The organism is Hoyosella subflava DQS3-9A1, from assembly GCF_000214175.1.
Taxonomy (GTDB): domain Bacteria; phylum Actinomycetota; class Actinomycetes; order Mycobacteriales; family Mycobacteriaceae; genus Hoyosella; species Hoyosella subflava.
The window spans coordinates 2,071,281-2,128,951 of sequence record NC_015564.1 but is presented as its reverse complement, the minus strand read 5'-3'; the positions used below and the strand labels follow the sequence as shown (position 1 = coordinate 2,128,951).

Below are 57,671 nucleotides of genomic sequence, written 5' to 3'. Positions count from 1 at the left end.
GCCCACAGCCGGACCAAGGGCATCGAGATCGCCGGTCAATTCCAGTTCGACGGGAAGCCCGGCGTCCCGCATCAACTGCGCGGTCCGTGCGAGACCAGCGGTTCCATATTCCGGCATTTCGTCCGGGACCTGCTCCGTGCGCAGCAACGCCAGGGTCCTGCGGAGTTCCGCGAGCGCCTGCCTGCCCGTCGACGCGACGGTTCCCATAGCGCGTTCCGCAAGTTCGGGGTTGTTCTTGATGGCGTACGTGGCTCCCTCGGCCTGCACGATCATCACGCTCACCGCGTGGGCGACCACGTCGTGCAACTCCCGTGCGATGCGTGTCCGTTCCGCTGCGACAGCATCCTCCGCAAGCCGGTCACGGTCTGACTCGGCAATCGCCAATCGGGCTGCGATCTCCTCGTGATAGCGGTGCCGGACGGCCAGCACCTCCGCCGTGAGCCAGGCGATCGAATAGAACAGGATGAGGAAAAATGCACTGGCAGGCATGTCATAGCCGAGCAGATCAACTTTCAGCGCGGTATCAACCACCAAACCTGCCGCGAACAGTCCAGCGACTTTCCGATTCACATGGATCACGAGCGTGTACAGCGCAACGAGCAGCAGCACGCCTGACGGGTGGCCAACGTTCGACTGCTCGTGAATCGCGAGCAGCACGGTGCTTGCGATAGAAGCAACTAGGATGCTGAACGACGAGATGATCGGATGGGAGCGGCGCCAGATCACCGGCACGCACATTGCCAATCCCATCAGAAGGAACAGCGGTGGATTGTCCGTCGCGGGGGCTGTGATCGCTTCGAGCAGCACGAACAGCCCCGCGAGCAGGCCGTCGGCTACCCTCGGCTTCTCCCGGAGCCACATACTGAATCGGCGCACAGGCCTAAGAGTAAGCGCTGCGCCTGTCGAGTTCCCGTGGCACACCGGCTAGCCTCGACAGGGTGAGCGCTTCCCGGCCCGTAGACGACGAATTCCTCTCGCTGCCAACAACGCTTCTTGCTGAAGCCGCACTGGCGACTGCCCAGAAACTAGGTGCATCCCACGCGGACATTCGAGTGCATCGCGTTCAGTCCCAATCCCTTCGGCTGCGCGACGGTGTCGTCCAATCCGCCACGGAAAGCACGGACATAGGATTCGCCGTGCGGGTGATCGTGGACGGGACCTGGGGTTTCGCGTCACACGCGCAGCTCAGCCCTGATGTCGCTGCGGAAACCGCCCGTCGCGCAGTGGATGTCGCGAGGGCTCTGAAGATCCTCAACCGGGAGACGGTTGAACTCGCAGACGAGCCCGTCTACCAGAACGCCACCTGGGTCTCGCAATATGACGAGGACCCTTTCAAGATCCCCTTGCCGGAAAAGACCGCACTACTCGCAGACAACTCTCAGCGTCTTCTCGCAGCATCGGGAGTACACCACGTGACAGCGTCGTGCCTCATCGTGAAAGAACAGTCGTTCTACGCCGACACCAGCGGCTCATCCATCACTCAGCAGCGGGTGCGACTGCATCCGCAATACGAGGCGATCACTGTCGATCACGAGGCCGGCTCGTTCGAGACGATGCGGACGCTGGCGCCGCCGGTGGGCCGGGGATGGGAGTACCTGACAGATCGCGCACTATGGGACTGGACGAAGGAACTCAGTGAGATCCCTGAACATTTGCGTGAAAAGGCACAGGCTCCCTCGGTAGTCGCAGGAGCCACAGACCTGGTGATCGACCCGACCAACCTGTGGCTGACTATTCACGAATCGATTGGCCACGCAACGGAGTATGACCGTGCCATCGGGTACGAAGCCGCTTATGCCGGAACGTCGTTCGCCACACCAGACAAGCTCGGAACATTGCGGTACGGCACGCCGATCATGCACGTGACCGCTGACCGGACGGTCGCCCACGGGCTCGCCACAATTGGCTACGACGACGAGGGTGTCGCCGCGCAGAAGTGGGATCTCATCAGAGAGGGAACGCTGGTCGGCTACCAACTGGACCGGACCTTCGCGCCGCGCCTGGGACTTGATCGCTCGAATGGATGCTCGTACGCCGACTCCGCACACCATGTCCCGATTCAGCGGATGCCCAACGTGTCCCTGCAGCCAGACTCTGAAACGGACAGGTCGACAAAGGATTTAATCAGCATGGTCGATGACGGCATCTACATCGTCGGTGATCGATCGTGGTCAATTGACATGCAACGCTACAATTTCCAGTTCACCGGCCAGCGCTTCTACCGGATCAGAAACGGTCAGCTCGCAGGCCAAGTACGAGACGTTGCCTACCAAGCGACAACTACAGAATTCTGGGGATCGATGGAAGCAGTCGGAGGGTCCGGCACCTGGCGGCTCGGTGGCGCGTTCAACTGCGGCAAAGCGCAGCCCGGTCAGGTGGCGGCCGTGAGTCACGGCTGTCCATCAGCGCTGTTCCGCAAGGTCAACGTTCTCAACACCAAGCAGGAGGCCGGTGCATGATTCCCGCGGCTGACCTTGTCGACCAGGTTCTCTCCCTCTCGGTGGCCGACCATGCGATCGTGATCGTCACCGATGTGAGCGAAGCGTCTTTGCGATGGGCGAACAGCTCGATGACCACCAACGGTTCGTCGACATACCGACGCTGGACCGTGCTGTCATTCATCGACAAGCCTGACGGCACGTCCGTCGGGGTAGTGAACTCAGCGACCGCCGACGCAGGCGACATCCCTGACCTCGTGCGGGCGAGCGAGGAGGCTGCTCGGGGCGCGGCGCCGGCAACGGACGCGATGCCCCTCCTCGGTGGCCACGGTGCCGAATCCGACTGGTCTGAGCCCGCGGAATCGACCGCAGTAGAGGTCTTCTCAGCGTTCACCCCAACCCTCGCGCAGCAATTCAGCGGACAGGACCGCCTTTTCGGCTTCGCGCACCACGAAGTGCACACCACCTGGCTGGGTTCGAGCACAGGTCTGCGGCGCCGGTGGGTGCAGCCCACAGGATCCATCGAGATCAACGGGAAACGTGACTACGGAAGTCACACCGCCAGCGCATGGGTAGGTGCAGGCACTCCCGATTTCACCGATCTCGACGTCAACGCTCTGCTCGCCGACCTCGACACCCGGCTTGGTTGGGGGGCCGTGCAGCGCGAACTGCCCGCAGGCCGGTATCCGACGATCCTCCCACCGTCCGCTATCGGTGACCTTCTCATTTACATGATGTGGAGTATGGAAGGCCGCGGTGCGGAGGAGGGCCACACAGCGTTTGCGCGTCAGGGCGGCACGCGCATCGGGGAACACCTGACGGACATCCCTCTCACTCTCGCGTCAGATCCGCACGCCCACGGACTTGAGTACGCACCGTTCGTGACCGCCACAGTGTCGAGCGACCTGGTGTCGGTTTTCGACAACGGTATGCCCGCGGAACGCGCCGAGTGGATCCGCGACGGCGTGATCAATGCACTTGCCTACCCACGCGCACACGCCCACGAGTTCGGAGCCACACCCACCGTCCCTGGCGAGAACCTCCTGCTCACCGGAGGTTCGAAGGCGACGCTCGATGAGATGGTCAGCAAAACCGAGCGCGGGCTCTTGCTGACGTGCCTTTGGTACATCCGTGAAGTAGATCCGGCTTCCCTGTTGTTGACCGGTCTGACGCGGGATGGCGTCTACCTCATCGAAGACGGAGCTGTCACGTGTGCGGTCAATAACTTCCGGTTCAACGAGAGCCCGATTGATGTGGTGCGGCGCATCACTGAAGCTGGCCAGACAGAGAGAACCCTTCCCCGGGAGTGGAAAGACTGGTTCAACCGGACGGCGATGCCTCCAGTGCGTGTACCTGACTTCCACATGTCGTCGGTCAGCAAAGCGACTTGAGGTTACGCTCTGCTCTCGTGTTGCTGGATGAACGTGGTAACCGTCGCGACGTAATCATCGGGATGTGTGAGGTGCGGGACGTGCCCGGCACCTAGATACAGCATCGTCGTGACATTCGGCAGCACGTCGGCAAGCTGAGAAACGATCAGGCCGAACATCTTCGGACTTTCCGAGCCTTCGGTCAGCAGCACGGGGCGGGCGAAGGTGCGAAGCCCGTCGAGATCTGCGTTGAGTGCATCAGGATCCCGGATTTCATCAAGGAAGGTCGGGGCGTTGGTGACAAAGACATCGCGAATGACCTGAGGAAGCTGGGTCCAACTCCCCGGGCCGAGCGCGACATTCTCGACGAAATACTCCGCGGCGCCCGCATGGTCACCCGATTCGATGCGTGCGGCCACGTTCATGGTGCTGGAACGCGCTCTCTCCAACACGGTACGTGTATCTGGGTCGTCCACTTCGCTGAGCAGGCCCATCAGCGGCGGCTCATGAACTACCACTCCCCGCAGCAGGTGCGGGTTAGCAACAGCGAGCCTCAATGCAATGCACGAACCGAACGAGTTCGCGACCACCCAGGCGGGAACGATGTCGAGGTAGCTGATAAGCGCTGCGAGATCTTCCGCGTCCTCAGCGATACTTCCCTGCCCTGGGGGGCGCTCACTGTCACTGTGCCCGCGCCGATCGTACGAGACGACGCGAAATGATTCCGCGAAGCGCGGAATCACCGTTTCCCAATTCGTATGAGATGCCCATGAGCCGTGGACAAAAACTAGGGGAACCGCACCGTTTCCAGCCGTGTGATACGCGATTCGTACGGCATTGATCTGTGCAAATTCCATGGTCATCATCTCCCGAACTACGCCTCTTTAATCGTGCCACTTCCCCGCCCGCCAGGCGAGCGCACAGCTAGCCGCCGGGGTCCAAAAGAGACGGTGACACCACCGTTGGAGTGCAGTTCTCAGCTGGGCAAAGAGTCGTGCCGATACCAATTCCCACCATGAGTACGCTCGCGAACGCGAGCACCCACGGCCAGATGTGCCGGCCCGGGATGTCCGCGTGTGCACAGTTTCCAGACTTGTTCATACCGTCGCCCTCCGTTGCGTTTTCCACCTACGGAGATAGCGTGCAGAAAGGGTCTGACAAATTCGAAGCATGTAATTCGCTATTCTGCTTGTGAACAGCATAATCACATGAATGGAATTTACTCCGGAACCGTAATAGCGAGACCGATTGTGCCTTTGCGGCCTCGGCGAAGGATGCTTGCCTTCACGCCGATCCAGCCTTTGATTCCGTATTTCTTCGCGATTGCGGCGCGCGCCTCTTCAGTACCGGCATCATCGAGCACCTCGGCTGCCGCCTCCACAGGTTCGCTTTTCGGTCGTCCCCGAAGGTCGCAGACCGAGACCTCCACCCGTGGGTTACGCCGGATCCTCTTCACCTTGTACGACTCTGTGGGCGTCCAGACGAGGAGACGCTCCCCGCGCGGCGCGGCCCACACCGCCGTCGCGACACCTTCGCCGCTTTTGCGGAAACTGGTGAGGAGGATGTATTCCGCTTCTGCAAGGTCGGAGAAAGACGGTGCCATTGGTGCCATTGCTTTAGCGTACGGCGTCAGCGGGGCAAGCGCCCACCGTCACCATGTGTTGCAAAAAAATGCACGTGCTCCTCAGTGACAGTCACATATATGACCTCGCCCTTCGCGGGCGGGCGGCGCCAGTCAACGCGTGTGACAAGCTGTTCCTCGCGACCACCAATCATTGCCCGGCCATAGATGAATGCTTCGGAGCCGAGTTCTTCCACCACATCGACCTCGACACGAAGCCCAGCGCCACTCACTTCGAAATGCTCCGGGCGGATACCCACGATCAGTTCGCTGCCCGCCTCGTCCGCCGCGGAGCGCGGCACGCGGAGCGCCAGGTCGCCGAGGCTGACAATGCCGCCACTGACGGGCGCCGTATAGAGGTTCATCGCCGGTGAACCAATGAAGCCCGCCACGAAGACGTTCTTCGGGTTGCGGTAGAGCTCGCGAGGATTATCGCACTGCTGTAGCACGCCTCCGTTCAGAACGGCGACGCGGTCCCCCATCGTCATCGCTTCCACTTGATCGTGGGTGACGTACACCGTCGTTGTCGCGAGGCGGCGCTGCAGCTGGGCGATCTGCGTACGTGTCTGTACGCGCAGTTTCGCGTCGAGGTTAGAGAGGGGCTCATCCATCAAAAACACTTGTGGCTGACGGACGATCGCCCGTCCCATCGCGACCCGCTGACGCTGGCCGCCAGATAGCGCCTTTGGCTTGCGGTCCAGGAAGTCACTCAGCCCCAGCAGTTCGGCTGCGTCGGCAACACGTGACTCAATTTCCGCCTTGGGGGTCCGGGCAAGCTTGAGCGCGAATCCCATATTCTGCGCAACCGACATGTGCGGATAGAGGGCATAGTTCTGAAAGACCATGGCGATATCGCGGTCACGGGGATCAAGATGTGTGACGTCTTTGTCCCCGATGAAGATCTGGCCTGCGTCGACCTCCTCTAGGCCGGCGAGCATGCGCAGGCTGGTGGACTTCCCGCAGCCGGAGGGACCGACGAGGACAAGGAACTCTCCATCGGGGATGTGGAGGTCGAGCCGGTCAACGGCCGCAACGCTGGAACCGGGATATACCCTTGTCGTTTCAGCGAACGTAATCGACGCCATTGATCCGCTCCCCTTACTTCTGTTGCACCAGTGCTCGTTCCCCGCATTCACTGTATGTGACGCGGCACGGACAGCAGCGATGTGACGCTCCGGTTCCACGGCACACCCTCACTACCGACCAGGACCCCGCTGCAGCGGGTGTGTGGCCGGGACAGCGGGTGTGTGGCTGTGTGTGGCCAGGGCAGTAGACGGTTCTAGTTCGCTAGCCCGTACTCGTCGGTGTCCCCGAAGGGTCCGTCCTCGTCACCGGTGTAGTACACGGCCGCGAGAATTCCGACGGCGGCGCCGACCGAGCCACCAATGACCATCGCGAACAAGAGAAGGTCGGCCACAGCCACGAGAGCGGCCAGGGCAACACCAGAAACAAGCAGCATCCACACTGCGACGTTGGTGGCTGAGTTCTTCGATGCGGCAGACATGCAGGCTCCTCGCGGAAATCGGATCGGCCCTGCGATCGGGTCGACGATTTCGATAACGATCGGTGCGGCACTGCACGCGAAAGGACGGCAAAACGGTTCCGCCCAGGATAGCGGGAGCGGAGTATTCAGAGTAGTCAGGCGCGGGAGAACTCTGAGGCTCGCGCAATCAAGTCGTTGCTGGGGCGGATACCGGTGTACAGGGCGAACTGCTCGGCGGCCTGCAACGCAACGACCTGTGCACCGGTGATGACGGTTCGCTCGGCATCGATCGCCGCATCAATCAAGGGTGTGCACACTGGCATCGCAACCACATCGAACACGGTCTGTGCGTCCCGGATCTGTTGCTCAGTGAACGCGAGTTCATGCTCCTCAGCCCCGCCAGACATGCCGACGGGTGTGACGTTGATGAGCATGTCCGCAATTTCGCCTTCTCCGCTGGGCCGCCAGGTGTACCCGTAACGATCAGCGAGCGCAAGACCGGTTCCAGCGTTGCGCGCGGCGACGGTGACGTCAGCGAAGCCTTCGTCCCGCAGCGCGGCGACCACAGCTTTGGCCATTCCTCCGCTGCCGCGTACGAGCACGCGCGACGCCGTGTCGACCGGTTCGAGCAGGCTGCGAACAGCGACGTAATCCGTGTTGTACGCACTAAGGACCCCGTCTTCATTGACGATCGTGTTGACCGCATCGATCACCGCAGCGGACTGATCGATGCGGTCCACCAGAGGTATCACGTCCTCCTTGTACGGCATTGACACGCCACAGCCCCGGATCCCGAGCGCCCTGATCCCGGCGATGGCCGCGGGCAGGTCGGTCGTAGTGAACGCTTTGTAGAGGTAATTCAGCCCGAGTTCGGTGTACAGGAAATTGTGGAAACGCGTGCCAATGTTGCTCGGCCGCCCAGACAGGGAGATGCAGAGTTCTGTGTCACGATCCGGCATTGAAATCACAGCTCAATCTCCTTCGAGATCACCCTCGGTGCGTAGATACGCTTCCTTCAGTGCGCTGAGTGTGGCCGCGGATGGCTTCTCCCACATCCCGCGCTCGGCCGCTTCCAGAAGACGCTCCGCTATTCCATGCAGAGCCCACGGGTTCGACTCCTGCATGAACTTGCTGTTCGTCTCGTCGAGCACATAGTTGTCCGTCAACTGTTCGTACATCCAATCGGAGACGACTCGGGCTGTGGCGTCCAGCCCGAACAGATAGTCGACGGTCGCCGCCATTTCAAACGCCCCTTTATACCCATGACGGCGCATGGCGGCCATCCAACGGGGATTAACCACGCGGGCGCGGAACACGCGCCGGGTCTCTTCGCTGAGCGTGCGGGTGCGAACGCTGTCGGGGCGAGTGCTGTCACCGACGTAGGCCTCGGGGTCTTTGCCCGTCAGCGCGCGGACCGTCGCCACCATGCCTCCGTGATACTGGAAGTAATCGTCGGAGTCCGCGATGTCGTGCTCACGGGTATCGGTGTTCTTCACAGCCACGCTGATGCGCCGGTACGCGTCACGCATATCGTCCGCTGCCGGCACACCGTCGAGGCCACGGCCGTACGCGTATCCACCCCAGGCCGTATAGACCTGAGCCAAGTCGGCGTCGGAACGCCAGTTCTTCGCGTCGATCAACTGCAAGAGTCCCGCACCATAGGTACCTGGCTTTGAGCCGAAGATGCGTGTGGTCGCGCGTCGCTCGTCACCGTGTCGGTGGATATCAGCGGCAGCATGGGCTTTCACGAAGTTCTCTTCTGCTGGCTCGTCGAGCGCGGCCACCATCCGGAACGCGTCGTCGAGCAGCGCCAGTACGTGCGGGAACGCATCACGGAAGAAACCACTGATACGCACCGTCACATCGATGCGCGGTCTGCTGAGTTCCTCGAGCGGGATCACCTCGAGCGAGCGGACACGGCGCGATGCTTCATCCCACACGGGGCGCACACCGATGAGGGCAAACACTTCCGCGATGTCGTCTCCTGAAGTCCGCATCGCGGACGTCCCCCATACCGAAAGGCCGACAGATCTGGGCCAGTCTCCCTGATCCGCGCGGTACCGCTCGACGAGTGACTCGGCCATCGCCTGCCCGGTCTCCCATGCCAGCCGCGAAGGGATTGCCTTCGGATCCACGGAATAGAAATTGCGGCCCGTCGGGAGGACGTTGATCAGCCCTCGCAGCGGCGATCCGCTCGGCCCGGCCGGGATGAATCCGCCCTCGAGCCCGTGCAGAATCCGCGGGATCTCGTCCCGGGTCGCCCGGAGGCGCGGAATGACTTCGTCACACGTGAACTCGAGGATCCGCGCGACCGTGTCGTTGTCCGTGAGCTTGCGGACCTTTCTGCGCTTCCACTCCCTCGCCGCGAGCTGTTCCAGAAGGTGCCGAGCTTGCTCCTCGACATCGTCGACACGTGTTCGGCTCTCATCGCCCGCCTCACTCAAGCCCAAAGCTTCGCGCAGGCCAGGCACCGATTGCTCGCCGCCCCACATTTGCCGAGCCCGCAGCATCGCGAGAACAAGGTCGATCTCCTCATCACCCTCCGGTGCCCGGCCCAGGATGTGCAGACCGTCGCGAATCTGAACATCCTTGATTTCGCACAGCCACCCATCGACGTGCATCAGCATGTCATCGAACTCCGCGTCGTGTGGGCGCTCGTCCAGGCCAAGATCATTATCCATCTTTGCCGCTGTCATGAGCGTCCAGATTTGCTGCCGGATCGCGGGGAGCTTCGCCGGGTCGAGCGCCGCGATGTTCGAGTGCTCATCGAGTAACTGTTCGAGCCGCTGGATGTCTCCATAGGACTCAGCGCGCGCCATCGGGGGGATGAGATGATCGACGAGTGTCGCATGAATCCGGCGCTTAGCTTGCGTTCCCTCCCCCGGGTCGTTGACGAGGAAGGGGTAAATCAGCGGCATGTCCCCGATCGCGGCATCGGTCGCGCAGGAGGCCGACAGTCCGAGGGTCTTACCGGGCAGCCACTCAAGGTTGCCGTGTTTTCCGAGATGGATCATCACGTCGGCGCCGAAGCCACCCTCCTCGGGCGGGCCGGAGATCCAGCGGTACGCAGCCAGGTAGTGGTGGCTTGGGGGCAAATCGGGATCATGGTAGATCGCGACCGGGTTCTCTCCGAATCCGCGCGGCGGCTGGACCATGATCACCAGGTTCCCGAAACGCAGCGCAGCGAGAACAATCTCGCCACCTGACTTGTTCGATCGGTCGACAAACAGTTCACCTGGTGCAGGACCCCAGTGGCTTTCGACATCCTCCCGGAGGTCCTTGGGAAGGGTGTCGAACCATTTCCGGTACTTTTTCGCTGAGATGCGGAGCGGGTTGGCTTCGAGCTGCGTCTCAGTCAGCCAGTTCGGGTCCTGACCGCCGGCGGCGATCAGCGCGTGAATCAGTTCGTCGCCGTTTCCCGATGCCAGGCCGGGAGCCGCGCCGTCACCGTCCTCAGGACCGAGGTCGTAACCGGCCTCACGCATCGCTCTGAGCAGATGAATGGCACTCGCCGGGGTGTCCAGCCCCACTGCATTGCCGATCCGGGCGTGCTTGGTCGGGTATGCCGACAACATCAGTGCGACGCGCTTCTCGTGCGGCGCGATACGCCCGAGCCGCGCATGCTTTACCGCGATACCCGCAACCCTGCCCGCACGCTCGGGATCCGGAACGTAGGTCGATAACCCGTCGTCATCGATCTCTTTGAAGGAGAACGGCACCGTGATCAGCCGCCCGTCAAACTCCGGCACAGCTACCTGGGTGGCGACATCGAGGGGGGTAAGCCCATCATCATTGGCTTCCCACTGCGCCCGGCTGGAGGTGAGACATAAACCTTGCAGAATCGGGATATCGAGGGCAGCCAGCGCCTCGACGTCCCATGCTTCATCGTCGCCGCCAGCACCGGCAGTCGCGGGTTTCGTTCCGCCCGCGGCAAGCACCGTCGCGACGATGGCGTCACTCTGACCCAGCGCGTCGAGTAGTGCCGGGGCTGCGGTGCGCAGCGACGCACAATAGATCGGGATCGCCTGCGCGCCGTGCGCTTCGATCGCGTCACTGAGCGCATGGACATAGCCGGTGTTACCGGCGATGTGCTGGGCCCGGTAATAGAGAACAGCCACAACGGGCGTGTTCTCCGGATAGGCCACGACTTTACGATCGAGGTACCCCCAGTCCGGGAGCTGTTTCGGCGCCGCGAAGCCATACCCTGTGAGCAGAATCGTGTCCGACAGGAAGTTGAACAGTTGGCCCAGGTTTTCCGCACCACCCTGAGCCAGGTAGTTGTGGGTCTGGGCGGCGACGCCCGCGGGGACCGTGGACTCGTGCATCAGTTCGGCGTCCGGGGCGATCTCGCCGCTCACAACGACCGTAGGCAGATCAGCTTTGAGGACCGCTTCGATGCCTTCTTCCCAGGCACGCTTGCCCCCGAGGATCCTCACTACGACGAGGTCCGCGCCGTCAAGCAATCCTGGCAGGTCCGTCAGGTCGAGCCGCGCTGGGTTGCCCAGCCGGTAATCGGCCCCGCTTGCGCGGGCTGACAGCAAATCTGTGTCCGAAGTGGACAGAAGCAGGATCACGCGAAACCTTTCCCCGCCGGAGGTCACCCAGCCGTCAAACGACTGCTCATCGGGAGGGATGCTACCGGTTTGCCCGGCACGGCGCTGATGCGTCAAACCTGGGAGGTCCCGTGGCTGGGCAGCCCAGGTCCCACCGGATGTTCGCGGACGGTTGCGGAACTATGGGACGATGACATGAGATGCATCACACTCAAGATCATCTGTGATGCAGTACGCAGCCGTGTACCGAAGAAAGTAAGGGGAACCGGGGAATCCATGGAAGCGAGCGTTCACGACGCAATGCGATCCGCGCTACGGCGAGTTAAGGCGGACACGCAGCTCCCTGTCGTGTTCTCGGGAGATTACACCGGGAAAACGCTGACACTGAATCGGTTCATCGGGATGCGCACCGACGGTCTTCGAAATCTGTCGGTTGAGAGCGGTGCAGGTCTAGGTGGGCGCTGCGCCGTCACCGGGCGACCGCTGGTGGTGACCGACTATACGAGCAGCGACAACATCTCGCGCGAGTATGTCAACAATGTGCGGCTCGAAGGTCTCCGCGGGATGCTCGCCGTTCCGGTCGTCGTGAACAAGGTCGTGCGGGCTGTTCTCTATGGGGCAGTCCGCGAGGCAACGAACTTCGGAGACTCCGTTCGGGGTGCCCTCCTCACCTCCGCTAAGGAACTCGGTGACGAACTGCGAGTCCGCGAGGAAGTTGCGCGGCGCGCCGAGCAAGCCGAGTTCATGCGGGCTGACCTCAAAGCCGAAATGGCGGGCACCGACCGCGAAACTCTCCGTTTGTTGCACAGTGAGCTCCGCGCCATCGCCGCGCAGATCCCCGACCCAGAACTCCGCGAACGACTTACCAGGGCGGGGAGCGCGCTCGTCGCCGTGGGTCAGCAGGACGCGCCTGCTCCGGCGTCCACGACGAAGCCGACGCTACTTCAGGTACCCACACTGGCCCCGCGCGAGATCGATGTTCTGTCCCAAGTAGCGCTCGGGTGCACGAACGCTGAAATCGCATCCCAGCTCGCCCTCTCCGCAGAAACCGTGAAAGCGTACTTACGCAGTGCCGCAACGAAACTCGGCACGCGCACGCGAATGGAATCAGTCACCCGGGCGCGTTTGCTCGGCTACCTTCCGTGAGCTTTCGGACTGCGCGCTGAGCACTACACCCTTTCGGGGGTATTGGTGCGTGACCCGCATCACTACTTTTGTCTTACACCAGACAACCTGCCCGATATTTCGGGCTTGATCCGAGAGAGTGAGACAAAGGGTGTCTACGATTCGTACTGCCCCACCGCCACCGCCTCCGCCGCCGCAAGCTGCAGCTCCGTCGGCACACAAGGATCCCAATCAGAAGAAGACGAGCATGCGCCGCGTGGCGGCCGCGAGCTCGATCGGCACCACGATCGAGTTCTACGACTTCTTCATCTTTGGCACCGCTGCAGCGCTGGTGTTCCCAGCGGTGTTCTTCCCATCTGCCGATCCCGTGGCAGGTACGCTCGCATCGTTCGCGACATTCGCCGTCGCGTTCTTCGCACGTCCTGTCGGCGCGATTCTGTTCGGCCACTTTGGCGACAAGATCGGCCGCAAGCGCACCCTCGTGTGGACGCTGCTGATCATGGGCTTCGCGACGGTCGGCATCGGGCTGCTCCCTGGCTATGAAACAGGTGCCTTCGGCCTCTTCGAAGGCGGCATCGGAATCTGGGCGCCAATACTGCTGGTCACGGCTCGATTCCTGCAAGGTTTCGCCGTGGGCGGTGAATGGGCCGGTGCAACGCTGCTGACCGCGGAGTACGCCCCGCAAGGCAAGCGCGGAATGTATGCGATGTTCCCGCAGCTCGGCCCCGCCTTCGCCTTCTTCCTTTCCAGCGCCACCTTCCTTATCGCGAGTCTTACCCTCGGCACGACCAGCACCGCGTTCCTCGAATACGGATGGCGCATCCCGTTCATCCTGTCCTTCGCCCTCGTCGCGGTCGGACTCTGGGTCCGTCTCGCTGTTGCCGAAACGCCTGTCTTCCGTGAGAAGCTCGAGAAGAAGGCCGCCACCCCGGCCGCTGATGCACCCGCCGTCAACAAGCTGCCGTTCCTCGACGCATTCCGGTACCAGAGCAAGGAAATCTTCATCGCCGCCGGCGCGCTCGCAAGCTTGTTCTCGCTCTTTTACATGGGCACCGCGTTCATGACGAACTACGGTGTCGGCACCCTGAACCTGTCCCGCAACTACGTCCTCGCAATGGGCATGGTCGCTGCAGTGTTCTTCGGCCTTTCCACTGCCGCATCCGCGCTGTGGTCCGATCGCATCGGGCGCCGCAAGGTCATCATGGTCTCCTGTGGCCTCGCCATTCCTTGGGTGCTCGTGCTGTTCCCCATCCTGAACATGGGCGGTCCGCTCGCCTTCGCCATCGGCCTTTTCGGCACGCTCACCATCTTCGGTGTCGCCTACGGCCCGGCGGGTGCGCTGCTGCCAGAGATGTTCCAGGCCCGGTACCGCTACACAGGCGCAGGTATGGGTTACAACCTCGCCGGCATCCTCGGTGGTGCGCTTCCACCGCTGATCGCCGCGCCGCTCATCGCCGGACCAGGCGCCATTTGGGTGGGGGTAATGCTCGCAGCGCTGTCCACCATCAGCGTTTTGTGCACCTACAAGATCCTCGAGACGAAGGACCGCAACATCAACGCCTGACCTGGCGCGTTGCTCCTCCTACCTCCACGATTGGACGACACACCATGAAATTCCCGCTCACCATCGCTGATCATCTCTACCGCGCACAGACGGTCTATCCCGATCGGATCGCAATCGTCGACGAGCCGAACCAGCCCGCTCAGTCCCTCGGAGCGTTCACCTACCGTGAAATGGCTGACTACGCCGCGGCGCAGGCCGCACGGCTTGACCAGCTTGGTGTTCCTGCAGGAAGCCGGGTCGCGATCATCTCGCACAACTCGGCCCGGCTTCTGATCTCACTGTTTGGCGTGTCAGCGTGGGGCAGGATCCTCGTGCCGGTGAACTTCCGGCTCGCGGCGGCGGAAATCAAGTACATCATCGAGCATTCGGGCGCTGACGTTGTCCTCTGCGACCCCGAGCGCAAGGAGGTCCTCGACGACCTCGACGTGCCACATAAATATGTGCTGGGTGAGGATGACGACAAGATCTTCGCCTTCGGCATCACACCGGTGCCGTGGGAAGGCGACGAAGATGCGACTGCCACCCTGAACTACACGTCCGGCACGACCGCCCGGCCGAAAGGTGTGCAGCTGACCCACCGGGCCCTATGGCTCAACGCGGCGATCTTCGGACTGCACGCGGGGGTGAATGACAACGACGTCTACCTCCATACCTTGCCCACGTTCCATGCCAACGGGTGGGGAATGCCGTATACGGTCACCGGCATGGGCGCCAAGCACGTCGTCATCCGCAAGATCGATGGTTTCGAGATCCTCAGGCGTGTTCAGGAGCATGGCGTCACCATGATGTGCGCGGCGCCGGCGGTTGTCTCCGCCGCTCTCGACGCCGTCGAGGAGTGGAAGGCACTGGGCAACGGCCCTATTCCCGGTCACGGCACGCTGCGGATCATTGTCGCGGGCGCGCCACCCGCGACTCGCACGATCGAACGGGTGTGGGAAGAATTGGGCTGGGAGTTCATTCAGATCTACGGCCTCACCGAAACCGCACCGCTGCTGACGTTTAACCGGATGCGGTCGGAATGGTGTGACCTCGAGACTCGTGAGCGTGCACGCAACCTTGTCCGTGCCGGTGCTCCAGCGCTCGGCGTGCGCATCACGACAAATGAAACCGGTGAGATCCTGGCACGCAGCAACCACTCTCTCGATGCGTACTGGGAGAACCCGGAAGAGACCGACCGTGTGATGCAGGGCAACTGGTTTCATACCGGTGACGGCGGCACCCTCGCGGACGGTTACCTGACAATCGCCGACCGCAAGAAGGATGTGATCATCACCGGTGGCGAAAATGTGTCGTCCATCGAGGTTGAAGACGCACTCAGCTTGCACCCCGCGATCCAGGAAGTTGCCGTGATCGGCATCCCTGACCCGAAGTGGGGTGAGCTCGTCACCGCACTTGTAGTGTCGCGGGATCCCGAGTTGACGGGTGAAGCGCTCATCGCTCACTGTCGTGAGCACCTCGCCGGGTACAAATGTCCGAAGCGGATCGACTTCATCGAGGCGCTCCCCCGCACCGCCACCGGCAAGGTCCAGAAGTTCAAGCTCCGCCAGCCGTTCTGGCAGGGGCAGGAACGACAGGTTCACTGAATCCCGGGCGGCCACACACCCGCAGTCCCGACGGCACACCTGCAGGGGTGTGCCGTCGGCATGTTCGGTGTGTGGTGCCAGCTGGATGACCGCAGCTACCCTGGTCGAGTGAGTAGTAAGCCAGAAGATCGGTGCCCGGGCGCGTTACGGTTACACGAAGCCGCGGACGGTTTGCTCGCGCGTGTCCGTTTGCCCGGCGGCGCGCTGACTTCAGAGCAAATGCAGACGCTGGCGATGATTTCGCGCGAGCACGGCAACGACATTCTTGAGCTCACCTCGCGCGGCAACATTCAGATCCGTGGAATACGTGACGGCACGACTGTTGCGGCGTTGCTCGCCGACGCAGGACTGCTGCCCTCGGCGACGCATGAACGAGTACGCAATATCCTGAGTTCGCCGCTCAGCGGCCTGATCGGTGGCTTCGCAGACGTGCGGACATGGGTCAGTGACCTCGACGTAGCGCTTCGCGGTGACGAGGTGCTTGCGGACCTTCCCGGCCGATTCCTGATGGCGATCGATGATGGACGTGGCGACGTCGCGGCGCTGGATCCAGACATTGCCGCGATGGTCTACGACGAATCCTCAGTCGCGCTCCTCCTCGCTGGGCAGGACACCGGAATCCGGGTAACGCCAGATGAAACCGTGCCGCTGCTCATCAGGACTTCTCGCGCGTTTCTCACAGTCCGCTCATCTGAGTGGCGGGTGAAGGAACTGCCGCGGGGCGGGAACGAGATCGTCGATCACCTAGGGCTCAGCGCGGATCCTGATCACTCCCCGGTCGCGATCAGCTCACGTCCACTGCCACCGATCGGCTGGATCACGCAGGAAGACGATCGAATCGCCCTCGGTGCGGGTCTTAAGCTCGGCCGTCTCGACTCACGCCTTGGCGAGTTCCTCGCCGCGATCGAACGCGGGCTCGTCATCACTCCATGGAGAACCCTGGTGATCAGTGACCTCGATGAATGGCGCGCCGAGCAGGTGGTCCGTGTTCTTGCTCCGATGGGCCTGATTTTTGACGCCGAGTCACCGTGGATCGATGTCTCGGCATGCACAGGGAGCCCTGGGTGCTCCAAGGCAGTCGCCGACGTTCAGGCGGACGCAGCGCACGCCGTGGGCACCGGAAGCTCACCGGTGGAAGGCAAGCAGCACTGGGTGGGCTGCGAACGCGCATGCGGAACACCGCCCGGCGACATTTCAGTCGTCGTCGCTACGCCGGACGGGTATCAGATCCGCGCTTAGAGTTCGTTGAGGAGCATCCGCATCGAGTCGATTTCGGCGCGCTGAGTGTCGGCGATTTCTTGTGCGAGTTCGAGCGCTTCAGGATTCGAGCCCGTAAGCGTTTCTGCTTCGGCCATGACGACTGCGCCCTCGTGATGCACGATCATCTGCTCGAGGAACAGCCGTGCCGCTTCGACGCCCTCAGCGTCACGCAAGGCAGCCAGGTCGTCCTCGCCCATCATGCCGTGCATGTCGTGGTCCATTTCTGGGGTAGTGTCCGCGCCCCACGCTTCGAGCCAGCCTTCGAGCATCTCGATTTCTGGTTCCTGGGCCGCTTTGATCTCTTCTGCAAGGGCCTCGACGCGAGGGTCGATGTTGTCCTTGTCGAGGATGATGTCGCTCATTTCCACCGCTTGTTCGTGGTGCGGGATCATCCCCTGGGCGAACTCGATGTCAGCTTCGTTGAACTTTGCTTCTTCAGACACTTCCGCGGTGCCGTTCTCCACCGTCTCGTCCGTGCTGTTGTCATCATCGGTGCCGCACGCTGCCAGCGCGATCGCCAGACCTGCTGCGGTGACCGCTGCGAAGAGTCGCTTGCGCATTGTCATTCCTTCCCCAGTTGCTACGCATACCCTACGGGGGTACCCTAGCATCATTGACCGAGAGGAGCCATCATGCCAGTTACCACAACAATTACCGTCAAGGGTATGACGTGCGGGCATTGCGAGAGCGCCGTTCGTTCTGAGATCGCGGATGTCGACGGAGTCACCAGCGTTGACGTCGATCTGCCCAGTGGCGCCGTCACCATCACCAGTGACCATGAACTCGACGAGGCAGCAGTTCGAGCGGCTGTCGATGAAGCCGGATACACCGTCGCCTGACAGTCGATCAGCGTGACTTGACCAAATTTGATCATGGAGTTTTCTCATGAGATCCGTTCTGGACAATCAGCCAGCTACCAAAGTCATTGACCTCGATATCGGTGGCATGACGTGCGCTTCGTGTGCCTCGCGGATCGAGAAGAAGCTCAACCGCATCGAAGGCGTCACCGCTAGCGTGAACTTCGCGACCGAGAAGGCACATATCACCACGGCAGCAGATGACGTGACGCCCAACGACCTCATCAGCGTCGTCGAGAAGACCGGCTACACGGCGCTTTTGCACCGGCCAGATGTCAACGGCACCGCAGCCGACATCGATGCAGAAGATAACGCCGCTGTGAAGAAGCTCCGGCTGCGGCTCACGATCTCCGGGGTACTTAGCGTCCCCGTCATTGCGATGGCGATGATTCCGGCACTGCAGTTCACCTACTGGCAGTGGGTGTCACTCGCTCTCGCCACGCCCGTCGTCGCCTGGGGCGGCTGGCCCTTCCACCGGGCGACCATCGTCAACGCGCGCCACCGCACCGTCACGATGGACACACTCATTTCCATCGGTACTCTCGCGGCATTCGGCTGGTCGGTGTACGCCCTCTTCTTTGGCATGGCCGGACACCCGGGCATGACCCACGAATTCACGCTGATCCCCGCGCGTGGCGATAGCACGGCAAATATTTACCTGGAAGCCGCCGCAGGCATCACCGCATTCATCCTGGCAGGCAAGTACATGGAAGCCAGGTCGAAGCGCCGTGCCGGTGCCGCGCTGCGTGCGCTCGCTGACCTCGGCGCGAAAGACGTCGCGATCCTGCGTGACGGCAACGAGGTCCGGATACCAGTGAGTGACCTTGCGGTCGGCGACCGCTTCGTCGTCCGTCCTGGTGAGAAGGTCGCCACAGACGGCGAGGTGACAGACGGGACGTCGGCCGTTGACGAATCGATGCTGACCGGCGAATCCGTGCCAGTCGACGTCGCGCCCGGCTCCATCGTCACAGGTGCCACACTCAATACTTCCGGACGACTTGTTGTCCGCGCGACCGGTGTCGGCGACGATACGCGACTCGCTCAGATCCGCACGCTCGTCGAGAACGCCCAAACGGGTAAAGCACACATTCAGCGGCTCGCCGACCGAATCTCCGCCACGTTTGTCCCCTTCGTGATCGCACTGGCGAGCGCCGCCTTTGTGTTCTGGCTGGTGCGCGACGGATCGGTCCAGTTCGCGTTCACCGCTGCGGTCGCGGTACTGATCATCGCCTGCCCCTGTGCACTCGGCCTTGCCACACCTACGGCTCTGCTCGTCGGGACGGGACGTGGTGCCCAGCTCGGCATCCTCATCAAGGGGCCTGAGGTGCTCGAGTCAACCCGCACTGTAGACACCGTCGTCCTTGATAAGACAGGCACGATCACCTCAGGTCAGATGTCCCTGCGCGAGGTCATCACCGCTGACTCCACCACGCGAGCTGACGCATTCCGCTACGCGGGCGCGCTGGAAGACTATTCCGAACATCCCATAGCCCGGGCGATCGCTGCCGCGGCCCGCGAGGAAGTATCCAGCCTGCCGGGCGTCGAGCAGTTCGAGAACCTTGCCGGGCTTGGTGTCCGCGGAGAAGTGAACGGAACATTCGCAATGGTGGGGAGGCCCGCGATGCTGGCCGACTCGGGGATGACACTGCCGCCTGCTCTCACCGAGGCCACACGCGCTGCGGAACGGCAGGGCCTCACCGCTGTCGCGGTCGCGTGGGACGGATCCGCCCGCGGAGTGCTCGTGGTCGGCGACTCGGTGAAACCCGAGTCAGCCGCGGCGATCCGACGGATGCGCGAACTCGGGTTGCGAACAATCATGCTCACCGGTGACAACGAGACAACCGCTCGTGCTATCGGCAGCGACGTTGGAATCGATGACGTGATCGCCGGCGTCATGCCCGAGGACAAAGCGTCGACCATCACCCGGTTGCAGCAGGAAGGCAGCACCGTTGCGATGGTCGGCGATGGTGTCAACGATGCGGCGGCCCTGGCGCAATCCGACCTGGGCATCGCCATGGGATCGGGCACGGATGTGGCGATACACGCGAGTGATCTCACGCTTATCCGGCCTGATCTGAGCGCCGCCGTCGACGCGATCCGGCTCTCCCGCCGCACACTCCGCACTATCAAGGGGAATCTGTTCTGGGCGTTCGCGTACAACGTGGCGGCGCTGCCGGTTGCCGCGGCGGGGTTGCTGAACCCCATGATGGCAGGTGCGGCAATGGCGCTATCGTCGTTGTTTGTTGTCGGAAATAGTCTGCGGCTTCGCAGGTTCAAAGGCAGTTTCTTGTCGGCTTCAGCGAAAGGCACATGACGATGGAAGACCAGACGTGCACCACCGGCAACCATCACGGCTACATCACCAGCAAGGATGCCTACCTCAAGCGGCTACGCCGCATTGAGGGGCAGGCCCGAGGGCTGCAGCGCATGGTCGAAGACGAGAAGTACTGCATCGACATACTCACCCAAGTGTCGGCGATGAAGAGTGCGCTGCAAGCTGTGGCGCTCGGACTGCTCGACGACCACATGGCACATTGTGTCGCGGAGGCTGTCGCCGAAGGCGGCCCAGAGGCAGAGGCCAAGCTGAAGGAAGTGTCGGACGCAATCACGCGCCTCGTTCGGTCGTGATTCCGGGCGCCGCGGAAAGGGCCGTAGACTCACGCCCATGCCTGTGACACAAATGGCCGACCAGGAGCGGTATTCCGCACTGATGCACGACGGATACGAACGCGACGGCATCGCGATCTACCGGCAATCCTTCGCCATCATCCGCGAGGAAGCGGACCTATCCGGGTTCCCCGGCCCGGAAGCCGATGTGGTCGTGCGGATGATCCACGCGTGCGGCCAGACGGACCTCCCCGCGGAAGTGTCGTATACGCCTGGGGTTGTCGAGACGGCGCGGGCGGCCCTGCGGGCGGGAGCCCCGATCCTTGCGGACACGGCGATGGTTGCCTCCGGGGTGACGCGCAAACGTCTGCCAGCAGACAACAGCGTCGTGTGCACCCTCAGCGATTCCACCGTGGTCCAGCGTGCGGAACAGCTGGGCACCACGCGCACCGCTGCGGCTGTCGACCTCTGGGAAGACATCGTCGGCGGTGCGGTCGTCGCGATCGGGAATGCTCCTACAGCGCTCTTTCACCTGCTGGAACGGATAGACGGCGGCTGGCCTGCTCCCGCCGCGATCGTTGGCGGCCCAGTGGGATTCGTCGGCGCGACCGAGTCCAAAGAAGCACTCATCGCGTCAGGATTACCGCATCTCATTGTGCGGGGCAGGCGAGGCGGCAGCGCGATCACCGCGGCCGCCGTGAACGCGATCGCGAGCACGCAACTGTGACCGGAAAACTGTTCGGCATCGGTCTCGGCCCGGGCGACCCGGAACTTGTCACCGTCAAGGCCGCGCGCATCATCGCTGAAGCTGACGTGGTGGCGTACCACAGCGCACGCCACGGCCATTCCATCGCCCGTGGCGTCGCCGCTCCGTACCTGCGTGATGGGCAAGTCGAAGAAAAACTCGTCTATCCGCTGACAACGGAGACCACCGATCATCCCCGCGGGTACCAGGGCGCGATCGACGAGTTCTACGAAGAATCTGCTGCCCGCTTGGCCGCGCATCTCGATGCTGGCCGCAATGTTGCTTTGCTCGCGGAGGGCGATCCCCTCTTCTACAGCTCCTATATGCATATGCACAAGCGGCTTTCTGGCACCTATCAGACGGAGATCGTGCCCGGCGTCACCTCCGTGGCAGCGGCGTCCGCAGCCACGCAGACCCCGCTTGTGGAGCGCGATGAGGTCCTGACGGTCGTGCCGGGGACGCTGCCCGTCGCTGAACTCGCCGACCGGCTCGCAAACAGCGATGCGGTCGCGATCATGAAACTCGGCCGGACATTCGGGGCTGTCCGCGAGGCTCTCGAAAAATCGGGGCGGCTCGAGGAGGCCGTGTACGTCGAGCGCGCGAGCTGGAGTGCGCAGCGAGTCCTCCCGCTCAAGGACGTTGAACCGGACGAGGTGCCTTATTTCTCAGTGGCGCTGATACCGTCCCCTCTCAATGCAGCCGCCCCGCATAGTTCGCGGGGCGAGGTGGTGGTAGTTGGGCTGGGCCCGGGTGATCCTGAATGGACAACCCAGGAAGTGCGGCGCGAGCTGCGCGCAGTGACAGATCTCGTCGGCTACGGGCCGTACCTGGCGCGTGTCGCACCGAACGCCTGGCAGCGCCATCATCCGTCTGATAATCGTGTCGAGGAAGAACGCGCCGCGTTCGCCCTGGACCTCGCGCGCGGTGGTGCCCGGGTCGCCGTGGTGTCGTCCGGTGATCCTGGCGTGTTCGCGATGGCCACCGCGGTGCTCGAGGTGGCGTCGCGAGCCGAATACGCTGACATCCCGGTACGCGTCGTTCCCGGACTCACCGCGGCGAATGCGGTGGCTGCGCGCGCTGGCGCCCCCCTGGGCCACGACTATGCCGTGATTTCCCTCTCTGACCGGCTCAAGCCGTGGGATATCGTCGAGGAGCGCCTCACCGCCGCCGCGAAAGCTGATCTTGCGATCGCAATCTACAACCCGGCATCGAAGAGCCGCACCTGGCAGGTTCAGGCAATGAAAGAGACATTGCTCCAGTACAAGTCACCGGAGACCCCGGTGGTGATCGGCCGTGCCGTGGGCAGCCCGAACGAGGATGTGAAGCTCGTGCCTCTCGGGTCGCTCGACCCCGCTGACGTTGACATGCGCTGCCTGCTGATCATCGGTTCCTCACAAACCGTTATGGCTGAGCGTTCCGCGAGTCCTGTGGTCTACACGCCGCGCCGGTATCCGGCCTCTTCGTTACCTCAGAACTCGTAAAGCTCGGAGAACGTGGTTCCGCCGTCGGAGGATTGGTAGACCGCGCGGGCAGTGGCGACGTACACGTGGCGCTCATCGGTGGCCAGGAACGCATGGGGCGGATCAGCCACGGAACCGCGTGCTTCCCAGGATTCGCCACCGTCCCGGCTCCGGTAGAGGGTGCCGTCTTCGTCGATGCCGAACAGCTGGTTTTCTCGAGGCCAGTCGATGAGGGTCAGAGCCGGTGCCGTGTCGATGACTTCAAAGACACGCCCGCGATCTGTGCTGCGTGCTGGTCCCCGCTGCACCGTTGCGATCAGCTCGGCAGGGTCAACGGGTGAGACGGCGAGATCAGACGCCGGGAAGCGGGCGCCTCCAGTCCAGGTCACTGTGTCTTCGCTGACCATGACCTGCTGGTTCGTGCTGTCGTAGCCGTAGACGTTGCCATGCTTGAATTCGAGGGCGTGGAAGTCGGCTGAACCGGAGAGCGACACCGTCTCCCAGGAGACTCCCCCATCTGTGCTCTCGATCAAACCGAGGTTGATGGGCTGTTCCGCATCGTCCGGACTCGGATGTCCGCTGGCAAGAAAGTGATCAGGCCCCACAACCGCAAAGCCCATGAAGTCCTGAATCACATCACCGACTCGCGCAACTCCGCTCTCCGTTATGCGGAAGATTCCGTAATGGGTGCCCGCATAGAGTTCGCCGTCCGCCGGGTTGATGCCGAGCCCGTGGATGTGGCCGATGCCCGGGTCGAAGTCCCGTTCCTGCTCCTGCTCTGAGGAGCAGCCCGACAGCCCTACTAGGGCTGCGGCAGCCAAAGCCAGCGCGCCTCGTCGTCCCAAAATCACCGTGCTGCTCCATTCACCGAGAGGGGTGCGGGTTCGAGGTTAACGCGGCGCAAGAACTGCGCGTTAATAGCCACCACAATCGTTGATGCGGACATCAGCACCGCGGCCATCGCGGGTGGCAGGACGAAGCCGCTGAACGCCAGAACACCTGCGGCGAGTGGGATGGCGACAATGTTGTACGCAGTCGCCCAGACAAGGTTTTCCCACATCTTTCGATACGACCGCTTCGACAGAGTGATAACCGAGAGCACTGCGCGTGGGTCGTCTGAGGCCAGGACCACACCTGCCGATTCGATAGCCACATCTGTCCCCGCACCGATAGCAATGCCTGCGTCGGCTCGCGCCAGGGCAGGAGCGTCGTTCACGCCGTCTCCCACCATCGCGACACTGTGCCCGCGTGATTGAAGCTCCCTGACCTTGGCTTCCTTGTGTTCTGGAAGAACACCGGCGAAGACCTCGTCGATTCCTAGCTCGTGGGCCACGGCGTCAGCGACTTGCTGTGCATCTCCAGTCACCATGGCGACCTTCACCCCGTGGCGGTGCAATTCCGTGACGGCGACACGAGATTCGGCGCGTACAGCATCTTCAAGAGCAAAAGCGCCCACGACAGCACCGGCAGCGACGACATGGAGGACGGAGGCTCCGCGGGAGCGCCACTGAGTTGTGTCGGCACGCAGCGACTCGGGCTCCTGCAGTTCCAGGTCGCGCAGGAGCGCCGGCCCGCCGACATAGGTTTCACCTCCGTCGACTCGAGCCATCACGCCCCGGCCTGGGAGGGACCGGAAATCGGTGGCTCTATAGCGAGTTGCGCCTGCCCCGGCCCGACGCACGATCGCACGGGCGACCGGATGTTCGCTGTCTCGCTCGACCGCAGCAGCAAGCGCCAGGACCTCCTCCTCCGACTCCGACGAGCCAGCAACGGCGACGTCGGTCACCTGGTGCTGCCCCTCTGTCAGCGTGCCTGTCTTGTCAAACAAAACGACGTCGACCGTGCGCATGCGCTCCAGAGTGAGACGATCCTTCACCAGGATGCCAGCGCGGGCTGCGCGTTCTGTGGAGATCGCGATGACGAGCGGGATCGCAAGCCCCAGAGCATGCGGGCAGGCAATCACCAGCACCGTGACGGTGCGGACTACCGCATCATCGATGTTGCCCACCATCAGCCATATCACGAAGGTAGCGGCGCCCGCGGCAATCGCGAAGTAGAAAAGAAAGGCGGCGGCACGGTCAGCGAGTGCCTGAGCGCGCGAGGACGATGCCTGGGCGGCCGCAACCAGCCGCTGAATGCCCGCAAGGGCGGTGTCCTCCCCGATCGCCGTGACGCGGACGTGCAAGGAACTATCGGTCGCAACTGTTCCGGCGACCACAGGTTCACCGGAACCTTTGGAAACCGGCTTCGACTCGCCCGTAATCATGGATTCATCCATGTCGGCCGTGCCCGAGATGATGACACCATCCGCTGGGACCCGCCCACCAGGCCGGACGATGACCAGATCACCACGGGCGAGTTCCGACGCCGCGACGGTCTCGACCGTTTCACCATCGTCACCCGTAAGCCGCTCGGCCTGGTCAGGCAGCATCGCAGCGAGGGCATCGAGGGCGCCCGATGCTGAGCCAAGTGCGCGCATCTCCAGCCAGTGTCCGAGCAGCATGATCACGATGAGGAGGGCTAGTTCCCACCAGAAATCGAGGTTCATTCCGCCGATCTCGAGAGTGGTCGCCCAGGACGCGAGGAACGCAACCGTGATGGCCATCGCGATCAGGATCATCATCCCCGGCTGGCGGGCTTTGAGTTCGCGGACCCCGCCGGTGAGAAACGGCATACCCCCGTAGAAGAAAATGACGGTGCCCAGGACAGGCGGGATCCAATCGGCACCGGCGATGTGCGGGATGGTGTAGCCGAGCAGGTCCGCAACCATGTGGCTGAAGTACACGACGGGAACGGAGAGAACCATGCTTGCCCAGAAGCGCTTCCGGAATTCCTCGCCGTGCGCGCCGTGGCCTTTGTGCCGGTCGACGATCTGCGTCTCGTCGTGCGTGGTGTGTGGGTCTCGTCTCGCCATTTCCGCGTGCTGGTGGTCCATGACAACTCCTCACTGCAACCTGCTGCCACTATACCCCCATAGGGTATATGCGCAAGACCGTTAGGCTACTAGCCAGTCCGCCGTCCACCACACGTGGCCGCTCAGGACAGCCGGCCCGATCCACAGTGATGCCGCGAGCGCGGCACTCGTCAGAATCTGCTCACGAGACCCGCCTGCACGGCCAAGAACAGGAATACGAAGACGGACCCGCGGCAGCGGCCAGAAGAAATTCGGCAATCCACGCACCGTCATCGCGTCTTGCAAGCAGTGCAGGAGGCAGCCGATCGCAGCCGTCCACGGCATCCACCACCACTCCTCAGGCGCGAGCCACAGCGCCAGTGCCACGATGCCGGCCGCCTCGAGCGCGATGATCTCATCGCCGATCAGTCGGGACCGCAGCACAGAGAGCCCGAGCGTCAGCATCATCGTGTACGCGAGGAACCACATCATGACGATGAGTGCCCAGTTTGCGGGCAGGACAACATCACCAAATTCGTGTGGCACGCGCGCAAGCGCTCCCGCAAGCACACCCATCAGCACTGCGAACGCGAGGGTATGTGTCTTCCCGACCCGGTGACCGCCCGACAGTTTCCCAACAACGCGGGCGAAGAACTTCGAGATCGGCCCCAAAGTCCGCGCGAGCCGAGCATCCGAATGGTCCCAGTCCGGCCACACCGACCATCCCGCGATGGCGATCGTCGACACGATGATCTCCCCCGCCGACATAGTGTGCCCTGCGGCTGCGGCGACTGGTGGCGCGCACGCCAGCCATAGGACGCTCGTCGTCGCCATGTGCCCCCGGCCCATCATCGCCCCGTGAACTCCAATCGAGTGTTTGCTTAGCGATACGAAAACTGTTGCAAAGCAAAGCAATACAGGACGACTCTGACAATTTTCCGGATTTGTGCCGCGCATCACCCGCAAGGGGGCGCACCGTTCGCGGTGCGGATCAGAAGCACCCGCCGCGCCACTCGCTTCGAGTCACGCGCCAGACGCACTCCCGGCCGCTCTGCCCTTCGGCACAGCGCGGAGCTTCATACGTTCCGCACAACGTGAACCCCAGCCTGCGCGGGATCCTGGCACTGAGGTGGTTCGCTTCGTCATGGTGGATTTCGACATACCTGAGCGCAGCATCGCGGAACGCGTAGCTGGCCAGCGCACGCGCGGCCGCAGTGGCGACACCACGCCGCACATGACGTACGTGCGTCCAGTAGCCAATCTCGACGCCGTCGGGATCGACGCGGCGGTGCAGTCCCACAGCACCTACCACCCTCGCCTGCTCGAACACGCCGAAGTGCTCGTCGCCGCCACTTCGTGCGATGTTCCGCCAGTAGGTGATCAGCTCTCCACGCTGTTCAACTGTGAGGGGTTCAGAGTCAAACCAGGGCATCCACGGCCGCAAATGGGCCGAACTCAGCGTGACGGCTTCTGCAAGCAGGTCAGCGTCGCCGGTCTCCCACCACCGGATTGTGTAAGGCCCCGCCTCGATTGGTTCCGGCTCAATTACCACTGACCGTAATGTGACTTGAGGATTCGGTTCCGGTCGATTCCGATGCCGTCGACCTTCATTCGGTCGATCTCGAACTGATGGATGTGCGCGGCAGGATGCACCCTGCCCCCAGATCCCCAGTTGTGCATCCAGAAGAACGTCCCTAAGCCACGGCCACGCAAGAAATCGATCGTCGGATAGTTCGCGTACACACCAGTACGGCCTTTGCCGATGACTGATTCCCAGCCCCGAATGTAGCCAGCCACAAGTTCGAGCTCACTTGACGTCGGGTTGTCATCGATTGCCGCGTAAATCGGCACATTCGATGGCCCTCCAGCAGCTTGATGCAGCGCGATCCCCTTGGCGGCGTGGGTGACTCCCCCATTGAAGCCCGCGCGCCAGTCACTCGTCGCGCCCTTGCCGAACTGATAGCAGGACACAATCACCAGGCCGTTCGCCTTCATATCGGCCACCTCTGCGGCGCGCATCGGCTTACCGTGCATCCAGGATTCGCGCCGCTCCGACATGTACCGGATCACGCCGCGGTAGCCTGCATTTTTGATCGAACGTCCTGACGGGACGCCCGCCGAATAGTCGATCAGCGTCTGCCCCACGTCGTTTGAGTTCGGTGGCGGGCTCGGCTGAGGCGACGGCGGTGGTGTGCCGCCTGGACCAGGTGAGTTCATCAGATCGTCGAGCGAGCCGAGTAGACCCGGCGCGTTCAGCGCAAGTCCGCCGAGGGCGGCGTGCTGAATAAAAGATCGTCGGGTGGCCATAACGTCCTCTCGGTAGCGGGAGGCTAACGGTGCGTCGCTATATTAACCACATTGTTATCTTGAGTACGGAAGTATCTCAAAATTCTCAGAAATCACATTAGTCCCGCGTGTCCCCTTGCGCGTTCACCACCGCACCTCATGGTTACTGGGCCGACAGTGAACCACTGGACTCCATAATGAGGTCGAGAAAGCGGCCAACGACGTCAGAGAGCCCTGCGAAGTCAGCCGCGCCCGGCAGCGCACCCCCGCCTGGGTCCGGCTGAGCGGATCCGGTCTTCGTTACCGGGATTCCTGCGGCACGCGTCGCTTCGAGCCTGATGCCAGCCTGCTGTTCTCTCGTGTATGGGGTCAGATACTTGTCCAGATCCGTCGCGGTGGTAACCGCACCCGTCACCCTGGTGCCGGCACTCGCGAAGTTAGCCGCGGCGCGTCTGATATGACTCGGCGACGTCACGAGAATGGCCTCCGCGATACCTCGTTGTCTTAGCAGTTCCGTGGTGTACTGTGCGTTCGTCACCGTCGACGTGGACCGATCCTCGGTGGTGATGCGTGATTCAGCCACACCATGTACGAGTAGCCACGCTTTCATCGCGGCAGCCTCGGTAATTCCCCTTTTCGGAACGCCACCAGTCACGAAGACCGGGATGTCCGGTGTGGCGTGGGCCTGTCGCAAGCCGGCCTGAAGCCGATTGACAAGTTCCGCCGCCATAGTGCCGTCGTCGCGTAACCCATAACCGAGAATCACGATTGCCGTCGGCGATGACGGTGCGGCGACGGTCTGGGTAGACGGCACAATCTGTGCCGCAGCGTTAACACCATCGATGACGTTGCGCGCGGTCAGCGCTGCAGCAGGGTTGATGTCGCTCAGCCTGCTGAGCGCCGCATCGCGAGCCGCGGCGTCCTCTATCTGCTCTGACCAGATTGCCTGCAGCGCCAGCGCGTCAGCATCGCTGGACGTCATGGCCAGCATGCTCTTGAGGTCGGCGAGTCCGCCAGCAGCATCATGCGCGGCGAACTTCACTTGCGCTCGGTTGTAAAGACCAGCGGCATCCATCTCGGTCGAGACGTGGACCACGTTCGCGGAACCGGCAGGCGGAAGCGTCGACGTGGCATTCCCGCCCAACGCTGCACAGGCAACGGCAGATACCGTCACTAGGCCAACTTTGGCCACTCTAGACACATGAGTCACCCCGGTCACACTATGTGGTGCAGGCCACAAGCAGACTCCAGCGCGACGACGGGCCAATAACAATCAGCAGAGTTCGCGTGACACGGCTTTCACCCAGCGCACCGCTGCACGCGTGGAAGAAACCGCGGCCGTTCCCAGGGGTAAGGCGGGCCGCCGCACCATCACAACAGGGATGCCAAGCTCGCGCGCGGCGGCAAGTTTCGCGTATGTCTGCTCACCGCCGCTGTTCTTGGTCACCAGTACACCGATGCGAAAGTGCTCCATCAGAGAACGCTCGTCGCTGGCACGGAACGGGCCCCGCTGGGTGATGAGGTGCCACCCGCCAGGAAGGTCCCACCCGGGCGGATCGATCACCCGCGCGACCACTGACCGCAAGGCCGTGAATGACCGCATCTCCTGCCGCCCGATAGTGAGGAAGACAGGCTGACCGAAGCGGGCCGCCCGCGCGCACGCGTCGTCCATGGAGTCCGCGGCTTCCCAAGTGTCTTCGCGCCCAGGCAGCCAGGGCGGCCGATGCACCACAAGTAGTGGTGTCCGCGCTGCCCGGGCCGCTGCAACCGCGTTGGTAGTAATCCCCTGCGCAAACGGATGCGTCGCGTCAAGCACCGCACCGATGCGCTGCTCGCGCAGCCAGGCCGTCAGCCCCTCCGCACCGCCGAACCCCCCGATCCGCACCCTTCCATCCGGCAAGACTGGATCTGCCAGTCGGCCAGCCAGCGACGACACCACCTCGTACTCTTCCTGGAGCCGTCGCGCCAGGGCTCTGGATTCCCCAGTCCCGCCCAGGATCAGCACCCGCATCAGTGCGTTGTCCGCGTCCGCGCCACTGAGTACAGGTAACTGTCCGGGAAGCCCTCGGCGGCGAGCACTCGGCCGACGATGATTACAGCGGTCCGCCGGATCTCCTGTGCGTGAACAGCGTCAGCAATCGTGCCGAGCGTCCCACGGACAATTTTTTCGTCCGGCCGGCTCGCGAACGCAACCACCGCCACGGGACAATCCGGGCCATACGACGGGAGCAGTTCCGACACGACGCGGTCGATGTGTCCGACCGCGAGGTGCAGCACGAGCGTGGTGCGAGTCTGCGCGAGGTTCCGCAGCTCTTCGCCCGGAGGCATTGCGGTCGCGTCGACCGCGATGCGTGACAGGATTACAGTCTGTCCCACCCCGGGGACGGTGAGTTCGCGGCCAAGTGCGGCTGCCGCGGCTGCGAATGCCGGTACGCCGGGGACGATTTCGTACTCAATTCCGGCCTGTTCAAGCCGACGGACTTGCTCCGCGACGGCGCTGTAGATCGACGGATCACCTGAATGTACGCGCGCCACATCGTGGCCATCGCGGTCCGCAGCGATGATGCGCTCCACAATGTCGGGCAGACTCATTCGGGCGGTATCAACCTTCACGGCGTTCTCCGGGCAAAGGTCAAGAAGCTCCGCCGGGACGAGGGATCCCGCGTACAAGCAGACCGCAGACTCCGCGATGCGGCGCTGGCCGCGCACGGTGATGAGATCTGCGGCGCCAGGTCCGGCACCGATGAAATACACCGTCATGGTTTAGTTCCTATCCATTGCGTACCCGGCAGCTGTGGACGCCAGGCGGTGAATTCGCCGAGCGGAGCCGCACGGTACACCTGCAGTTTCCGCATTGATCCCCCACAGCGTGTAAACCAGTCCAGGAGCAGCGTCTCTGACTGCGCTGTGACCGCGTTGACCACCATTCTGCCGCCTGGTGGAAGGCGACTCCAGCAGGCGTCGAGCAGGCCATCTTGGGTCACCCCGCCGCCTACCATGATCGCGTCAGGTGCAGCCACTCGCGGGGCCAGTTCGCTGAAACTCTGTGGTGCGGCTGCGGCGATCACCAGACCCGGGACGCCGAGTTGCTCCGCGTTGCGTTTGATCCGCGGCACCCGGTCAGCGTCAGATTCGAAGGCTACCGCGCGGCACAGTGGGTGCGATCGCATCCACTCGATCGCGATGCTTCCGGACCCCGCGCCGACGTCCCACAGCAGTTCGCCCGGTGCGGGGGCCAATGCTGACAGCGTGAGCGCACGCATTTCCTGCTTCGTCAGCTGGCCGTCCTCCCCGTAGACCGCGTCGGGCAGCCCTGGGATGCGCGTAAGCCGCGCTGGCATCGTCCCCGCAACCTCGATCGCGACGATGTTGAGGCTGTGGCCGGTGCCATGAGACCACAGCTGCGCGGTACCTTCCACGACATGCTCGTCAGGCCCGCCGAGCCGCTCGAGCACTGTCACCAACGACGAACCGTACCCGTGACCGGTGAGGAGCTTCGCCACCTCAGCCGGCGTGTGCTCATCCTCGCTCAGAACGAGCAGCTTCCGGCCCTGCGTCAATTCGGGCACGAGGCTCGAAACATCTCGGTTGACCAGGCTCACCACCGGGGTTTCGTGCAATGGCCAGCCCAGCCGTGCGCACGCGAGCGATGCTGACGAGACATGCGGAACAACATTCAAACCCTCAGGTCCAGCGATCCGCGCCAGTGTCACACCGATGCCGTGGAACATCGGGTCCCCACTCGCGAGCACACACAGGCCCGAGTCCCGGTGCGCGTGAAGCAGACCTGGCAGCGCAGGCATGAGCGGTGAGGGCCACGCGATGCGTTCCTGCCCCAAGTCCGGCACGAGCGCAAGCTGGCGGCCAGACCCCACGAGTACCCGAGCCTGCTCAATAGTGTGACGCGCCTTGGCTGACAGTCCGGCCCAGCCGTCAGCGCCGATACCGACGACAGCAATCCGCTTGGTCATCGGGGCATTCTCCGCCAGATCGGCTGGGGCACATACCGCAGCACGGCGAACAACAAGCGAAGCGCATTCGGCACCCATACGCGTCCACGGCGCCGCAGGATCGACTTGTGTACCGCGTCGGCTACCTGTGGCGGTGTACTCGACAAGGGTGCCGGATCCATGCCCTCAGTCATCCGTCCGATGACGAAACCCGGACGCACCAGCAACAGATGAACACCGCTCCCGTAGAGAGCATCACCGAGCCCGCTCGCGAAGGCGTCGAGCCCCGCTTTCGCTGATCCGTATACGTAGTTGGCGCGGCGCGCGCGCATGCCTGCCACCGATGAGAAGACGACTATGTGGCCGCTTCCCTGAGCGCGGAGTGCCACGGCAAGGTGAGTCAGCAGACTGATCTGCGCCACATAATCGGTGTGCACGATCTGCACTGCATGCTCCGCATCGGCTTCGGCCCGTCCCTGGTCACCGAGGATCCCGAAGGCCAGTACAGATACCCCGATCAGACCTACTTCATCAACAATCTGGTTGAGCACCTCCCCGTGACGGGAGATGTCGTCTGCGTCGAAATCAATGGTAATGACGCGCTCAGCACCCGCCGCCCGCACCTGGTCGGCCTCGTCTGCAAGAGGAGCACCCTCGGCACGGGCACGCGCCGCAAGGACCACGGTGCGGCCTGGCGCCAGTCGTGCAGCGACCTCCAATCCAATTTCACTGCGGCCCCCGAAGATCACCACTGCACCGGGATCCGGTGCTCGGTGCTGCCGCTTCACCTGCAAGATAGTCACGTCTCTAGTGTGCTCGACTACCGTGGGCGGCATGGCACACACCCCTGCTGACCTCAATTCAGAGGCTCTCGATTTCCTGACCGAACGTCACCTCGGGTCGCTGACGACACTGCGCTCCAATGGGCTGCCGCACGTAGTGGCCGTCGGTTTCACGTGGGACCACGACGCGGGGATCGCTCGGGTGATTACGAGTGACGGCAGCCAGAAGGTGCGCAACGTCGAGCGCACCGGGTACGCGACCGTCTTCCAGGTTGAGCGCGCGCGCTGGCTCGCCCTGGAGGGCCCCGCTGTCGTCCGCCGCGAGCCTGAGGCTGTCCGAGTCGCTGAGAACCGCTACGCCTACCGCTACCGTCAGCCTCGCGTCAATCCTAAGCGCGTCGTCATAGAGATCTCCGTGTCCCGAATCCTGGGTTCTCGCTCCCTTTTCGGCGATACCGGGGACTCACACGGCGGTTCAGCTTTCGTTTCCGGCCGCGCGGACCGACGCAGCGAATGAGCCCGGACCCACCGGCGTGTGCCGCTCACCGTTGATCAGGACTACGGGCAGTTCGGCGGGCTCATCTGCGGTCCAGCGCTCTGTAGTTTCGCGGATGTGTTCCGCGAAACGGAGTTCGCGGACACAATTTTCGACAGCGTGCGATGCGCCGTACACATGCGCGGTTTCGATGAGCGTCGCGTCATCGAGAGGAAGATCGGCGTCCGCCGCGAGTTGCTCGTACAGTCCCGCCCGGAACGCTGGCCAATTGGCGATGTCGTCACTTGCCACACAGAGCGTCGAGTTTGCAATACGGAGTGCGGCGGACTGATCTGGCCCGGCAGGGTGGGCGACGGCTACGAACTCGACGGCAGCGTCGCCTCGCTCCGATAGTTCGCGCAGTACAGGGCCGTAGCTTAGTGCGAAATCCTGACAACCCTCACACAGGAAATCCTCGACGATCGTCACAACCGGGCGGCTGGCTGGAACCGCATAACCAAGGGGAACGCGCACCGCGCCGTCCGCTGTACCGGGTGGTGGGGTTTCATCTTCCAGCGACGTCGTCGGGTGCGGGGTGCCGACAGCAGAGCCTGGCTCCCCGACAGTTTCCTCACCGCGCGCGAAAATGATGATCACCGTGATGGCCGCGAGAACAAGAGCGGCCAGCGCCCCGAAGCGCATCAGCCGCGCATAGCGTGGCTGCTCGTTCCCGGCCACATCCTGCTCCTTGCTGTCCTGAGCGGGCATCGTTACGGCAGCACTGTCAATCCGTGTGGCTGGTTGTTGAGCGTGACGGCGCCGTCGTTTGAAACCACCACAATGTCTTCAATTCGTGCTCCCCATTTTCCCGGCAGATAAACCCCCGGTTCCACACTGAAGGCCATTCCCGCCCGTAATGTCTGATTGCTGCCGGCAAGAATATACGGCTCTTCATGGACCGACAAGCCAATCCCATGGCCGGTCCGGTGCACGAAGTAGTCGGACAGTCCGTGCCCGGCCAGGTGGTCGCGCGCTGCTGCGTCGATATCCCCCGCTGTCGCGCCGGGACGCACCGCAGCAACAGCGGCGCGCTGCGCTTCCTCCAGAATCCCGATTTTTTCGGTGGCTTCGCTGTTCGGCTCGCCCACGCTGTACGTCCGCGTGCAGTCCGAGAAGTAGCCCGCAGGAACCGGACCGCCGATATCGACGACGACGACATCACCGCGTTCAATGACACGACTGGACACCTCATGGTGCGGGTCAGCCCCATTCGGCCCTGACCCCACAATCACAAACGCTGCCGACGTATGACCTTCCTCGACGATCGCGGCGGAAATATCAGCTGCGACGGCCGCTTCGGTGCGCCCCGCTGTCAGGATCTCCGGAATTCTGGCGTGGACGCGGTCTATTGCTTCTCCTGCGGCACGGAGCGCCGCGATTTCGGCGTCGTCTTTGATCATCCGAAGTTCCCGCAGCACTGGTGTCGCCAGCTCGAACGGATGCGAGGACTGCGCAGCGAGCGGAACGAGGTGCAATGCGGGCATTGCATCTGCCACCGCGATACGGCCAGTGTTGCCCACGGTCTGACGGACGAGCCCGTATGGATCGTCTCCGTCGACCCAGGGCAGCATCTCAATACCCAGCTCATCAATCGGTGAGCCGCGCAGCGCCGCGACTTCCAGCCGCGGCACGACGATGACAGGGTCGCGGCCTGTCGGTAACACCAGACAGGTGAGTCGTTCGAACGATGTCATGCGCGATCCGGCGAGATACTGCAGGTCGGGGCCGGGAGTGATCAGTATGCCCGCGAGGCCAGCCGCAGCCGCTTGGCGTTGCGCCATGCGCAGCCGCTGGGCATACACCTCGGGAGGGAATGCGTTCGGGGCACCGGTGGTGTCGCTCATGCGTGCCAGCCTAGCCTTCCTAACCAGCACCAACGGAGCGTCTATGCGCACCGGACACGCAAAGAATCTTGTTCCCTGGCAAGATACGTGGACGTGACTGCTCCCGTGATGCTCCTTGACGGCGCTGGACTCTGGTTCCGCGCGTTCTACGGACTGCCTGAGTCCCTGACGGCACCCGACGGACGGCCGGTCAATGCGGTCCGGGGATTCACTGACATGGTGGCTGCGCTGGTTCGTGCTCACCGACCGCGCCGGCTCGTAGTCTGCTTAGACAATGACTGGCGGCCGGACTTCCGTGTTGCGGCGATCCCTTCGTATAAGGCACACCGTGTTGAGGAGGCAGCCAGAGAACCTGGCGAGGTCGATGTGGAAGAGGTGCCTGACTCGCTCACACCACAGGTCGACATGATCCTCGACGTGCTCGATGCCTTCGGAATCGCAACAGCTGGCGCCGACGGCTACGAGGCCGACGACGTACTCGGCACTCTCGCCGCGAGGGAGACGACGGACCCGGTCATCGTGGTGAGCGGCGACCGTGACCTTCTCCAGGTCGTGCGCGATGAGCCGGTGCCTGTACGCGTGCTCTATGTCGGACGAGGTCTGGCCAAAGCAGAACTTTTCGGGCCCGCTGAAGTTGCGCGCAAATACGGCGTTCCCGCCGAACGTGCCGGGGCTGCCTATGCGGAACTTGCCCTTCTGCGCGGCGACCCCTCAGACGGACTGCCCGGCGTGGCGGGTATCGGCGAGAAAACAGCCTCGAAACTTCTCCTCGAGTTCGGCTCGCTCGAAGCTCTGGTCGCTGCTGCGGCCGACCCATCGAGCACACTCGCCACCGGAGTCCGGGCGAAGATCGGCGCGGCGGCCGAATATATCGCTGCCGCGGTTCCCGTCGTCCGGGTTGCGACGGATGCGCCCGTCGCGTTCTCAAGGGAGGACGCGCTGCCTTCGGCCCCCTCTGACCGTCGCCGGGTCGCCGAGGTGGCGCAGGACTACGGCATCGAGAATGCGATCGCGCGCCTCACGAGCGCACTCGCAGGCGAGGGTGACTGAGGCTCAACCGAATTCAACGCCTTGCGCCAGCGGAAGTTCACGCGAGTAGTTGATCGTGTTCGTGGCGCGCCGCATGTAGGCCTTCCACGCGTCCGATCCCGATTCACGGCCTCCGCCGGTGTGTTTCTCGCCGCCGAACGCGCCGCCGATTTCAGCCCCTGAGGTCCCGATGTTGACGTTGCTGATCCCGCAATCGGATCCCGCAGCGGACAGGAATGTTTCCGCTTCACGCACATCGTTGGTGAACACAGCCGAGGCGAGTCCCTGTGGCACGGCATTATGCAGTGCGATCGCCTCATCGAATTCGGTGTAGGTCATCACGTACAGGATGGGCGCGAAGGTCTCCTCGTGGACGATGGGCGCCTGGCCGGGCATCCGTACAAGTGCTGGCGAAACGTAATACGCGTCCGGGGCTTCCTCGGCGTAGTGACGCTCACCCCCGCACAACACTTCGCCGCCGCTGCTCTGCGCTTGCTGCAGTGCAGCCGTCATCGCGTCATAGGAGTTTCCGCCGATGAGCGGGCCGACGAGGACACCCGACGAGAATGGGTTCCCGATGCGCAGCGTGCTGTACGCCTTGGCGACGCGCTCCGTGACTTCGTCGGCGATAGATTCGTGCACGATCAGCCTGCGCAACGTGGTGCATCGCTGTCCCGCTGTCCCCGCCGCAGCAAACACGATGCCCCGCACCGCGAGATCAATGTCCGCCGTGGGAGCGACGATCGCACCGTTATTACCCCCAAGTTCAAGCAACGTCTTCCCGAAGCGCGCCGCGACCCGTGGCGCCACTTCCCTGCCCATCCGCACTGACCCTGTCGCGCTCACGAGAGCTGTCCGCGTGTCATCAATGAGAGCTTCGCCAACGGCGCGTCCGCCAGGGAGGACGGAATGCAGACGCGGGTCCGTTCGAGTCTCCGCGAAGGCCTTTTTCAGCAATGAGTCACAGGCGAGCGCAGTCAGCGGAGTCTGTTCCGACGGCTTCCATACCACTGGGTTGCCACACACCAGCGCGATGGCAGTGTTCCACGCCCACACCGCGACCGGAAAATTGAATGCCGTGATGACGGCGGTGACGCCGAGAGGGTGCCACGTCTCCATGAGCCGGTGCCCTGGCCGCTCGGATGCCATTGTGAGCCCATATAACTGGCGTGACAAACCCACCGCGAAGTCACACACGTCGATCATTTCCTGCACTTCGCCCCGAGCTTCCGATTCGATCTTCCCGGCTTCGAGCGTGACGAGTTCAGCGAGATCGTTTTTGTGTTCGCGGAGATTTTCGCCGAACCGGCGCACTACTTCCCCACGTGCTGGTGCCGGAGTCACACGCCAGTCGATGAACGCTTCGGTTGCCGCGGCGACAGCCGCCTGGACATCGCTCACGGATACCGCCGGTATTTCGGCGACTACAGCACCGTTGATGGGCGTCCGCACTGTGAGGAGCGCAACGCTGTCCGACCCTTCCTGAAGTGACGACCGCAGCGTTACGCCGCAACGTGCGAGCGCGTCACCTGCTCGGTCGCGAACCTGATCAACGGATGGAAGCTCACTGTGACCGTGTCCCATACGTCCATTCTGCCGATCATGATGCGGCGCGGCCAGGCGGAGTCCCTAACTGGTGATCCCGCGTCAGTACGGGTTGCCGACTTCGTACTCGCCATTGTCGTTGAGAACCGTCACTTCGACGCGGCGCGGTTCACCGTCGACAGTCACAAGACAGGTGAAAACCGAACCGCTGCGCACCTCCTGATTGGCAGGACAGTCGACCGCTCCGACGCTCCCCGCCCGGTACACGTCGGTGATGATCTGCGCGACACCCGCTTCGACCGCGCCCCGGTCGAACGTCTGGCTGACGAGGAGACCCCCTCCCGGCCACACGAATCCAAGTACCAGCACGGCACCCGCGATGACTAATCCCGCTCCGGCTAGGAGGACCGCTACGAGGGTCTTCCGTGATCCGTTCGACTCACCGTTCCGGCCGGTGCCGGGCGTTCCTGGAGTGGGATTTCCTTGCTGAGCATTGGGCGGCGCAGCCGGTGGCGGCGGCGGATAGCCGTAGGGCTGCCCCACGGGCGGCGGTACTGGTTGTCCGTAACCGCCAAGGCCTTGCGGCTCGCCGCTGCCGCCGCGTGACCATGGATCGTAATTGGGATCAGACACGTCCGCCCCTACTCGTCAGCATCTACGGCGACTACTCCACGACGCACGGCCGCGATGGCTTTCCCTGCGGTTGACCTTACCTCCCGGTCCGGGGCAGCTATCCGAATCTGGTCCAGCAAATCGATGAGTTGCCGGCACCAGCGCACGAAGTCGCCGGCGGAGATTTCGTTCGCTGCAAGGAGTGCTTCAACGAGCGGCGCCTCGGTGGCCCACAGGTACGCGGCGTGCACGAAACCAGCGTCTGGTTCACGCATCGTCGGCAGCTTGTGCCTCAGTTCGTCTGAATGGATTTCCTCCCAGATGCGCATCGTGTCCGCCAGCGAGCGCCGCAGCGGCGCTGTGGGCACATGACCTGCCGTGACGCCTTCTCTCCGGGTCTCGAAAACCACGGCCGACACTGTTGCAGCAAGCTCGGCAGGGCCAAGACCTTTCCAGATTCCGCGGCGCAGCGCCTCGGCGACCAGTAGGTCACTTTCGCTGTAGATCCGGCTCAGCCACTCGCCCTCTTCAGTGACAGTGGAATCGGCGGTGTCGCTCGCCTCACTGACGTACCCGCGCTCGGTCAGTAACGTGACGATCCGGTCGAATGTCCGGGCCAGCGAAGAGGAAGCGAGGTTCATCTGCCGCCGCAGCCGGTCGGTGTCAGCCTTGAGCCGGTCGTACCGCTCGAACCAGCGTGCGTGTTCTTCCCGCTCCTCACAGGTGTGACAGGGATGCGCTTTCAGCGTGCGCCGCATCCGGGCAAGTTCCTTGTCGTTCGCCGCCGCGGCCTTTTGGCCCTTGCGGCCTGGCGCCCGGTGCGGCGGCGTATACCCCAGGTTCCGCAATGTGGAGGCAAGGTCGCGCCGGACCTGTGCGGAGCGGAAGTCGATATGTCGCGGCAGGCGCACAGCACCGAGCGTCTGCACGGGGATCGGGAAATCACGCAGTGTCACCCGCCCCGCCCAGGCGGAATCGGTGATCACCAGCGGGCGCGGATCGTCGAACTCACGATCGGGCTCTACCACTGCCGCCACCCCAGCCCGTCGCCCGCTGGGAATCACAATGACGTCTCCGCGCCGGAGCTTGACCAGTGACGACGCCGCGGCGTCCCGGCGCTCCGCGGTGGCGCTGCGCTCGAGATCCTTCTCGCGCTGAGAAATGCCGCGACGCAGTCGCGCGTACTCAGCGAAGTCGCCGAGGTGGCAGTCGACGCGACCTTCAAGCCGTTCGAGTTCGCGCTCGTTTCGTTCGACGGTCCGCGCGGCGCCCACGACGGATCTGTCGGTCTGAAACTGCGCGAACGACCGCTCCAGTAGCGCGCGGGCATCTTCAGCTGGGCGCTGCCGGAGCAGGTTGATCGCCATGTTGTAACCGGGCGCGAATGAACTGCGCAGCGGAAATGTTCGTGTCGAGGCGAGACCGGCGACCATTTCCGGGTCGACCCCCGGCTGCCACAACACAACAGCGTGGCCCTCGATGTCGATTCCCCGCCGCCCCGCGCGCCCGGTCAGCTGCGTGTACTCACCCGGAGTGAGGTCTGCGTGCGTGTCACCGTTGAACTTGACCAGGCTTTCGAGAACCACGGTGCGCGCGGGCATATTGATGCCAAGCGCAAGCGTCTCCGTCGCGAACACAGCGCGAACAAGCCCCTTGACGAATAGTTCTTCCACAGTGTGCCGGAACGCAGGCAGCATGCCAGCATGATGCGCCGCGATACCCCGCTCAAGCGCAGTGCACCACCCCGAGAAGCCCAGCACCTGCAAGTCTGCCGGAGGCAGTTCCCCGGTGTGCTTGGTGATGATCGCCCGGATCTCTTTCGCTTCCGCTTCTGTCGTCAGAGCCAGCCCAGCCCGGACACATTGGCCGACCGCCGCATCACAGCCTGCGCGGCTGAAGACGAACGTGATCGCGGGGAGCAAGCCCTCGCCGTCGAGCCGCGCAATGATCTCCGCGCGGCCAGGAGGCCGGTACCGGGCACCGTTGCCGCCCCTGAAGCGTCCCCTGTCGCGGTTCGACTGTCGATAGTGGCCACGCTCTGCCCCGGCGGCAGCGAGGCGTTTGCGCACATGGGCAAGGAGATCGGGGTTCAGCGCGCGCGAACCTTTCCCCGTTGAACGGCTCGGAAAGAGATCGAGCAGGCGTGGACCTACTAACATGTGCTGCCACAGTGGCACAGGGCGCGTTTCATCGACGATGACCGTAGTGTCGCCCCGAACGGTTTCCATCCAGGCGCCGAATTCCTCGGCATTGCTGACAGTCGCGGACAAGCTGACGAGCGCCACATCATCCGCGAGGTGAAGGATCACTTCCTCCCACACTGCCCCACGGAAACGGTCGGCGAGGAAGTGCACTTCGTCCATCACCACGTGTGACAATCCGCGCAGCGTATCGGACCCGGCGTACAGCATGTTCCGGAGGACTTCGGTCGTCATGACCACAACCGGGGCTTCCGAGTTGATGCTTTGATCCCCGGTGAGGAGCCCGACTGTGTCCCGGTCGTACCGGGCAACGAGATCGTTGTACTTCTGGTTCGACAGCGCCTTAATCGGCGTCGTGTAGAAGCATTTCCGGCCCGAACTCAGCGCCAGGTGAACCGCGAATTCTCCCACTACCGTCTTGCCTGCCCCAGTCGGAGCGCATACCAGCACGCCGTGGCCCCCCTCGAGCGCATCACACGCACGAACCTGGAAGGGGTCCATGGGGAATGGGAGCATAGCGGCGAACGCAGCGCGTTCCGTTTGCGGGCTCTGCGCTTCACTCACTTCGTTTTAGTCGCCTTGTCTTCGTCGAGTGGTGCGGCCGGACCCACCGGTGCCGCTTCATCGTCACCAATATCCCCGAACTGTTCGAAGTGCTTGCGCGCCTTGCGACGGTCATGGAGCCGCGAGGCCTGCACGGCAGCTTCGAAGAGGACCGTCAGCACCAGAGCAAGTGCAAGCATCGAAAACGGGTCGTGGGGCGTGACGATCGCGGCGAAAACGAACAGGGAAAAGATCAGGCCCCGGCGCCACGCCTTCAGCTTCGCGTACGGCAGGACGCCTACGCGGTTCAGCATCACAATCAGCAACGGCAGTTCGAAACTTACCCCGAAGATGATGATCAAACGAATGATGAAGCCGAAGTACTCCTGGCCGCTCAGCGCTGTGACCTGCACATTGTCACCAATTGTGAGCAGGAAGCTGAGGGCATAGGCAACCAGGTAGTACGCGAGGACCGCACCACCGATGAAGAGAGCGGCCCCGCATGCCACGAAAGTCATCGCGAGACGTCGCTCATTGCGGTGCAGCGCTGGCACGATGAACGCCCAGATCTGGTACAGCCACACCGGGCAGGCCACGACAATCCCCGCGGTGACCGCCACCTTCAGGCGGAGCATGAATTGCTCGAAGGGGCCGGTCGCCAGCAGGCGGCAGCCGTCCGCGCCGCCCGATGTCAGGTCGGCGCGGCTCTCGGGCGGGAGTGCGCAATAAGGCCCACGCAGCAACTCGCCAAGCGATTCGAGGCCGAAAACTTGATACGAATACCAGAAGAACGCCAGCGCCGTCGTCACGATCACAGCGGCAAGCGACACCAGCAAGCGGGTGCGCAACTCATAGAGGTGCTCGACCAGCGGCATGGTGCCGTCCGGATTAGCCCTGCGCTTTCTGCGCCGGGAGGTAAGAGGCAAACGCACCGTTGTACTTCTTCTGACGAAGGGGCGGGGAACTCAGCTTCCAGTCCGGCGGAACGCAGCGTTCCGCCGTGAGTAGTTCCGCCGTTACGACTGCTGGCCCGCTTGCGGCGTACCCGGCCGCGGCTCCGCGGTCTGTGGATCCGCTGTGTGAGCGTCCACGGACTGCGCGCGCTGCTCCGGCGCCGATGTCAGCTGCGGCGGCTCTTGCTTCGCCTGCTCACCCTGCTTCTGGTCGCCCTCATGCTGCATCTCCTTGATCTCAGTCTTGAAGATCCGCAGTGAACGTCCCAGTCCGCGAGCAGCATCCGGCAGCCGCTTCGACCCGAACAAGATCACGGCAATCAGCAGAACGATCAGCCAATGCCACAGGCTCATTGCACCCACGATTTAGCCTCCCAATCAAGTCTCTCTAGCGATGCTACCGGAGTTTCCCATTTGCACCGGCCCAGCGGGTAAAGCGTTCATAGAAGGTTCACGCGTCAATTCAGGCGGCCACTCCTCAACCGTACGCTGCCAGGCCAGCATCGGCGTACGCCGCGAGGCCCGCCTCAGCGCGTTGCTGCACTCGTTCTACCAGCTCGGGCGGTGACACCACCGCAACGTGTGACCCGAAACCCACAAGTAAACGCGCCATCCAGTCGCTGCTGGCAAAACGCATAGACCCGGTGATCCATCCATCACTGTCGGGCTCCCCGGTGTGCTCTACCGGGTAGTAGTCCAGGAACCAGGCTGCCTCGGGCGCAATTCTGAGCGTCGCCACCGGCAATGTCGCGTCGTCACTGAAGAGCCCCGTGCCAATCTCACCGCGCGCGCCTTCGGGCACCACCGCTGGCTCGTCCAGGACGGTCGCGTCATCGATTCGATCGAAGCGGAACAAACGCACGCCCTCCGCCATCCGGCACCACGCCTGCAGGTAGCTCTGATCGTCGACGAGCAGCGTCCGGATCGGATCGACGACGCGCTCAGTGAGAGCGTCACGCGACGCGGAGTAGTAACGCAGCCGCAGCGCCCTGCCGTCCAGTACCGCTTCCCGTGCGGCCGCGGCTGCGTCGCTGTCTCCGACTGCGGGTTTGGCGGCTTCATCCCGTTCCTTTGACGCGACGCCTGCAGCCGCTTCAATTTTCGCGATCGCGCTCTGCGCCGCCGCGGGGTCGACCATCCCGGGCTGATCCAGCAAAGCTCGCAAACCCACCAGCAACGCTGTGGCTTCCGGGGACGTCAAGCGCAGTGGACGTTCCATCCCAGCGGAAAATGTCACCGATACGGTCGAGTCCTCGAAAGACAGATCGATGAGATCGCCCGGTCCGTAGCCCGGCAATCCACACAGCCACAGCAGATTCAGGTCGCGCATCAAATCACGCTGGTTGACGCCAAATTCAGAAGCCAGCTCTGCCTTGCTAATACCCGGATTCGCCAGCAAATACGGGACCAGGTTCAGCAGCCGAACCAGCCGGGCAGACACACGAGAAGCGGTCATCCGTTCTTCCTCTCGGTGACGCGATTGGTGCGTACGGCACCCTGGAGCAGCTCGATGACCTGCTCACGCAGCTGCCGTGGCTCATCGGCGAGGGCATCCGCCCCGTGGCCAGCCACCACTCTCGCCAGCCACTCCCAGGACGACACAGGAAGCTCGAGAATGCTGCCTGCACGGCCGTTCATCTCCTGCGGCCGTGCAGAGGACGCGATTCGCCGCAGCTCGTGCGCGCGGCCTTCCGCGACCCACACGCGCGCCGCACCGCCAGAAACAGTGGATGACACGGCCTGCTTGACGATCTCCCGCACATCGGCGTCAGCGGGCTTGCTGACCGCCTCCGCGGGGCCCACGGCTGTCACGTCGTCCGCTATTCGCGACAGCCGGAACGTCCTCGTCGCTTCCTTGGCGCTGTCGTAGCCCACCAGATACCATTTGCCGTGCCACGTCGCGATACCCCACGGTTCTACGGTCCGTGATGCGTAAGGCTCACCAGGCTGACGACGATGCGAGAAACGCACAGCTCGCCCCTCGTCGATAGCGTTGAGAAGCTTCGTCATGACGCTCTCCGAGCCACGCGTACGCAGCGGCATCGCCGCGACCGGCACTGCATCGTCCACCGTGACACCGCCCGCGCGGAGCTTCAGAAGTGCCGATTGCGTCGCTGAATGCAGTTCCGGTGATTGCCACAGGTGCGCGGCGACCGCAACGGCGGCGGCTTCACCGTGGGTTAGTTGTACGTCAGGCAATTCGTAGGCGTCCCGGTTGATGCGGTACCCCTCCGTGGGTGAATGCCACGACGCGCGGCCAGTTTCCAGGGGCACGCCGAGGTCACGCAGTTCCGCCTTGTCCCGCTCGAACATCCGCGTGTACGCGTCTTCGCTCGCGTCGTCCGGGTAGCCCATGACAGTTTCGCGTATTTGCTCCGCTGTCAGGAACTGCCTGGTCGAGAGAAGAGCAATCACCAGGTTGACGAGTCGTTCTGCCCTCGTAATCGACAAGAGAGCCGCGCCCTTTCTGCCGCTTTCCTACATCGCCGCGATCAAGCGCTCCACGCGCTCATCCACTGCCCGGAACGGATCCTTACAGAGCACTGTCCGCTGCGCCTGGTCATTCAGCTTCAAATGGACCCAGTCGACCGTGAAGTCCCGGCCGGCCGCTTGCGCTGCCGCAATGAACTCGCCGCGTAGTTTCGCCCGTGTCGTCTGCGGTGGCGTATCCATCGCCGCCTTGATGTCGCCGTCCTCGGTGACGCGCGAAACGAGACCTTTGCGCTGCAGCACGTCGAACACGCCGCGGCCGCGCTTGATGTCGTGGTACGCCAGGTCGATCTGAGCGATCTTCGGGTCTCCGAGTGACATTCCGAAACGGTCCTCGTAACGCTGGAACAGCTTCCGTTTGATCACCCAGTCGATTTCGGTGTCGACCTTGGAGAAATCCTGGGCCTCGACCGCATCCAGCATCCGTCCCCACAAGTCGACGACCTGGTCCATGTCGGGGTCTGGGTCACGCGAGGCCATGAAGTCCACAGCGCGGCTGTAGTACTCGCGCTGGATGTTCAGCGCACTCGCCTGCCGGCCGCCGGCTAGGCGCACCGGCTTACGTCCAGTGGTGTCATGGCTGATCTCACGGATGGCCCGGATCGGGTTGTCCAGCGCGAAGTCGCGGAACGACACGCCTGCTTCGATCATCTCAAGAACCAGCGCCGCCGAACCGACCTTCAATAGAGTCGTCGGTTCCGCCATGTTGGAATCGCCGACGATCACATGCAGCCGCCGGTACTTCTCGGCGTCAGCGTGCGGTTCGTCGCGCGTGTTGATGATGGGCCGTGACCGTGTGGTCGCCGATGACACTCCCTCCCAGATGTGTTCAGCACGCTGGGATAGGCAGAACGTCGCCGCTTTTGCTGTGTTCAGCACTTTGCCGGCGCCGACCATCAACTGTCTTGTCACCAGGAAGGGCAGAAGCACATCGGAAATCCGGGAGAACTCGCCCGCGCGCACGATCAGGAAGTTCTCATGACAGCCATATGAGTTTCCTGCCGAGTCGGTGTTGTTCTTGAACAGATAGATGTCCCCGCCAATTCCCTCGTCTGCGAGACGGCGCTCAGCATCGATGAGGAGATCTTCGAGGATCCATTCACCCGCCCGGTCGTGCGTCACCAGCTGACGCAAACCGTCGCATTCCGCTGTCGCATACTCCGGATGAGAACCTACGTCAAGGTAAAGTCGGGCCCCGTTGCGCAAAAACACATTCGAGCTTCGGCCCCACGACACCACACGCCGGAACAAATACCGCGCAACCTCGTCTGGACTGAGCCTCCGGTGCCCATGAAAAGTGCAGGTGACACCGAACTCAGTCTCAATACCCATGATTCGTCGCCGCACCTTCGCCACACTACCGCGATTCCCGCCGGAACCGCGTGCAGTTGCGCGGTGCGGCCCTTCCACGTCAAGATCAGGTCACCAATGGCGGATCTGCCGTACGGGCCCGCCCGTGACTGCATAGGGTGGAAGCATGGATGCACCGGCCAATGAGGGCCTGGATCCGCGTATCCCGCACGCGCACCCGAGTCTTGGCCAGCACCGCCTAGGACCACAGGCGGTGCGGCGAGCTGTCGGCCGGGCCGATCGGAGGATTGTCGCGCGGACGGCACAATGGCGGCCGACACCGGTTGACCGAGTGATGATCGGGCTCAGTAAGTCCGCCAATCGTGGGCAGATCTGGGTAGGCGTCGCGGCACTTCTCATCGCAGTCGGTGGGCCAGCGCGCCGCGGCGCGATCCGGGGCACGCTTGTGCTCGGTGCGAGCACGCTCGTCGCGACAAAACTCCTGAAGCCCTTGTTTCCCCGCCACAGGCCTCCCGTACACGCCGTCCCCGGTCAGCGACGGTTCGGTGACGCGGCCGATACGCCGTCATTTCCGTCCGCACATGCTGCGCTCGCGGCCGCCTTCACCACGGGTGTGGCGATCGAGTCGCGGACTGCCGGATACCTCATCGCGCCACTTGCTGGCGCAATCGCGTACTCGCGCGTCCATACTGGCGCTCACTGGCCTTCTGACGTTGTCGCTGGCAGCGCTGTAGGTGTCACAGTGGCACTGCTGACGCAGCGCTTCTGGAGCGCACACGGGCAAAACGCTGCCTGACTGGGGAGGCCACACTTTTAGGGCCGCAGGCCCATTGCGCCATGCCCACCTCCGCGCGACAGGAAGCGTTGTCTCAACATCTGGTTGTCGCGGAGAGGTGGGCACATCGTGTGCATGGTTCGACGCTGTTAGTTTTGCGTCTTAGCGGACAGGATCGATTCCAGCTGAGGCCCACGGATCCGGCGGAACGCACGGCGCGGCTTGTTCTGATCCAGAATCGCGACTTCGAGCGCATTCGGCCCAAGAATGCGCCCCTCCGTCTGTCCCCCCTGACCTGCGGGCTGACCTGACGGCGCGGCAGCCTTCTGGAGTGCACCGACTGCAACCGGTATCGCTCGTTCCAGCGGGAAGCTGTGGTCGTACGACTCCTTCAGTTCGGTCACGATTGGCTCGGTGGAGCCGCCCATCACTATGTAGTTCGGCTCATCGGCAATCGAACCGTCATAAGAGATCCGGTACAGCTGAGCGGCGCGCGGCTGTCGTGGCGCACCCACTTCAGCCACACATAGCTCCACTTCGTAAGGCTTGGGCTGCTCGGTGAAAATCGTTCCGAGCAACTGAGCGTACGCGTTGGCCAGAGCGCGTCCCGTGACGTCGCGGCGATCGTACGAGTAGCCGCGCATATCGGCATGCAAAATGCCCGAACGACGGAGGTTCTCGAACTCGTTGTACTTGCCGACTGCGGCAAAGCCGAGGCGGTCATACAATTCGCTCACCTTGTGCAGTGCTGTTGAGGGATTTTCCGCGACGAAAAGTACGCCGTCAGCGTAGGTCAGGACGACGACGCTGCGGCCACGCGCGATGCCCTTGCGGGCCAGTTCCGAGCGATCGCGCATGATTTGCTCGGCCGATGCGTAGTACGGGAGACCCATAGCCATCAGAGCACACCCCCTCCGCCGTCGGGTGACGTCGTCTCGTCACGCTCCGCAATGATCGTCCGTGCGATATCACCGACCGCCTCTTCAGGCACGCGCTCCGCCCCGTCAGCGGTGATGACAACTACCGTGGGGAAGAGCCCGCGCACCATGTCCGGACCGCCCGTTGCCGTGTCGTCGTCGGACGCGTCGTACAGCGCCTCGACTGCGCAGCGCACCGCGTCCTGTTGCCCAAGCCCACGCCGGTACAGCTTCTTCAGCGCCGACCGGGCAAACAATGATCCTGAACCCACCGCGAAGTAGCCGGTGTGCTCCTCATAGCGCCCGCCGGTCACGTCGAACGAGACGATCCGGCCGCCACGCTCCGGTTCGGGAGCATCAATTTCGTAACCTGCAAACAAGGGTATGACCGCGAGACCCTGCAAAGCAGCGCCGAGGTTTCCGCGCACCATCGATGCGAGGCGGTTCGCCTTGCCGTCGAGAGTGAGCGACACGCCCTCGAGCTTCTCGTAGTGCTCCAGCTCTACGGCGAACAGACGAACAAGCTCGACCGCCACACCGGCTGTACCGGCAATCCCGACGGCCGAATACTCGTCGGTGATGAAGACTTTTTCGATGTCACGACTGGCGATGAGGTTTCCCATCGTTGCCCGCCGGTCGCCCGCCATCACCACACCGCCCTCGAAGGTAAGCGCGGTGATCGTCGTGCCATGCGGAGCCACGTCGCTACTCACCTGCAAAGCTCCGGGCCGGTTACCTGGCAGAAGTTCCGGCGCGTTCTGGCGGAGATAATCGGTGAACGAGGAGAGTTGTGAGTATCGCTCATGCGCTGGTGCGCCACCACGGCCCAGACGCCACAAATCATCCGCTGTCACTGGCCGCCCTTCTGCACGTACGCGCGAACGAAGTCCTCGGCGTTCTCTTCGAGCACGTCGTCGATCTCATCGAGAAGGTCGTCAGTTTCCTCGGCCAGTTTCTCCCGCCGCTCCTGACCCGCTGGGGCAGCGCCTTCGGCAGATTCATCACCGTCTCCGCCACCTTTGCGCTTGACCTGATCTTGCGCCATTACGCCCACCTCCCTCTCGCTTCGTCCGCCCTGCGGGCCGACTGCTCGATATTTCCAACACTACCGACCGTTGCGGGTAAAGGCCGGGATTGGCCGGTAGTTGCTGATCATCACTTCGTGAGCTGGTCGACAAGCTCCCGCGCGGAATTCACCGAATCCAGCAGTTCTTCAACGTGCGCGCGTGTCCCGCGCAGGGGTTCCAGAGTGGGAATCCGTACGAGCGAGTCACCGCCGAGGTCGAAAATGACCGAGTCCCAGGACGCCGCGGCGATCTCCCCACCGAACCGCCGCAAACATTCGCCGCGAAAGTAGGCTCTGGTGCCGTCTGGCGGGTTGTCCATGGCATGGAGGACTTGTTCCTCGGTGACTAACCGTTTCATCGACCCACGCGCGACTAGGCGGTTGTAGAGGCCCTTATCCAGGCGGACATCGGAGTATTGGAGGTCAACGAGATGCAGACGTGGCGCGGACCACGACAATCCTTCGCGCTGCCGGAAGCCTTCGAGGAGTCGCAGCTTCGCTGGCCAGTCGAGGATGTTCGCGCATTCCATAGGATCGCGTTCGAGTGCATCGAGCACGTCATGCCACGTCTGCACAACGTGGCGGCTGCGTTCGTCGGTGAAACCGCGGCGGTCGAGGAAGTCACCGACGCGTTCGGCGTACTCACGCTGTAAGTCGAGGCCCCGGAACTCCCGCCCGTCGGCAAGCGTCACCTTCACTTGGAGCGTCGGATCATGACTAATCACGTGGACGGCCTCGACCGAACTCGCGAGTTCGAGGTCAGAAAAGTCGACTCCCGCCTCGATCATGTCGAGTACGAGCGCGGTCATACCGAGCTTCAGGTACGTAGATGTTTCGGCGAGATTTGCATCGCCGATGATCACATGGAGGCGCCGGTACTTCTCGGCGTCCGCATGCGGCTCATCGCGGGTATTGATGATTCCCCGCTTCAGGGTTGTCTCCAGGCCTACTTCTACTTCGATGTAGTCCGAGCGCTGCGACAGCTGGAAGCCCTCGCGATCGCCCTGCTGGCCCAGACCCACCCGGCCCGAGCCGGTGATGACCTGGCGCGAGGCAAAGAACGGCGTGAGTCCACTGACCACTGCGGAGAACGGCGTATCCCGCCGCATGAGGTAGTTTTCGTGACTTCCGTAAGACGCGCCCTTGCCGTCAACATTGTTCTTGTAGAGCTGCAGACGCGGGTTACCGGGAACGGAAGCGGTGAAGCGGGCGGCCGCATCCATCACCCGCTCCCCTGCTTTGTCCCAAATTACAGCGTCCATCGGATCGGTCACCTCGGGGCAGGAGTATTCGGGGTGAGCGTGGTCCACATAGAGCCGGGCCCCGTTCGTGAGGATCATGTTCGCGGCGCCCACCTCGTCGGCGTCGATCACCGGGGCTGGTCCTCCGTAGCGGCCGAGGTCGAAACCGCGCGCGTCACGCAGCGGCGATTCGACCTCGTAGTCCCATCGTGTACGGCGCGCCCGCGGCAGGCCCGCGGCCGCCGCGTACGCCAGCACTGCCTGTGTGGAGGTCAGGATCGGATTCGCAGTTCTATCGTCCGGCGAACTGATCCCATACTCGACCTCGGTGCCCATGATGCGCTGCATGAGTCACCAGCCTATCTGTGATGTTGCAGACGGATCGTTGACGGGGGTCAGAGGTACTGGCCTGTGTTCGATTCAGTATCGATCGCCCTGCTCGCACTCGCGTTCTTTCCTGTGACGAGCGTGCGAATATAGACGATCCGCTCACCCTTCTTCCCGGAGATCCGCGCCCAGTCATCTGGGTTGGTTGTGTTCGGCAGATCTTCGTTCTCAGAGAACTCGTCGACGATCGAATCGTAGAGATGCTGAATGCGAAGCCCAGCTATGCCGGTATCGAGGAACTCCTTGATCGCGAACTTCTTGGCACGGTCGACGATGTTCTGGATCATCGCCCCCGAGTTGAAGTCCTTGAAGTAAAGGATCTCCTTGTCGCCATTGGCGTAGGTCACCTCAAGGAAGCGGTTGTCCTCGCTTTCGGCGTACATCCGTTCAACAACTCGCTCGATTATTGCGCGGACACACGCGTCCCGATCACCACCGAATTCGCCGATATCTTCCGAGTTGATGGGCAGTGACGGAACCAGGTACTTCGAGAAGATGTCCATCGCGGATTCCGCGTCCGGACGCTCGATCTTGATTTTGACGTCCAGGCGGCCCGGCCGCAGAATCGCCGGATCGATCATGTCCTCGCGGTTAGACGCGCCGATGACGATGACATTCTCCAGGCCTTCCACGCCGTCGATCTCGCTGAGCAACTGTGGGACAACCGTCGTCTCCACATCAGACGACACACCTGAACCGCGGGTCCGGAAGATGGAGTCCATCTCGTCGAAGAACACGATGACTGGTGTACCTTCAGAGGCTTTTTCACGCGCACGCTGGAAGATCAGCCGGATGTGCCGCTCAGTTTCACCAACGAACTTGTTGAGAAGTTCCGGGCCTTTGATGTTCAAGAAGAACGACTTCGCTTCACGGCTATCCTCGCCGCGCGCTTCCGCGATCTTCTTCGCCAGCGAATTCGCGACAGCTTTGGCGATCAGCGTCTTACCGCAGCCAGGAGGACCGTAGAGCAGAACACCCTTCGGCGGGCGCAGCGAATATTCACGGAACAGATCCCGGTGCAGGAAAGGCAACTCGACAGCATCGCGGATCTGTTCGATCTGCCGAGACAAGCCGCCGATGTCGTTGTAGCCGACGTCGGGTACTTCTTCGAGCACCAGATCCTCGACCTCTGCCTTCGGTATGCGTTCGAACGCATACCCAGCCTTCGTATCGACGAGGAGGGAATCACCAGGCCGGAGTGCACGCGGCGGCGAGAACGGATCCGAATCGTCCTGGTTAACCAAAGGATCGGCGAGCCAAATGACGCGCTCCTCGTCGGCATGGCCGACGACCAGCGCACGGTGTCCGTCGTCAAGCACTTCGCGAAGCGCGCAAATCTCGCCAGTCTGCTCGAACTTGCCTGCCTCGATAATTGTCAGTGCCTCATTGAGCCGGACCGTCTGGCCTTTCCGCAGCAATTGTGAATCCACATTGGGCGAGCACAGCAGCCGCATCTTCCGCCCAGAGGTGAAAACATCCGCGGAGTCGTCCTCATGCACTCCCACGACCACGCCGTAGCCACTCGGTGGCTGACCTAACCGGTCTACTTCCTCCCGCAGATTGAGCAACTGCTGGCGCGCTTCCTTCAGCGTGTCAAGCAGCTTGGCGTTGCGGACAGTCAGCGATTCAATCCGGACTTCGAGTTCACGGACTTTCTGGGGATGCTGCGAAAGCTGACGCCGCAGGGCACCCACTTCCGACTGCAGGGACGTGATCTCGCGATTCAGCTCATCCCTGTCGCGAGGACGTTCTGAAGTGCTCATGGGCGTCTCCTCCCGATCTGATCTATCAACGCTACCGGCGTTCTGGCGAGTATGGGATGTGACGCGCGTCTACTCGCAATAACGTCACCAGATCGTCATGGATTCCATACCCGAAAACGGCCGACTTTAATCGCGCCGACCAGCACTTACGCATACCCAACGACAGCGGACCCAGGCAAAACCCATGACTGGCTAGCGGCCGCTCCACATGTCAGCGACCGTGCTGCTAACAGAAATGTTACGCGGTAACGGTGTGCGGGTGCTTCTCTCACAGTCGCTAGGGTGATCATGAAGCAGCTACGAAAGGACGAACATGGCCGCCCCGGACAGCCGTCCTGATGAGGAAGACCCGGCGAAGAATAGCTACGACTGGAAGCGGGACGAGCGTCTCGATCCGCTCGGGCCTGAGCCAGCCGGAAGTGAGCGCAAGCCGCCCTACATTGGAGGTAACCCGGTGCGCGGCGCGTTGTTCGCACTGGTGCTCGTGCTGCTGGTCATCGCTTGTGTGCTGATTACCTATAACGCCCTAGTGCCGTAGCGCGTCGCGGCTAATTGAAGAGATTTCGGATGTCCTCTGCGCTCAGCGCGTCCCCGAACGCAGCGCCTTCGTCGAGCACGCTCGTGAAGAGATCAGCCTTGCGCTTCTTGAGCGCCATCACCTTCTCCTCGATCGTTCCTTCGGAAATCAGCCGGTACACCATTACCTGACGGGTCTGTCCGATCCGGTGCGTACGATCCACCGCCTGCGATTCCGTCGCGGGGTTCCACCATGGATCAAGGATGAAGACGTAGTCCGCTTCCGTCAGGTTGAGACCGAAACCTCCGGCTTTCAGACTGATCAGGAACACCGAATCCTTACCTGACCGGAACCTGTCGATGACGGCCCCCCTGTTCCGCGTGCGGCCATCAAGGTAAACGTAGGAGACGTCCTCACTGTCGAGACGCTCACGCACCAGTCGCAGGAAGCCAGTGAACTGACTGAAAACGAGGGCCCGGTGCCCGCCGGCGACCACCTCATCCAGGTGCTCAAGCAGCACTTCGATCTTCGCAGCCGGAATCCGCTCATGCGCTAGGTCGACGAGGCCCGCATGCAAGCTCAATTGCCGCAGCGTCGTGAGGGACTGAAGGATCGTCATGCGGTGGCGGCCAAGATCGTCAACCAGGCCCATCACCTTCTGTCGCTCCCTCTGCAAACGCGTTTCGTAGGCCTTGCGGTGGCGCGGGTGAAGATCAACCTCGACAATCTGCTCTTGTTTGGGCGGAAGATCAGCGGCCACGAGTTCTTTCGTCCGGCGACGGACCAGTGGCGCGATTCTGCGCTTCAGCTGGTGGAGCATCTCCTCGTCGTGAAGTTTCTCGATCGGATTCGCGTAAAACTCCTTGAAGTCATGCGGATTTGGGAACAAGCCCGGCGCTGTGATGGAGAGCAAAGACCACAGCTCCATCACATTGTTCTCGATTGGGGTGCCCGTGATGGCGAGCTTGAACGGAGCATTCAGTTGTCGGCAGCACTGGTAGATCTTCGCCTGCCGGTTCTTCGCGATCTGCGCCTCATCGAGCAACAACCCCGCCCACTCCCGCGCGCTGTACTCTTCGAAGTCGAGACGGAACAGCGTATACGAGGTGACGACGATGTCCGCGCCGCGAACAGCGTCAGCGAGGCTCTGGCCGCGGCGGCGGAGTGTGTCCGTCAGAACAGACACAGCGAGATCCGGAACGAAGCGCTGCGCTTCGTGAACCCAGTTCGTGATGACGCTGGTGGGCGCGACGATGAGAAACGGGTTTGCGTGGGGCTCCTGGATTCGCGCGTGTGCAATGAGGGCCAATGACTGCACGGTTTTGCCGAGTCCCATATCGTCCGCGAGGATTCCGCCTAGCCGGGTGGACCATAGGAACGCGAGCCACTCGAACCCTTCATGCTGATAGGGACGCAGCACCGCCTTCACCGTGTGTGGCAGACCGGTTGCCAACCCTTGGTAGTTGAGCAGTCCGTCGACGCTGCGCCGCCACTCCTCGGCCTGTTCACCGACGACACCGAGTCCAACCAGTTCCTCCCACAAGCCCGCCTGGTAACGGTTGATGCGCAGCGTGTCGTCAGGGCGATCATCAAGTGATCGGGCCTCGTCAATGAGTTTCTGAAGCGCAGCGAACTCTGGTTTCTCCAGCGAGAAGTACGCGCCGCTCGGGAGGATCATGTGCGATTCGCCAGCGTTGAGCGCACGAAAGACATCGGGGAACGCGACGACCGTGTTATCGACGGTGATGACGACGTTGAGATCGAACCAGTCCGCCTCCCCCGCGATGTGTGCCGTCGACAGCCTCACCGCAACGGAATCATTGACCTCGCGGAAGTCAGGCACTGTGCCCACGACACTGAGATCGACGTCGTCATGAGCCTCGAGGACTGGAAGCGTTTCAGTGGCGAACGAGGGAGTGTCGAGTTTATCGACCCGGATCTCAGGGCGCGTCCCGAACAACGCCCAGATCGAACCCTCGGCGAATACGGGTGGGCGCAATTCGCCAATGACCTGTTGTTCCCTCGCCTGGTCGCGGATGCCCCCGTCGCCGTTGTTCTCGCCGGGCCGGTACTCAAGTCGCGATTCGCCCACACTGTACTTCCACAGCAGTGTCACAGTGGCGCTATGCACCGAATGAAAGGTCACATCCACTGCCAAGACCGGACCGGTGATCACTGGCGGGGTGAACGATCGATCGGACGACGTGACGGCAGCGAAGGTGCGCAGCCGTGGATAGAACTCGGTCGAAAACCGGTCGAGATCATCGTGCGGTACCGGCAGCGTCTGCCGCGTGAGCAGTATGTGGCGGAGCTGTTCCGGCACGGGCTTGAGCATCTTCGCGAGGTGCAGCCCGCCTCCGCTGTCGGTGAACACAACGCCGTGACCCTCCGCCCCAACGAACGCGACAGGTGTGACGTCAGGAAGGTCAGCGACATTGACGGACGGAGTTACGGCGCGGCGATCGCCATTCGGTGCTGTGACGTCGAGACATAACTGCGCGGACGTGTGAACCGCGACCTCCCCCAGTTCCGGGCGGGCATGGACGAGCGCCACGCCCATCGCAGCTGCCTCCTGAAGCAGTCCCCATAACTGAGGGCTGTTGAATGTGGTGAGGTCAAGCGCTCGTTCGTCGCCGTAGCCGGAATACTGGCGACCGAACCCCGCCTGATACACCGCAAACATGTCGATGCAGAATTGCACGTGCCGACGATCCAGGCTGAACCGCTGAGCCAGGCCATGCAGCCCCGTCCAGGACATTCCAGCGCCAGCCCAGCCGTCCTTCTGTCTGCGAACGAGCCGTGCGAGTACGCGCTGACCGGACATCGCACCGGTCCGCTGAAACTTGGTCAGGCCGGACAGGGAGAGCTCTATCGCGAGTGCCACAGCGGGGAGATCGGCGCTGCCGGACGGACGAGTGTCTGGCAGCATCGCGCTGAGCACGTGCTCCCAGGCCGGGGGTTGCGGGGCGCGCGCAGGAGTGGTGGACACATAGCGACGACCGATCGCTGCGGTCACCAAAGCAACCACGTGTTTGCAGTTGACGCCGACCGGGCAACTGCACTCGCCCCTCCGGAAGACGATTTGCGAACGCTGCATCCGAAAGTAGGCGATCGTTGTGTAGAGACTCGCTTTGCTGCCCGCCACAGTGCCTCTCAGGGCGAACGCATCGTTGTCCCATGTCGCGTCGAGTACGGCTCCGTCCATGGCATACGCCATGCCACGCACGAACGTCTTCTCGCCAACGATCGGTCGCAGCGTTGCGGGCACGAATCCGCGCAGGACCACCGGGAGCATCGGCTCAACCTACCGGAGGTCACCCCTGGCCGGAAACACTGTCTGGGTCGACGCCCAAGAAGTCGCTGCGCGCACGAAGTATATCGACTTCCCTGTACACACCCGACTCCTTCTGCGCGAGCGAACGGCGCAGCGCAAGCGCAAGCACAGGCTTCATGTGGGCCCACATGTGGCCATGATTCCGGATCAGCGTCAGAGAGGCGGTGCCCGGATACAAAATGTTGCGCCGCAAGACTGCCGCCGCATGTTGCTGGTATCCGGTGAACAGGTCGTTTTCCCCGATGATGTCGTGCCAGGTCGTTGAAGGATGGAGCGTGTGCGCGACCCCCTCGAGCGACCTGCGCCGCATGATGAGAGCCCGCCGGAATTTGCTCAGCGGATCCATTGTCGGCGGCGGGTGCTCGAGGTCGCGAGGATCGAAGTCCTGCGCCACGACCTTCAGTGCGGCGCGGATAACCGGGCCTTCCGACCGCGCCATCCGGGCGGCATGGAAAACATACTCAGTCAGGTGATCGAGAGTGCCTACCGACGACAGGGTGACAAGATGGTCGGTTTGGTCTGTCAGCGTTTCCGCGACGGAATACGCGGCGACACCACCCCACGACATGCCCGCGACGTGGAGCTTGTCGTTCGTAATTCGCGCCAGTGCCCGCGCATGACCGTCCCCAAAGATCCGGCGGTGCACACGTCGGCGGACGTGCGCTGCCATCGGGGCGATGATGGGGCGATCAAGCGCGCTGGCGTACTCCCACAGGTACTGCTGACCCAAAGTGGTATTCGGCGTGGACCCGAACCCGTTGTAGATCACCACGGGCCGCCGACCTTCATACGCGCGATTCAGCAGGTAGAAGCGATACTCATCGCCCGTCTTCGGGTCCGTCACGACCGTATGCCGCGTTATCTCATCGCGGAACACGTCGGCGGTCGTCGCCGGTGAGGCCTGCTCCATCCCGTCGCGGCTACTTCTCAGCCTCGGCTTTGATCCGCTCCAGGGTCGTGTGCATTCCGGCGACGAGGTCCGCTTCGAACTCGTCGTTACCGCCGAGGAAGACTTTCACCATCGCTCGTGACACTGCCCTCGTGCCGTTGGGCGCCTCGCGCCGCTGCACGATACGGGTGCCGCCGTCCTCAGCCTGCAGTGCGAATGACCACACAGTGTTGTTTTCGAGAACCTTGAACGCGATGCGCTGGTGCGGCTCCACGGCCACGACTCGGGTGCGCGTCGGCCAGTACAGCATGCCTTTGCGATTGATGTTGAACGCCAGTGCCCCCTCACGAACCTGTCCACCGAGCACGAAGGTCTTGCGCGTGCGGGGGCTCCATTCGCTCATCCGCGGCAGGTCGGAAACGATTGACCAGACCTTCTCCGGCGACGCCGCGGTCGCGATCTCTGCTTCGAGTACAGGGCTTGCCATATTCATCTCTTCCCATTGGGTTTGCTGCTCCTAGAGGCACTTTACCGGCAGCTAATAAGGGATGCCGTCGCGCGCGAGCTCGGTGAGTACCCGTCGACGGAAGGTTTCGTCCCGAACTGTCCGAACGACGAGGTCACGCGCGGTAAGCCGAAAATTCTCCGCGACCAGGCTGAGGATCGTCCGCTCATCTAGGGCGCGCATCGTCCGGCCGTGTGCTGAAACGGCGCTCAGCGCGATAGTCTCGCCGCCCGCGTTGAGATGCCCGCGCGTGGCTCGGTATGTACGAAGCGGGCCAGAAACTTCCACTTCGCACGCGGCACACTGTGGACCGATCTCCGCCACCGAATAGCCAGGTACATCGTCGTTGACGCCCTCACTTCGATCCAGCACATCCCGCTGGGCGTCCGTGAGAAACATGATGTGAACGTCGAGCCGCGTACCAGGCGAGCGGGCAAGAGATCCGGGGACCGCTCCGTACCGCGAGATGCGCGCCGCGTAGACGACGTCATGGTCACTCAGGACTGCCGCGAGCACCGGTATCGGAGGTTCCGATGCGCGCGAGCACCCGAACTTGCGATTCATCTGAACCGCAGACGCATTGGACCCGACAGCCAGAACTGGAGTCCTCGAGTGCAGGGGAATCTGCCCAGGAATA

Annotated in this window: 52 protein-coding genes (2 of these 52 cut by a window edge); 15 read left to right on the top strand and 37 right to left on the bottom strand. The window is 62.9% G+C overall.

All coding sequences use genetic code 11. The features are described 5' to 3' along the window. A protein-coding gene (locus AS9A_RS09950) for a sensor histidine kinase (RefSeq protein ID WP_041451007.1) crosses the window boundary here: on the bottom strand, window positions 1–876 show its 5' portion. The gene continues 282 nt to the left of window position 1, outside the view; the window shows 876 of its 1,158 coding nt (coding positions 1–876); it begins with the start codon at window positions 874–876; the stop codon falls past the left edge of the window. A 62-nt stretch (window positions 877–938) separates the two neighbouring features. Here AS9A_RS09950 and AS9A_RS09945 point away from each other — a divergent pair, with 62 nt between their 5' ends. Continuing rightward, window positions 939–2,459, top strand: coding sequence for a TldD/PmbA family protein (locus tag AS9A_RS09945; protein ID WP_013806852.1), 1,521 nt, complete (start codon window positions 939–941; stop codon window positions 2,457–2,459). Next, window positions 2,456–3,829, top strand: a complete 1,374-nt coding sequence (locus AS9A_RS09940) for a metallopeptidase TldD-related protein (RefSeq protein WP_013806851.1) — start codon at window positions 2,456–2,458, stop codon at window positions 3,827–3,829. The genes AS9A_RS09945 and AS9A_RS09940 overlap by 4 nt, the downstream gene beginning before the upstream one ends. A 2-nt stretch (window positions 3,830–3,831) precedes the next feature. Here the strand turns inward: AS9A_RS09940 and AS9A_RS09935 are convergent, their stop codons facing one another. From AS9A_RS09935 to cobN, 6 genes are all read right to left on the bottom strand, one after another. Beyond that, on the bottom strand, window positions 3,832–4,665 hold the full coding sequence (locus AS9A_RS09935) for an alpha/beta fold hydrolase (protein WP_013806850.1): 834 nt from the start codon (window positions 4,663–4,665) through the stop codon (window positions 3,832–3,834). Window positions 4,666–5,027: 362 nt separating this feature from the next. Continuing rightward, entirely contained in the window at window positions 5,028–5,411 is a 384-nt protein-coding gene (locus AS9A_RS09930) for a PPOX class F420-dependent oxidoreductase (RefSeq protein WP_013806848.1), read from the bottom strand. A 26-nt stretch (window positions 5,412–5,437) separates the two neighbouring features. Continuing rightward, window positions 5,438–6,514, bottom strand: coding sequence for an ABC transporter ATP-binding protein (locus AS9A_RS09925; protein WP_013806847.1), 1,077 nt, complete (start codon window positions 6,512–6,514; stop codon window positions 5,438–5,440). Window positions 6,515–6,708: 194 nt separating this feature from the next. Beyond that, the gene (locus AS9A_RS09920) at window positions 6,709–6,933 is read right to left on the bottom strand and encodes a hypothetical protein (protein ID WP_013806846.1); all 225 of its coding nucleotides are present in this window, start codon (window positions 6,931–6,933) and stop codon (window positions 6,709–6,711) included. A 134-nt stretch (window positions 6,934–7,067) separates the two neighbouring features. Then, entirely contained in the window at window positions 7,068–7,871 is an 804-nt protein-coding gene (locus AS9A_RS09915) for a shikimate 5-dehydrogenase (RefSeq protein WP_041451771.1), read from the bottom strand. 12 nt (window positions 7,872–7,883) lie between these two features. Further along, window positions 7,884–11,486: a cobaltochelatase subunit CobN gene (gene cobN, locus AS9A_RS09910; RefSeq protein WP_013806844.1), complete on the bottom strand. Its 3,603-nt coding sequence runs from the start codon at window positions 11,484–11,486 to the stop codon at window positions 7,884–7,886. Window positions 11,487–11,741: 255 nt separating this feature from the next. Here cobN and AS9A_RS09905 point away from each other — a divergent pair, with 255 nt between their 5' ends. The 4 genes from AS9A_RS09905 to cobG all read left to right on the top strand — a co-directional run bounded on the left by AS9A_RS09905 (window position 11,742) and on the right by cobG (window position 16,976). Then, entirely contained in the window at window positions 11,742–12,611 is an 870-nt protein-coding gene (locus tag AS9A_RS09905) for a helix-turn-helix transcriptional regulator (RefSeq protein ID WP_041451006.1), read from the top strand. A 226-nt stretch (window positions 12,612–12,837) separates the two neighbouring features. Then, complete coding sequence (locus AS9A_RS09900; protein ID WP_085930615.1) at window positions 12,838–14,154, top strand: MFS transporter; 1,317 nt, start codon at window positions 12,838–12,840, stop codon at window positions 14,152–14,154. Window positions 14,155–14,198: 44 nt separating this feature from the next. Further along, window positions 14,199–15,737, top strand: coding sequence for an AMP-binding protein (locus AS9A_RS09895; protein WP_013806840.1), 1,539 nt, complete (start codon window positions 14,199–14,201; stop codon window positions 15,735–15,737). A gap of 60 nt (window positions 15,738–15,797) precedes the next feature. Further along, entirely contained in the window at window positions 15,798–16,976 is a 1,179-nt protein-coding gene (gene cobG, locus AS9A_RS09890) for a precorrin-3B synthase (RefSeq protein WP_013806839.1), read from the top strand. Here the strand turns inward: cobG and AS9A_RS09885 are convergent. After that, window positions 16,973–17,557: a DUF305 domain-containing protein gene (locus AS9A_RS09885; RefSeq protein WP_013806838.1), complete on the bottom strand. Its 585-nt coding sequence runs from the start codon at window positions 17,555–17,557 to the stop codon at window positions 16,973–16,975. The genes cobG and AS9A_RS09885 overlap by 4 nt on opposite strands. Window positions 17,558–17,629: 72 nt before the next feature. Here AS9A_RS09885 and AS9A_RS09880 point away from each other — a divergent pair, with 72 nt between their 5' ends. The 5 genes from AS9A_RS09880 (at window position 17,630) to AS9A_RS09860 (ending at window position 22,687) form a co-directional block, all read left to right on the top strand. Continuing rightward, window positions 17,630–17,836, top strand: a complete 207-nt coding sequence (locus AS9A_RS09880; RefSeq protein ID WP_013806837.1) for a heavy-metal-associated domain-containing protein — start codon at window positions 17,630–17,632, stop codon at window positions 17,834–17,836. Between the two features lie 46 nt (window positions 17,837–17,882). Beyond that, the gene (locus tag AS9A_RS09875; protein ID WP_013806836.1) at window positions 17,883–20,168 is read left to right on the top strand and encodes a heavy metal translocating P-type ATPase; all 2,286 of its coding nucleotides are present in this window, start codon (window positions 17,883–17,885) and stop codon (window positions 20,166–20,168) included. Next, window positions 20,165–20,482 (top strand): metal-sensitive transcriptional regulator, encoded by a 318-nt coding sequence (locus tag AS9A_RS09870; protein ID WP_013806835.1) that lies wholly within the window; start codon window positions 20,165–20,167, stop codon window positions 20,480–20,482. Before AS9A_RS09875 ends, AS9A_RS09870 begins: the two co-directional genes overlap by 4 nt. Window positions 20,483–20,564: 82 nt before the next feature. Beyond that, entirely contained in the window at window positions 20,565–21,188 is a 624-nt protein-coding gene (locus tag AS9A_RS09865; RefSeq protein WP_041451768.1) for a precorrin-8X methylmutase, read from the top strand. Next, complete coding sequence (locus AS9A_RS09860; RefSeq protein WP_013806833.1) at window positions 21,185–22,687, top strand: precorrin-2 C(20)-methyltransferase; 1,503 nt, start codon at window positions 21,185–21,187, stop codon at window positions 22,685–22,687. The genes AS9A_RS09865 and AS9A_RS09860 overlap by 4 nt, the downstream gene beginning before the upstream one ends. Here AS9A_RS09860 and AS9A_RS09855 read toward each other — a convergent pair. From AS9A_RS09855 to AS9A_RS09810, 10 genes are all read right to left on the bottom strand, one after another. Beyond that, entirely contained in the window at window positions 22,675–23,517 is an 843-nt protein-coding gene (locus AS9A_RS09855) for a F510_1955 family glycosylhydrolase (RefSeq protein ID WP_013806832.1), read from the bottom strand. The genes AS9A_RS09860 and AS9A_RS09855 overlap by 13 nt on opposite strands. Then, window positions 23,514–25,601: a heavy metal translocating P-type ATPase gene (locus tag AS9A_RS09850; protein ID WP_013806831.1), complete on the bottom strand. Its 2,088-nt coding sequence runs from the start codon at window positions 25,599–25,601 to the stop codon at window positions 23,514–23,516. The genes AS9A_RS09855 and AS9A_RS09850 overlap by 4 nt, the downstream gene beginning before the upstream one ends. 60 nt (window positions 25,602–25,661) lie before the next feature. After that, a complete protein-coding gene (locus tag AS9A_RS09845; protein WP_272942030.1) occupies window positions 25,662–26,408 on the bottom strand; it encodes a metal-dependent hydrolase in 747 nt (248 codons plus the stop codon). A gap of 142 nt (window positions 26,409–26,550) precedes the next feature. Beyond that, a complete protein-coding gene (locus AS9A_RS09840; protein WP_013806829.1) occupies window positions 26,551–27,111 on the bottom strand; it encodes a GNAT family N-acetyltransferase in 561 nt (186 codons plus the stop codon). Next, window positions 27,105–27,866, bottom strand: coding sequence for a DUF1906 domain-containing protein (locus tag AS9A_RS09835; RefSeq protein WP_013806828.1), 762 nt, complete (start codon window positions 27,864–27,866; stop codon window positions 27,105–27,107). Before AS9A_RS09835 ends, AS9A_RS09840 begins: the two co-directional genes overlap by 7 nt. 142 nt (window positions 27,867–28,008) lie before the next feature. Then, on the bottom strand, window positions 28,009–29,037 hold the full coding sequence (locus AS9A_RS09830; RefSeq protein ID WP_013806827.1) for a YdcF family protein: 1,029 nt from the start codon (window positions 29,035–29,037) through the stop codon (window positions 28,009–28,011). Window positions 29,038–29,118: 81 nt separating this feature from the next. Continuing rightward, the gene (locus AS9A_RS09825) at window positions 29,119–29,856 is read right to left on the bottom strand and encodes a cobalt-precorrin-6A reductase (protein ID WP_013806826.1); all 738 of its coding nucleotides are present in this window, start codon (window positions 29,854–29,856) and stop codon (window positions 29,119–29,121) included. Next, window positions 29,856–30,605, bottom strand: a complete 750-nt coding sequence (gene cobM, locus AS9A_RS09820; protein WP_013806825.1) for a precorrin-4 C(11)-methyltransferase — start codon at window positions 30,603–30,605, stop codon at window positions 29,856–29,858. Before cobM ends, AS9A_RS09825 begins: the two co-directional genes overlap by 1 nt. Then, entirely contained in the window at window positions 30,602–31,816 is a 1,215-nt protein-coding gene (locus tag AS9A_RS09815; RefSeq protein WP_013806824.1) for a bifunctional cobalt-precorrin-7 (C(5))-methyltransferase/cobalt-precorrin-6B (C(15))-methyltransferase, read from the bottom strand. Before AS9A_RS09815 ends, cobM begins: the two co-directional genes overlap by 4 nt. Beyond that, window positions 31,813–32,598 (bottom strand): SDR family NAD(P)-dependent oxidoreductase, encoded by a 786-nt coding sequence (locus AS9A_RS09810; protein WP_237707899.1) that lies wholly within the window; start codon window positions 32,596–32,598, stop codon window positions 31,813–31,815. The genes AS9A_RS09815 and AS9A_RS09810 overlap by 4 nt, the downstream gene beginning before the upstream one ends. Window positions 32,599–32,629: 31 nt before the next feature. On the opposite strand from AS9A_RS09810, the gene AS9A_RS09805 reads away from it, so the two are divergent. Further along, the gene (locus AS9A_RS09805) at window positions 32,630–33,094 is read left to right on the top strand and encodes a PPOX class F420-dependent oxidoreductase (protein WP_041451002.1); all 465 of its coding nucleotides are present in this window, start codon (window positions 32,630–32,632) and stop codon (window positions 33,092–33,094) included. Here the strand turns inward: AS9A_RS09805 and AS9A_RS09800 are convergent. Both AS9A_RS09800 and AS9A_RS09795 read right to left on the bottom strand, forming a co-directional pair. Further along, window positions 33,053–33,790, bottom strand: coding sequence for a thioredoxin domain-containing protein (locus AS9A_RS09800; RefSeq protein ID WP_013806821.1), 738 nt, complete (start codon window positions 33,788–33,790; stop codon window positions 33,053–33,055). The two genes, AS9A_RS09805 and AS9A_RS09800, sit on opposite strands and share 42 nt — an antisense overlap. 32 nt (window positions 33,791–33,822) lie before the next feature. Next, window positions 33,823–34,956, bottom strand: coding sequence for a M24 family metallopeptidase (locus AS9A_RS09795; RefSeq protein WP_013806820.1), 1,134 nt, complete (start codon window positions 34,954–34,956; stop codon window positions 33,823–33,825). Between the two features lie 108 nt (window positions 34,957–35,064). Between AS9A_RS09795 and AS9A_RS09790 the strand changes: the two genes are divergently transcribed. Next, a complete protein-coding gene (locus AS9A_RS09790) occupies window positions 35,065–36,006 on the top strand; it encodes a 5'-3' exonuclease (protein WP_083826510.1) in 942 nt (313 codons plus the stop codon). Between the two features lie 3 nt (window positions 36,007–36,009). On the opposite strand, the gene amaB is transcribed toward AS9A_RS09790, so the two are convergent. The 8 genes from amaB to pafA form a co-directional block, all read right to left on the bottom strand. Beyond that, window positions 36,010–37,569: an L-piperidine-6-carboxylate dehydrogenase gene (gene amaB / locus AS9A_RS09785; RefSeq protein ID WP_013806818.1), complete on the bottom strand. Its 1,560-nt coding sequence runs from the start codon at window positions 37,567–37,569 to the stop codon at window positions 36,010–36,012. Between the two features lie 63 nt (window positions 37,570–37,632). Then, on the bottom strand, window positions 37,633–38,163 hold the full coding sequence (locus AS9A_RS09780) for a DUF4333 domain-containing protein (RefSeq protein ID WP_049793704.1): 531 nt from the start codon (window positions 38,161–38,163) through the stop codon (window positions 37,633–37,635). A gap of 8 nt (window positions 38,164–38,171) precedes the next feature. After that, the gene (locus AS9A_RS09775) at window positions 38,172–40,859 is read right to left on the bottom strand and encodes a DEAD/DEAH box helicase (protein WP_049793879.1); all 2,688 of its coding nucleotides are present in this window, start codon (window positions 40,857–40,859) and stop codon (window positions 38,172–38,174) included. A gap of 44 nt (window positions 40,860–40,903) precedes the next feature. After that, the gene (tatC, locus tag AS9A_RS09770; RefSeq protein ID WP_041451000.1) at window positions 40,904–41,818 is read right to left on the bottom strand and encodes a twin-arginine translocase subunit TatC; all 915 of its coding nucleotides are present in this window, start codon (window positions 41,816–41,818) and stop codon (window positions 40,904–40,906) included. 84 nt (window positions 41,819–41,902) lie between these two features. Further along, window positions 41,903–42,202, bottom strand: a complete 300-nt coding sequence (tatA, locus tag AS9A_RS09765; protein ID WP_013806813.1) for a Sec-independent protein translocase subunit TatA — start codon at window positions 42,200–42,202, stop codon at window positions 41,903–41,905. A gap of 115 nt (window positions 42,203–42,317) precedes the next feature. After that, complete coding sequence (locus tag AS9A_RS09760) at window positions 42,318–43,295, bottom strand: helix-turn-helix transcriptional regulator (RefSeq protein WP_013806812.1); 978 nt, start codon at window positions 43,293–43,295, stop codon at window positions 42,318–42,320. Then, window positions 43,292–44,290 carry a helix-turn-helix transcriptional regulator gene (locus AS9A_RS09755; RefSeq protein WP_013806811.1) on the bottom strand — a complete coding sequence of 333 codons (999 nt, stop codon included), beginning with the start codon at window positions 44,288–44,290 and terminating at the stop codon, window positions 43,292–43,294. The genes AS9A_RS09760 and AS9A_RS09755 overlap by 4 nt, the downstream gene beginning before the upstream one ends. 27 nt (window positions 44,291–44,317) lie before the next feature. Further along, the gene (gene pafA / locus AS9A_RS09750; RefSeq protein WP_083826678.1) at window positions 44,318–45,676 is read right to left on the bottom strand and encodes a Pup--protein ligase; all 1,359 of its coding nucleotides are present in this window, start codon (window positions 45,674–45,676) and stop codon (window positions 44,318–44,320) included. 130 nt (window positions 45,677–45,806) lie between these two features. On the opposite strand from pafA, the gene AS9A_RS09745 reads away from it, so the two are divergent. Beyond that, entirely contained in the window at window positions 45,807–46,436 is a 630-nt protein-coding gene (locus tag AS9A_RS09745) for a phosphatase PAP2 family protein (protein WP_049793703.1), read from the top strand. Window positions 46,437–46,564: 128 nt separating this feature from the next. Here AS9A_RS09745 and prcA read toward each other — a convergent pair whose 3' ends face one another. The 5 genes from prcA to arc all read right to left on the bottom strand — a co-directional run bounded on the left by prcA (window position 46,565) and on the right by arc (window position 51,789). Next, the gene (gene prcA / locus AS9A_RS09740) at window positions 46,565–47,308 is read right to left on the bottom strand and encodes a proteasome subunit alpha (protein WP_041451763.1); all 744 of its coding nucleotides are present in this window, start codon (window positions 47,306–47,308) and stop codon (window positions 46,565–46,567) included. A gap of 5 nt (window positions 47,309–47,313) precedes the next feature. Then, on the bottom strand, window positions 47,314–48,186 hold the full coding sequence (gene prcB / locus AS9A_RS09735; protein ID WP_013806807.1) for a proteasome subunit beta: 873 nt from the start codon (window positions 48,184–48,186) through the stop codon (window positions 47,314–47,316). Next, entirely contained in the window at window positions 48,183–48,377 is a 195-nt protein-coding gene (locus tag AS9A_RS09730; protein ID WP_013806806.1) for a ubiquitin-like protein Pup, read from the bottom strand. Before AS9A_RS09730 ends, prcB begins: the two co-directional genes overlap by 4 nt. Before the next feature lie 110 nt (window positions 48,378–48,487). Then, on the bottom strand, window positions 48,488–49,987 hold the full coding sequence (gene dop / locus AS9A_RS09725) for a depupylase/deamidase Dop (RefSeq protein ID WP_013806805.1): 1,500 nt from the start codon (window positions 49,985–49,987) through the stop codon (window positions 48,488–48,490). A gap of 47 nt (window positions 49,988–50,034) precedes the next feature. Then, window positions 50,035–51,789 (bottom strand): proteasome ATPase, encoded by a 1,755-nt coding sequence (arc, locus tag AS9A_RS09720; protein WP_013806804.1) that lies wholly within the window; start codon window positions 51,787–51,789, stop codon window positions 50,035–50,037. 313 nt (window positions 51,790–52,102) lie between these two features. Between arc and AS9A_RS09715 the strand changes: the two genes are divergently transcribed. Next, window positions 52,103–52,327 carry a hypothetical protein gene (locus tag AS9A_RS09715; protein ID WP_013806803.1) on the top strand — a complete coding sequence of 75 codons (225 nt, stop codon included), beginning with the start codon at window positions 52,103–52,105 and terminating at the stop codon, window positions 52,325–52,327. 10 nt (window positions 52,328–52,337) lie between these two features. Here the strand turns inward: AS9A_RS09715 and AS9A_RS09710 are convergent, their stop codons facing one another. The 4 genes in view from AS9A_RS09710 to AS9A_RS22680 are tightly spaced (at most 51 nt apart) and all read right to left on the bottom strand, a layout consistent with a single transcriptional unit that may run on beyond the window. After that, window positions 52,338–55,601 (bottom strand): DEAD/DEAH box helicase, encoded by a 3,264-nt coding sequence (locus tag AS9A_RS09710; RefSeq protein WP_013806802.1) that lies wholly within the window; start codon window positions 55,599–55,601, stop codon window positions 52,338–52,340. A gap of 19 nt (window positions 55,602–55,620) precedes the next feature. Further along, a complete protein-coding gene (locus AS9A_RS09705; protein WP_013806801.1) occupies window positions 55,621–56,550 on the bottom strand; it encodes a hypothetical protein in 930 nt (309 codons plus the stop codon). A 10-nt stretch (window positions 56,551–56,560) separates the two neighbouring features. Continuing rightward, a complete protein-coding gene (locus tag AS9A_RS09700; protein ID WP_013806800.1) occupies window positions 56,561–57,016 on the bottom strand; it encodes an SRPBCC family protein in 456 nt (151 codons plus the stop codon). Window positions 57,017–57,067: 51 nt separating this feature from the next. Beyond that, window positions 57,068–57,671, bottom strand: partial view of a hypothetical protein gene (locus AS9A_RS22680; RefSeq protein WP_013806799.1) — the 3' portion only. It continues 101 nt past the right edge of the window; 604 of the gene's 705 nt are visible here — the last part of the coding sequence; the start codon falls outside the window, past its right edge; it ends in the stop codon at window positions 57,068–57,070.

Coding starts and splice junctions, on each gene's coding strand:
- arc (WP_013806804.1), bottom strand. CDS start 51,789: ATGAGCACTTCAGAACGTCCTCGCGACAGGGATGAGCTGAATCGCGAG.
- AS9A_RS09905 (WP_041451006.1), top strand. CDS start 11,742: ATGGAAGCGAGCGTTCACGACGCAATGCGATCCGCGCTACGGCGAGTT.
- AS9A_RS09900 (WP_085930615.1), top strand. CDS start 12,838: ATGCGCCGCGTGGCGGCCGCGAGCTCGATCGGCACCACGATCGAGTTC.
- AS9A_RS09875 (WP_013806836.1), top strand. CDS start 17,883: ATGAGATCCGTTCTGGACAATCAGCCAGCTACCAAAGTCATTGACCTC.
- AS9A_RS09730 (WP_013806806.1), bottom strand. CDS start 48,377: ATGGCGCAAGATCAGGTCAAGCGCAAAGGTGGCGGAGACGGTGATGAA.
- cobM (WP_013806825.1), bottom strand. CDS start 30,605: ATGACGGTGTATTTCATCGGTGCCGGACCTGGCGCCGCAGATCTCATC.
- AS9A_RS09815 (WP_013806824.1), bottom strand. CDS start 31,816: ATGACCAAGCGGATTGCTGTCGTCGGTATCGGCGCTGACGGCTGGGCC.
- AS9A_RS09710 (WP_013806802.1), bottom strand. CDS start 55,601: ATGCTCCCGGTGGTCCTGCGCGGATTCGTGCCCGCAACGCTGCGACCG.
- AS9A_RS09715 (WP_013806803.1), top strand. CDS start 52,103: ATGGCCGCCCCGGACAGCCGTCCTGATGAGGAAGACCCGGCGAAGAAT.
- dop (WP_013806805.1), bottom strand. CDS start 49,987: ATGCAGCGCATCATGGGCACCGAGGTCGAGTATGGGATCAGTTCGCCG.
- AS9A_RS09920 (WP_013806846.1), bottom strand. CDS start 6,933: ATGTCTGCCGCATCGAAGAACTCAGCCACCAACGTCGCAGTGTGGATG.
- amaB (WP_013806818.1), bottom strand. CDS start 37,569: ATGGGACACGGTCACAGTGAGCTTCCATCCGTTGATCAGGTTCGCGAC.
- AS9A_RS09865 (WP_041451768.1), top strand. CDS start 20,565: ATGCACGACGGATACGAACGCGACGGCATCGCGATCTACCGGCAATCC.
- AS9A_RS09845 (WP_272942030.1), bottom strand. CDS start 26,408: ATGGGCCGGGGGCACATGGCGACGACGAGCGTCCTATGGCTGGCGTGC.
- AS9A_RS09835 (WP_013806828.1), bottom strand. CDS start 27,866: ATGGCCACCCGACGATCTTTTATTCAGCACGCCGCCCTCGGCGGACTT.
- AS9A_RS09705 (WP_013806801.1), bottom strand. CDS start 56,550: ATGGAGCAGGCCTCACCGGCGACGACCGCCGACGTGTTCCGCGATGAG.
- AS9A_RS09930 (WP_013806848.1), bottom strand. CDS start 5,411: ATGGCACCGTCTTTCTCCGACCTTGCAGAAGCGGAATACATCCTCCTC.
- AS9A_RS09850 (WP_013806831.1), bottom strand. CDS start 25,601: ATGGACCACCAGCACGCGGAAATGGCGAGACGAGACCCACACACCACG.
- AS9A_RS09895 (WP_013806840.1), top strand. CDS start 14,199: ATGAAATTCCCGCTCACCATCGCTGATCATCTCTACCGCGCACAGACG.
- AS9A_RS09745 (WP_049793703.1), top strand. CDS start 45,807: ATGGATGCACCGGCCAATGAGGGCCTGGATCCGCGTATCCCGCACGCG.
- AS9A_RS09700 (WP_013806800.1), bottom strand. CDS start 57,016: ATGGCAAGCCCTGTACTCGAAGCAGAGATCGCGACCGCGGCGTCGCCG.
- AS9A_RS09805 (WP_041451002.1), top strand. CDS start 32,630: ATGGCACACACCCCTGCTGACCTCAATTCAGAGGCTCTCGATTTCCTG.
- prcA (WP_041451763.1), bottom strand. CDS start 47,308: ATGGGTCTCCCGTACTACGCATCGGCCGAGCAAATCATGCGCGATCGC.
- AS9A_RS09880 (WP_013806837.1), top strand. CDS start 17,630: ATGCCAGTTACCACAACAATTACCGTCAAGGGTATGACGTGCGGGCAT.
- AS9A_RS09760 (WP_013806812.1), bottom strand. CDS start 43,295: ATGACCGCTTCTCGTGTGTCTGCCCGGCTGGTTCGGCTGCTGAACCTG.
- AS9A_RS09775 (WP_049793879.1), bottom strand. CDS start 40,859: ATGCTCCCATTCCCCATGGACCCCTTCCAGGTTCGTGCGTGTGATGCG.
- cobG (WP_013806839.1), top strand. CDS start 15,798: ATGTTCGGTGTGTGGTGCCAGCTGGATGACCGCAGCTACCCTGGTCGA.
- AS9A_RS09915 (WP_041451771.1), bottom strand. CDS start 7,871: ATGCCGGATCGTGACACAGAACTCTGCATCTCCCTGTCTGGGCGGCCG.
- AS9A_RS09825 (WP_013806826.1), bottom strand. CDS start 29,856: ATGCGGGTGCTGATCCTGGGCGGGACTGGGGAATCCAGAGCCCTGGCG.
- AS9A_RS09940 (WP_013806851.1), top strand. CDS start 2,456: ATGATTCCCGCGGCTGACCTTGTCGACCAGGTTCTCTCCCTCTCGGTG.
- AS9A_RS09795 (WP_013806820.1), bottom strand. CDS start 34,956: ATGAGCGACACCACCGGTGCCCCGAACGCATTCCCTCCCGAGGTGTAT.
- AS9A_RS09935 (WP_013806850.1), bottom strand. CDS start 4,665: ATGGAATTTGCACAGATCAATGCCGTACGAATCGCGTATCACACGGCT.
- AS9A_RS09885 (WP_013806838.1), bottom strand. CDS start 17,557: ATGCGCAAGCGACTCTTCGCAGCGGTCACCGCAGCAGGTCTGGCGATC.
- AS9A_RS09790 (WP_083826510.1), top strand. CDS start 35,065: ATGCTCCTTGACGGCGCTGGACTCTGGTTCCGCGCGTTCTACGGACTG.
- AS9A_RS09870 (WP_013806835.1), top strand. CDS start 20,165: ATGACGATGGAAGACCAGACGTGCACCACCGGCAACCATCACGGCTAC.
- AS9A_RS09925 (WP_013806847.1), bottom strand. CDS start 6,514: ATGGCGTCGATTACGTTCGCTGAAACGACAAGGGTATATCCCGGTTCC.